This window comes from Priestia sp. HNGD-A6 (genome assembly GCF_045784335.1).
GTDB classification, from domain to species: domain Bacteria; phylum Bacillota; class Bacilli; order Bacillales; family Bacillaceae_H; genus Priestia; species Priestia zanthoxyli.
In genome coordinates this window covers 4,796,937-4,852,647 of record NZ_CP138621.1, presented here as the reverse complement: position 1 = coordinate 4,852,647, position 55,711 = coordinate 4,796,937, and the positions used below count along the sequence as shown (strand labels likewise).

Genomic DNA, 55,711 nt, shown 5'->3' with positions numbered 1-55,711 from the left:
AAAAAGACGAGAATGAGACGATTGGTAATGTCTTTTTTTGTTCATACGCTTGAGATAAAATCTTGACAAGAACTTCTCCACTCAAGATGATCCCTCTTTCTAAAAAACGCTTCATCACAACATATGTGAGCATTGGTTATGCTCATAGGATAATATATTATCATAGTTTAATTCTGTGGTGTTAGTCTTTTTTGAGGTTTTTACACTGGGAATTATACCCGCCTATTTCTTGCGTTTCCCCGACGTTCTCGCTACTAGCAAAAGAACGAATAATAAAATAAATACCCCTGCTCCTACAAACATATCGTACAAGAAATCAAGCATCATACTCCTCCTTTTCCTCCAAAAAAACGCTGTTAAAACCAAGCGTTTTAACAGCGTTTTTTCGTTAGATAAAGCCTAGCATATTAATAAATACAATGATAATTAAAACAGGTGCGATGTATCGAATAGCAAGAAGCCATAAAGAGAACCAGCGCTTCACATTCGTCGAACCATGCTTAAACTCTTCAATTAACACATCTTTTTTCATCTTCCAAGGAACAAAGATGGCAATTAAAAGAGCACCGAGAGGCATAAGGATATTACTTACAAGAAAATCAAAAGCGTCAAAGATGCTTTTTCCAAAGATCGATACGTCACTTAATAAACCATACGATAGTGCTGAAGGTATTCCTACCACAAAGATTAGTAAGCCCGAAATCCAAGATAGCTTTATGCGCTTATGCTGCTCTCCTTTGGCTAATGAAGCAACAATAATTTCTAACATCGAAAACGCAGATGTTAAAGTAGCAAATAAAAACAGCGCCAAAAAGAAAGTTTGAAACACAATTCCGAACGGAAGCTGTTCAAAAATAGAAGGCAATACAATAAATAAAAGACCTGGTCCTTCCGTCGGCTTTACGCCCATTGAAAAGACTGCAGGGAAAATTGCCAAACCTGCTAGTAAAGAAATCAAAATATTTAACGCTGAAATTGAAATAGCCGATTTTGGCAAGTTTTGCTGTTTAGACAGATACGAACTGTACGTAACCATAACCGAAACGCCTACGCTAAGCGAAAAGAATGCTTGTCCCATTGCAAACAAAATGGTTTGGGAGGTAAGCTTTGAAAAATCTGGATACAAAAAGAAAGATACGCCTTCCATCGCTCCGTCTAATGTTAAAGAACGAATAATAATAATAATAAATAAAATAAAGAGAGCAGGCATTAAAATTTTGTTTGCTTTTTCAATACCATTTTGAATACCTCTTGCTACTACAACAATTGTTAAAAGAAGAAAAACAAATTGAGAGATAACAGCACTTGTCGGATTAGCAATGGTGGAGTTAAATAAACTCCCGTAGTCACTTACTCCATTCAGCTGACCCGTGACGCTTGCAAAAATATATTGTAAAATCCATCCTCCTACTACACTATAGAAAGATAATAAAATGAAGCATGTAATCACGCCTAAATACCCGATTCCTTTCCAAAGAGAACCGGGAGCAACTGCATCATAAGCACGAATTGCTTCTTTTTGTGTATGTCTACCTAGTACAAATTCAGCAAGCAAAAGCGGCAAACCAATAATTGCTGTAAACAAGATAAACAGTAAAAAAAAGGCCCCTCCTCCGCTTGTTCCGGCTACATAAGGAAGTTTCCAAATGGCTCCGATTCCAATTGCTGAACCGGCGGATGCCAAGATAAAGCCGAGTTTTGATGTCCATTGTTCGTTTTGACTCATGTTTTCTCACCATTTTTCTTTATTTATTCTGATTTGTCATACTATATCACACAACCCTGCTGTCGAAAAGGGTTTTTGTTGTTTTAACCCCCATCATGTGTTATGAATAGTATGTAGGTTTCATTATTTATTTTCGTAACTAAAAAAAGTTTGACAGTTAGAGGTACAAAAAATGACAAATCAACAAGTAATACAGCAGCAATTTTTAGATAAGTTCCTTGACTTTATCTTAGTAAAATGTCCAAACTGCGAACTATGTGCGCGAGTTGTAAAACTGGATAAAAAATTGAGCGGGTCAACGCACTCATGCACGTGTCCTCACTGTGGTTATCTAGACGTCATCAGCGCTGAGGGCCAAGGACCGTTAGAACTTTCTGAAGCAGTAGATCCTTTTTTTCAGCTTCCGCTTTACTTGGAAACAATCTGCCCTGAACGTCGACTTTGGGCTTATAACTTAGATCACCTTCAATATATTGAATCTTATATTGAAGTTAAAACATGCGGGGCTTGTTTCGACGAGCTGTCGGTTGAACACTCATTGCCAGATTGGGTAATTCATAAGCAGGAAGAAGCACTAAACGAAATTCAACGTTTAAAAGACACCGTCTTTTGCACATTCAAATGAAGATAGAAAAGAAACGTTGCCAAAGAGGCAGCGTTTCTTTTTTACGAAGAACTTTCTTCGGTAAGTTTTCTTCGATAGTCCCCGGCCTTGTCGAACTCTTTTGCGGTGCCGACGAAAAAGTAGGTTACCGTATGATTTTTGTTACCTTGAGTCGTGCCATGAATCATCTTCCCTTGCTTCAATTGCTTTCGCTCTCCATTTTTATTTACATAGAAATATTTATTTCTTGCCCAGCCGCCGCCGCTTAAAAGCGTTTTGGTTTTCCCGACTCCCTGCTCGTTTACTTTAAATACAGTGTAGTCTCCTTCTGTCTTGCTAGGATTTCCGTTATCTTTATCATATTCGACCATAACCCATCCTTTGTACCCTTCTGGTATAAGGAAAATGCTCGGTTGAGACGTTTCATCTGGACGTCCACATCCAGATGCGATTACGATCAATAAAAACAAAATGAGCCACCTTTTCACTTTTCCCAACTCCTTTCTTAATAAAAGACGTGTCTCTATACTGCTTTTAGTTTTTGTTGAAGGTAAGATTATATTCTTTTTGCACCCCTCAATTTTTCCCAGTTTATCCAGTCAAATATGCTATATTTACGTATTGTTTGTCACACACTATTAGCAGGCGTTTACAATTTACATGGGAGGATAACAAAAATGAGCTATGTTTTTTTATTTATTTTGCTCTTTGTCATTCCGCTTTACACACAGCAAAAAATTGTTCGTGCCGACCGTGAAAATACACGTATATTATTACTAAGTGAACACGAGCAATCTGGACATAAAAAAAGCGATTCCCCGTAAAACAGGAATCGCCTTCTTTTAATATGTTAAGCTTCCAGCGACAATAAGGCCAACGGCTATCGATGCTGCAAAAAGAGTTACTCCAACCGCTACATTTCCTTCTTCTACTTTTTTGGCTAGGCTCGTTTTAGGCGTCATAATAAATTCAATAATCCAATATGTCACTACTTGAGTAATGATACCTACTACTCCCCAAAGAGTTGCATCTACCAAATTTAAGCTGTTGCTCCACACAGTGAAAATGACAATAGCAAGCCCAATTCCTTTTCCCCATAACTTCAAAGCGACTGCGACATTTCCTTTTTTTATAAGTTCACGATCATTAAATTTTGTTGTTAATTCAAATACGATTACTCCGATAAATAATAGCCCTAATCCTACCGCTACGTGAGATAAAAAACTCCCTATACTAGCCCAATCAATCCATTGTGTCATTTTTAGTTCCCCTTTTCATTTTAATCCAATCGGCAAATAATACGATTCGTTATCTGTAATTTGATTTCCAGCTCGAATTCCTACTGCGCTTGCTTTTCCATTTAATAAAAAGCACCCGTACATGATATGAGCCTCTACTGTTTTCGTTTTCGTCTTCATTTTTGCAGTTGGCAAAGGAATAAACTGTTGATATACAGCCGTGTATTCTTGATATGTCTTATGCTGATCTTCGTCTATTTTGATTCCGTCTTCATTATAAATTTCAACGGTATCTCCCTCACGACCAAACGATGGTTTCTTCACAAATGCTTGTTTTCTTTCAATAAATGGATCTTCTTCTAAATACGTTGGTAAAAAGTATGTTTCAATAATGTGATGCTCTTCTTTAGTGAAGAAAGGATGATGTTGTTCATGCAAAGCCCAAATGAGTGCTTGCACGGCTTTAGACTGCAGTAAAAATGCAGAAGGCGGATTGATTATGGCTACCTGTTTTTGCTGTGCCAATGTTAAAAGCATGTGTCCGACTTTTTCATGCGTACTCGGATCTTCATCTTCAATTAAATGTTCAAGCGGATACGTTTGGCGATAGAGTACGTCTATTTTTTGTCCATGTTGATCATACACGCCCGCTTCTATATGTTCACCTTCTTCAACTGTAGAGGCAGGGACAATTCGAAGCTGCGATAACGGAACGTATGTAGCATCTACATCGGCTAGCTTCATTAAATAAAGAGTCGTTAGCTTATCTTCTTCATGTGTATCATGAGAAGAAAAAACGACGTTTGGATAGTTCGTTCTATCGAGCTCGTTATAAGCTTCAAAAATGGCGTGTTTTAATGCTAAAGCAAGCTTTTTTTCTTCAAGCTTATTAGGGTTTTGAACCTGAAAATGCCGACAGACTAACTCATTTACATGAAATAATTCTTTGATGAATGTAGGCGTATCCGCGTTTAGTTCTAAAAGCTTGATTTGATCAGCCGTAACAGCAAAATCAAGGCGTGAAATAACACTTTCTGTTTCCATCGTTTTCAGTCGCAGGTACGGTAAACTGGCTTTTGGAAATCCTAAAGAAAGAAGCGTCTGATCATCTAATGAACGAAGTAAAGGTGCCGTTTTAAAAAATAGTTCCCCGATTTGATTTGCTGCTTCTTTAATAGAATGAATGATGTGAGAAGACTCCATATGGACGTCATAAAGAGCATACTCTGTTCCATATAAGTCATACCAAAAATCTTGAATTTCTTTATAAAACATTTCTCGCTTTTCTTTATGCATTACCCGCCAAAACCGCCTTTAGAGCCGCTCCCGATTCCAGATTTATACGAGCTGCTTGATTTAAATGATTTATAGGACGATGATGAGGTCAGCTGTTTTTTAGACCCGTAGTAGCGCCCTCCGTGATAATATGAACCGCTGTGTGAAGAAGAAGAATCTGAACAGTAGTACGTTTTCGTATCTTCATCCCATTTCCACTTGTCGCACGATTTATCTTTCGGTTTAGCTGGTCTTGCCTGATCAGTTGAACCACAGGCAACGAGCGATGTCATTAAAGCAGTGGTCAAAACCCCCGCCATCATTTTTTTTGTTTTTGACATTAAGCCTTTCCCCTTTCATACGTTACGCCTGTTTTTGTTACATATAAACTGTATACGCTGCGGTCTTCATCAATTTCCGCAGAGTCTCTTTCCCATTCCAATCCATTATAGTACGTATAAACAGTTCCGATATAGCTTAATACGTCCAAATGCGTATAAAATGAAGAGGCGAATAAAATCGGATGTCCTTGAAGAGAATTCAGTTCGCGGACTTCTAACGTAATCTCTCTGTGATCACCTTCTGCTTGCTCTTTCGGTCCATGTTCATGTTCTTTCACATAAATAATATGTATATCATCTTCGACTGCAGATGAAGTTTGTTTATACGTTATTCCTTCTTTAACAAAAAATTCGCATTCTCTTCTTGCTAAAATTTGTTCAAGTTCAATAGACTGATAGTGATAAATAGATACAAACGTATCATCAGGCTTTAGCAGTCGGTATTCTAATTTTGCCATTGTGCAACTCCTTTTGTGACTTTTTTGTGAACGCTCTTTAGTAAATACGCACAGATTTTCAAAAAGTTTCAATTTTTTCTCATATAAAAAGGCTTAGCTTTAAATAAGCTAAACCTTTATTTTTTTATCACATCTGTCACAACTTCATAACCGCCTGTGTATGGGTCGAATACATATTCAAGCATGCCGTTTCCACGATGAACTTTGAATAGATACCTGTATTTTTTAGGGCTGTCTTTTGCTGGATATACGTATTTTCCTTTTTGGAACTGACTTAGCAAGAGCTGTTCTCTTTGCGCAAGCATTTTTTTTGCTTCATTATAACCATACAGCGGGAGATTTTTGGCATAGAGAACCGGTACGAATACAAGTACAACGACTGAAATCGTAATAAGCCCTTGTTTAAACCACCGCATAAACCTCTTTGGATTTCGCGAAAGTAACATCGTTATGACAATTACTATTAACAAAGGAACAATATATACTTGCACATACGGAATGTTTGCAAATACAGGTCGATTAATCAACAAGACAATTACTTCGATAGCTGCTACTAATACTAAAATAAAATAGACCACTTACTCTTCACACCTCGACGATTCAATGAATTTTATATGTGTTAGAAAGTATTCCCACTCATGAATGAACTCGTCTATTGTATCATAAGACGTAAAAAAAATATCTACGCTCGTCTATTTTACTAAAAGAGATTGAGACATAACAAAATCATCCCAATCTAAAGACGAACATGAGATAAATACGCTAGTATGCTCCCTTGTTACACCGTTGTTGACTTCCGTGTAAGGCTTCGCTTTCCGAGGGCGGCCGCTCCTGTCGGGTCTCATCTGTTCCGCTTTTCTCGCAGGAGACTTCGCCTTGCCCTCTAGTCAACAGCTAGAAGCACTTACATACATGAAACCTACATGTACCCTAACCCTAAAAAAACTGAACGCATTTGATTCTCCATCAAGAATCAAATGCGTTCAGTTTTTCCTTTAACTAAGCTATTTTTATTCCATCCTTTTATTACGAAACTTCTACGTTTCGATTTTGATTATATTTTTTCCCTTGTAAAAATGAGTAAACGATTGCTGCTGCCCATACAATAAGGATAAATGCGTATACAGCTATCTGCGTTGAGCTGCTTGATACCCATGTATTTAAGAGTGTTCGAGCATTTGTTAAAATGATAAACCCACCAACAAGCGAACCAAGCAAGTGAGCCGGGATAATACGAACAAACCATGCAGCAATCGGAGCCGCGATAATTCCGCCAATCATAAGAGCGCCTACCCAGAACCAGTTTACCTGCTCCCAGCCAAGAGAAATTAAAAAGCCAAGTGTAGCCGAGACGGCAATAGCAAATTCACTTGTATCAACGGTTCCAACGACTTTCCGTGCTGTTGTGCCTTTTTTAGCTAGCAATACAGGCGTTGCAATCGGCCCCCAGCCGCCTCCTCCTGTAGCATCAGCAAATCCAGCAATTAATCCTAACGGAATGGACTGCTTCGTCGATAAAGGTTTGGTGCTCTTTTCTTCGTTTGTTTTAAACGTAAATAAAAAGCGAAATAACACATAAACTCCTAGGAGCAATAAGAATGTTGAAACGTAAGGTCTTACTGCATCTCCAGGTAAATTACTTAGAAAGCAGGCTCCTACAAAAGCCCCGATGGAACCAGGAATAATCAGTTTTAAAACCATCGATTTATCTACGTTGCCAAATTTAATATGTGAAACACCAGACGCTGCTGTTGTTACAACTTCTGCCAAGTGAACAGATGCCGAAGCCACAGCTGGTGCAATTCCAAACGTTAAAAGTAGGGTAGTTGATGTCACCCCGTACGCCATTCCAAGTGATCCGTCAATTAACTGAGCTAAAAAGCCAATAAGTGCAAACGTAATTAACTTTTTCATGTTGTCCCTCCACTTTAATCTTCTGTTAGAGAGCACAAAAAGGCCTCCAACAGTTGTTTGCTAGAAGCCTTCGGTATGTCCGATCAGCTGTCCGTTTTATAAATAAGTTGTTTATATTGTAATTCTAATTATTCCTAGAAGTCAACTGTGTTTTTAGTTTTTCTTTTAGTCTATGTATGCTGCTTGGTTATAGTATCAGTAAAATAAAATTCTTCTTGTTAAGTCAACAACATAAAAACGACCGCTCACTTAATAAGGGCGGTCATTTTTATGCATGTCTTGCCAGTGAGCTAGCACTTCAGGTGGTAAACTCACATCTTTATCTAATGACGTCACATCCATAGAAGTAGGCTCATCGCTATTTATCACTTTTTCTACCCAATCTGGCTGTACGACTAACGCTTGTTCAATCGTAATTAAAGCCAGACCTTGCTCAAAAGCTTCTGCGACTTCCGTTGCCGTAAGTCCTCCTGTACCCACAAGAGGGACCCGGTAATTGACATGCTTAATGATCGAAGAAAGCAGTGAAGGATTTTCTTCCCTTTTTGAGGTAGGTTCATGCAAAGCACTGATATGTAAATAATCAATTTCTGTATGAACAAGACGATCAATCCACTCAAATGTATCTTCCACTTTATTTCCTAAATAGCCTTTTTCTTTGGGCGCTAATGTATATCCCACAATAAATGGTTTGCCCGCATGTGCTGCTCGACGCGTCACTTCACGAATAACTTCAAGTGCAAAAGTGAAGCGGTTTTCTGCGCTTCCTCCATAAGAATCACTTCGTTCATTGGCTTGCCTTGACGTAAACTGCTGCAGTAAACATTCATTTCCTCCGTCAATTTCCACTCCATCAAATCCTGCTTCCATAGCTCTTGTGGTAGCTTCGCCAAACGCTTGAACAATATAAGTTATATCGCGCTCGGTCATTTGAACAGGCTTTTTTCCTTTACGTTTGTGAGGCTTTTCACTAGGGCTAATTGCTTGCCACTTACTTTCCATTTCTACGCACTTTCTTCCCCCGTGCGATAGTTGAAGAATCGCTTTAGCTCCTCTTCTATGAATCATTTGGGTTAGTTGATGAAGCTTTCGTATGACCTGATCACGATGAATTCCGATTTGACCATGTGCTACTTGGCCATTTTCTGTGATAAACGCGGGGCCGATAATTACCGTACTGACGCCCCCTACTCGTTTTTCGTAAAAAGTCAGATCGATATCGGATATTTCCCCGTTTTCTCGTGAAGCGTATGTGAGTATAGGTCCCATTGCTAATCGGTTTTTCATCTCAAGAGCATCAACAAATTTAAAATGTTTAAATAACTTTTCATAGGCCGTCTTCAATTGATTCACACCTTTTTTCCCTTAGCTTGCCCATCTATAAGCGGAGTAGACATAGGCATAAAAAAAGAAATACCTTTATCGGCATTTCTTTTTACGTTGTTTTTCTTATTTTTTTGACCGGATAAAATACAAATTCGCTTTTTCCGACAATTCGTTTTTCATCAATAAGACCTAGACCGTTGCGGCTATCCATACTGTACAGACGGTTGTCACCCATTACAAATACTTCGTTTTTAGGTATTTGTACGGGTTCAAAATCTCCCGTAAGCTCCATATCCATGTTGTTGGCAATTTGACGATTCGTTTTTAAATAAGGTTCACTTACTTTTTTATCATCAATATAAAGCTGATCTTTTTTCATTTCGATTTTTTCACCTGGCAGACCGATTACTCTTTTTACATAATGCTTATTCTTAGCCTCATCTTTAATAATCACAATATCTCCGCGGCGAATATCATGGAGCGAATACGACAGTTTATTCACAAACAACCGCTCTCCGTTATGCAGCGTTGGGTTCATTGAAGCACCTTCTACAATATACGGAGAAAATAAAAATGCGCGAATCATAAATACTAGAGCGATAGCGAAGATAATAGTTTTGAATATGCTGCGTAATTGATCGCTTTTTGTTTTTTCCGTAGTCAATATGCTTTGTCTCCTTTGTACAGCTCACTTTTCTTATGTAAAAAAGCAAGAAACCTCTTACTTTAACACTTATTCTAACTTAACCATAGAAAGAACTGAAATCAAATGTTTTATGTTATGTAAAAAAAGAACCTCTAACAAATGTTAGAGGCTTACATTACGCAAGTTTCGTCTTTACATCTCTTATTATAACATTAATTATATAAAAAGAGACTACCTTTTATGTAAAAATTATGTTTTTTACGCAAACTTAACTAAATCTTCACATTTAAAGGCGTTTCTCCATGTATAAAAAGTTGGGAGATGCAATACTCTATAATCTCTCTTCGCCGCACGAGTCCAATAAAAATGTTTTGATCATCTACAACTGGCACAAAATTTTGTTCAGACGCGCGTGACAAAATACTTTCCATTTCATCGTTAATGGTGATAGCTTCGTAATCGCGATGTCTTGGAACCTCCTCAATTCGTAGGTGTTCTAACTCATGGAGTTCTATATGTTCTAGGCTTTTTAGCTTCCATAACAAGTCTCCTTCTGCCAAAGTCCCTACATATTCTCCTTTATGGTTAATGAGCGGTACAGAAGAGTAGCGATGATACTCCATTTTCTCCAATGCTTGACGGATCGTTGACTGTGTCGATAGTGTAACGACTTCTTTTTTAGGGAGCAAAAAGAACGCAATATTCACTCATATTCTCCTTTTATTATATATGCATTTTATTGTTGTTGCTTTGCTGAATCTGAAACAATATGAATGTCGATGTTATGAGTCTGTCTCATAATCGTATTCACAATAGAGCCTTTTCGAATCTCTTCCCACCTTGTCCTTGCTGATTGCCCTAGTAAGATTTGAGTAACGCGATAATGCTTGGCTACATTCACAATCACTGCAGCTGGTTTTTGCTTTTTAGCTTCTTCAACAATTAACGATGCGTGAAAACGGTCAGCGAATGCCTGCCAGTGTTTGATTTGGGCTTTTTGCCTTTCAGTTTGCTCGCCTGTAAAAACATGCAGCAGCAGTAAATCTGCTTTCAATCGGTTCGCCATTCTCCAGCCTCGCCGAATTAATTTTTCAGCTGTTTCACTGTATTGAATGCAGACTAAAATGCGTTCACAAATACCTGTTACGCCAATTTCATGCGCATGAATCAGCTTGCCGTCCACTTCATCCGCTATTTCTCTGAGCGTTAATTCACGAAGGGCATGGAGATTCGCAAGCTTAAAAAACGACTGCAGGCTTTGTTCAATTTTATGGACTTCGTATATTTTCCCTTCACGAAGCCGCTTTTGCAGCTGTTCCGGCGTAACGTCGACAAGCTGAATTTCATCTGCTTGCTGAATAAATAAATCTGGCACCGTTTCACGAACTTTTACTTGGGTAACAGCATATACGAGGTCATGTACGCTTTCCATATGCTGAATGTTCATTGCTGACATAACTGAAATACCTTGGTTGAGCAGGTAAGAAACATCTTCAAAACGTTTTTTATGGCGGCTTGTCGGAACATTTGTGTGAGCAAGTTCATCGATAATTACAACTTTTGGGCGCCTTCTTACAATCGCCAGCAAATCAAGCTCTTGTAATTCTTTTCCTTTATAAAAAATGGTTTCTCTTTGGATTACTTCTAGATTTCCAATCATCTCTTTAGTCTCATCCCTGCCGTGTGTTTCTACATATCCAACTACGACATCTATGCCTTCTTTGACTAAATCGTGCGCATCTTGAAGCATTTTATACGTCTTTCCTACTCCCGGCGCGGCACCGATGTAAAGTTTAAGCTTTCCGCGCTTCTGATTATGAAGTTCACGCAATAGTTCTTCCGGAGTTTTTCTTCGAAAGTATGGATGAGCTTCTTTTTCTTTCATTGTTTGTGCCCCTTTATCACACTCGCTTCAGTACATGAAGCGAGTGCATGTAATTAGCGCTCTCGTTGAACAGCTAAATTTAGCTCTACTACATTTACTCGTTTTTCACTAAAAGCCCCTTGCTGAGTATGTTCTTTGATTAACTGTTTTAGCGTGTTGGCTTTAATATGTGTGGCTTTTGCCACACGCTCTACTTGTGCATATCCAGCTTGTGGCGTAATGTCAGGATCGAGTCCAGAAGCCGAATTTGTGACGGCATCAATTGGAATTCCTTCTTTGGGCACTTCGTTTTCTTTTTTCCACGCCGCTACGGATTTCTCGATACGATTCGTAAGATCTTTATTTGAAGGTGCTAAATTCAACGACCCAGATCCTGCCCCGTTATAATCAATACTAGAGACTCTGCCGTGAAAAAATGCATTGCTTGTAAACTGCTGCCCAATCAGCTTAGAACCGATAACTTGATGCTTGTTTGAATAGATTAGGCTGCCGTTTGCTTTACTTGGAACAGCTGTTTGAGCAATACCTGTCATCACAACAGGATAAATAAGACCACAAAGTATCATCATCATAATTGTTAAGCGAACAATAATGCTTCCCGTTCGTTCTGTTTGTATCATCGTTTCTTCTCCTCTACATCACAAATGAAAGTAATAAGTCAATCGCTTTAATCCCAATGAATGGAACTAATACCCCACCTAATCCGTAAATGAACAAATTTTTTCGCAGCAGTGCGTTAGAACTCATCGGCTTATAGGCAATTCCCTTCATGGCTAAGGGAATTAGAAGCGGGATAATGACCGCATTAAAAATGAGCGCTGACAACACCGCAGATAGTGGTGAATTCAGCTTCATTACGTTAAGAGCCTCCATTTGCGGAATCGCCAAGGTAAACATCGCTGGAATAATCGCGAAATACTTAGCAATATCGTTTGCGATGCTGAATGTAGTTAAGGCACCCCTTGTCATTAATAGCTGTTTTCCAATTGATACGACTTCAATAATTTTAGTAGGATCAGAATCTAAATCCACCATATTTGCTGCTTCTTTGGCAGCTGAAGTTCCGCTGTTCATTGCTAAGCCAACATCAGCTTGAGCAAGTGCAGGGGCATCGTTTGTCCCGTCACCTGTCATCGCAACTAGCTTGCCTTGCTGCTGTTCGTATTTAATCACTTGAATCTTGTCTTCTGGCTTGCATTCCGCAATAAATTCATCTACTCCCGCTTCTTTTGCAATGGTTGCTGCGGTTAAAGGATTATCTCCTGTACACATGACTGTTTTAATACCCATTTTACGAAGTTCATCAAAGCGTTCTTTCATTCCTGGTTTTACCGTGTCTTTTAAATAAATCAAACCGTAAATTTTATTATCAGCGGCGACGGCAAGCGGCGTGCCACCAGCTCCTGCAATTTCGTTTGCTTTTTGCTGTAAATCAGAGGGAATTATCCCGCCATTTGACTCTACCCATGCCGTGACGGCGTCCACTGCCCCTTTTCGTACAGATACATTCTGTAAGTCAATGCCGCTCATTCGCGTTTCAGCTTTGAATTCTACAAACGTTCCCTGCGTTTTTCTAAGGTCTTCTACTCCCATGCGAGTTTGGATAAAATCAACCACTGAGCGTCCTTCTGGTGTTTCGTCGTAAAGAGAAGAAACAAACGCCCATTTGTACAGTTCACGTTCGTCTACGCCTTCTACAGTCGTTAATTGATGAGCCATTCGGTTTCCAAACGTAATGGTGCCGGTTTTATCTAAAATAATTGTATTGATGTCACCAGCTGCTTCTACTGCTTTTCCTGACATAGCAATCACGTTAAACTGCGTGACTCGATCCATTCCAGCAATTCCAATGGCCGATAATAATCCTCCAATCGTCGTAGGAATAAGGCAGACGAGCAGTGAAATTAAAATAGCCGTGTCGAGTTGAAAATGTAAATAGTTTGTAAAGACAGGAAGCGTCACAACAACTAGTAAAAAAATAATCGTCAAACTTGTCAAAACCGTGTTTAGCGCAATTTCATTTGGCGTTTTTTGACGCTCTGCTCCTTCAACAAGCGAAATCATTTTATCTAAAAATGATTCACCTTGCTCACACGTAATTTTAATTGTAATTTCATCGCTGACAACTCTTGTACCTCCCGTTACAGAGTTAAAATCCCCGCCTGCTTCTTTCATAACAGGTGCCGATTCCCCCGTAATGGCCGATTCATCAACAGACGCCAGTCCTTTAATAATTTCTCCATCTCCAGGAATCATTTCGCCTTGTGAAACGACGACGATGTCTCCTTTTTTTAGTTGCGATGCCGGAACTTGTATCATTTGCCCGTTTTGAAGCTGATTAGCTGTAATATCGCCTTTCGATTTCTTTAATGAGTTTGCCTGTGCTTTTCCTCGTCCTTCTGCTAATGCTTCTGCAAAATTAGCAAAAACAATGGTGAAAAATAACACGAGAGATACGGCAACATTAAATCCTGTGCTTACTGTACTTTCTCCGAAAAGGTCCGGAACAACGGCTAAAAAAAGCGTAATTATAAACCCGATTTCTACTACGAACATGATAGGGTTTTTTATCATCGTTCTTGGGCTGAGCTTGATAAACGCCTGCTTTACTGATTGAATAAAAATCGATGAAGCTTGTTTATCTACAGAACCTTGAATATGACTGTTGCGATCCAATTCAATATTATTTGCAAAATTCCGTTTATTCATTATGATCCTCCGCTTTCTTGATTACAGTGTTAAATACTCAGCAACCGGCCCAAGCACAAGCACGGGGAAAAACGTAAGTGCTCCTACAATAACGGTAGTTCCAATTAAAATGCCGCTAAATAAAGACGTATCCGTTTTAAATGTTCCAGGTGTTTCGGGAACAAGCTGCTTAGATGCTAGTGAGCTCGATACCGCCAGCATTGTAATTAGTCCGAAGTAGCGTCCAATATACATAACAATTCCCGTAGAAATGTTCCAAAACGGCGTTGCGTCACCGAGTCCTTCAAAACCGGACCCATTGTTTGCTGCTGACGACGTAAATTCATACAGTGCCTGACTTAAGCCGTGAAAGCCAGGGTTTGATATACCTTCCATTCCTAAATGAGTAGTGAGCGCTACGGCTGTTCCTCCTAAAATTAGCAGCGGCTGCAGAATAAGCGTCACGGCAATGAGTTTCATTTCTTTTCCTTCAATTTTTTTACCTACGTATTCTGGTGTTCTTCCAACCATTAAACCTGATAAAAATACGGCAATGATGACGTACATCATAACATTCATAAATCCTGCTCCGACACCGCCAAATACGGTATTTAACATCATATTTCCAAGCGTTAATAACCCGGTAAGAGGCGTCAGGGTATCGTGCATGGTGTTGACTGCACCTGTTTCACTTGCTGTCGTCACGATGGCGTAAAGCGTCGACATGCCGACACCAAAACGGACTTCTTTCCCTTCCATATAACCGTTCGCTTCATTTAGATGAAAAGCACCAAGTCTTGGATTGCCTCCCCACTCTGTTACAAACGCTGTGCTTAAAATAACGATAAACAGCATACTCATCGCTACAAACAAGATGCGGCCTTGCTTACGCTGTCCGATCATTTTTCCGTATGTGAAAGGAAGTGCTGTTGGCAATAACAGCATAAGGACGATTTGTAATACATTGCTCAACGCGTTAGGATTTTCAAATGGATGAGCTGAATTGACACCAAAAAATCCCCCTCCGTTGTTTCCTAGCTCTTTGATTGAAAGAAAAGAAGCAACTGGTCCCCTTGCTATTTGCTGCGTTGCTCCTTCTAATGTATGGGCAGTCACAGTCCCGCTTAACGTTTGAGGGACACCTAAAAACGCAAATAAAATGCCTGTTATAAAAGCGATAGGAAGTAAAATACGCGTAATTGACTTTACAAAATCAACAAAAAAGTTTCCCATTTCCTTCCCTGCTAGCCCACGAATAAAAGCGATTGCTACTGCAAGTGCCGTTGCTGGTGCAGCAAACATCATAAATACAATGGCGGCCATCTGCGAGAAATAGGACAAACCTGATTCGCCGCTGTAGTGCTGCAAGTTCGTATTTGTCATAAAACTAATGGCCGTGTTAAAAGCAAGTGCCGGATCCATTCCTTTGATGTGGCTTGGGTTAAACGGCAGTACCCCTTGAAACCGGAAGATAAGGTACACCACAAAAATCATAAACGTATTCGCCAAAACAAGAGCAAATGCATATTGCTTCCACGTCTGATTAAGCCCTTTAATTCCTGCTGCTTTAAACATAACTGTTTCTATCTTTCCTACCAAGCTAGTGTTTTTGTCGTTTGAAAACACATTCGCTATATAAATACCTACGCGCTTTGCAATAAGCGCTACAAAAACAAGCAGCAGCGCAACTGATAGTAGAAAAATCCCCACGTTTTATTCCTCCGCTTATTAAAATTGTTCTGGATTTAACAGTACATATACTAAATAAATTAAAACGAGAACTGAAATACCTAACAAAATGAACGACATGTTCACTTCTCCTCTCTTTCGTCTACTACATGAGACGACCAGCAAATAATTCCGTACATAGCAGCTGTTAATATGGCAAGCGTTCCAAGCATGATCATATCCAAGTTGCTCCCTCCTAACTGTTTCCTAACAAAAATGATAGCTTCTAAGCTTAGTAACTATTGCTTTACATAAACCATCACGTCCAAGAAAGCTAAAGGCGAGACGTGATGCTATTTTTTTCCACTAAAAAACCGCAGAAGAGAGTTCTCTTCCGCGGTTTAATGCACGACAAATAAGCCGTGATTGACACGAATTTTTTACTCCCAAAACGCTTACGGAGTTAGCTGTCGGATTCGGGTTATGGAAGTAACCCTACTCAGTTAAGAGATTCACCCCTAGTACATACGTACAAAATATTGGGTCCCCCGCTCATAATTGATTAAGCGTATCTTTGTTATTTAATTTTTAGACTTAATAATAGTTTTTACTGCTGCGTTTAAAACTTTGATTAACTAACGTAGACAAATAGCGGTTTGCTAGATCAAAAGATTGCTGATCGCACATGGCCCGATATTCAATCATTTGAATCATTTGCTTAGATAAATGCATCCTGACGCTCCTTTCACCTATATTTTGAAAGGAGCGTACTATCCGCTGTTATAGAAAACGACCACGATTACACCATCCTCTCTCTTAACGCTTACGAAGTTAGCTGACGGGTTCGGGTCAAGAAAGTAACCCTACTCAATTAAGAGATTCACCCCTGATAATTGGGTCCTCCGCTCTTTCCTTCTCTTTCAGAAAAGACTCAGCGTTTCACAGTGGAACGTTTCATGAGAGTAATCTTACTCCTGTTAAAATTTACTGTCAACAACATTTTTTGAAATTTTAAAAGCTTTATTTTTCTATATTTATTCATTATTTTAAAATAATAATTTCAGAAGAAAAAAGCGTTCTTATCGAGGAGATAAGAACGCTTTTTTTAGCTCATTTTCTCAATTTCATTTACAAGAATTGAAATGGCATCCGTTTTTGTTGCTTCACGCATTGTACGCTTCATCGTACTTGCCTGCTGCTGAAGCTCATTTACTTCACGCAAAAACAGTTCTTTTGTTAACTGCTCTTCTTCTACAACCATACAGTAGCCTTTTTTCTTAAAGGATTGTGCATTTAAAATTTGATCTCCGCGACTCTGTGCTTTTGATAAAGGAATAATCATCATCGGTTTATGAAGAGCTAAAAACTCAAAAATGGCATTGGATCCGCCGCGTGTAATCACATAATCAGTTGCCGCTAGAACATCAGGAAGCTGTTCGTTTACGTATTCTAACTGACGGTATCCCGACTCTTTTTCAAGGCTTGTATCAATATTGCCTTTTCCGCAAAGGTGTACAATTTGGAATTTCTTTTGCAGTTCAGGCAAAGACTCTCGAACGATTTCATTAATACGGCGTGCTCCTAAACTTCCGCCCATAATCGTTAAAATGGGGCGCTTATCATAAAAGCGTAGCCAGCTTTCCCCGTTCGCTGCGCTTCCGCTAAATAGCTCTTTTCGAATAGGTGAACCAACAACCTGCACTTTTTCTTTTGGAAAGTAGTTTGCGGCTTCATCAAAAGAAGTGAAAATTTTAGTGGCAAATTTCTGCGCAATTTTATTTGCCAGTCCCGGTGTTAAATCACTTTCATGAATGAACACGGGAATGTTTAAAGATTTAGCAGCCATTACCACAGGAACTGTGACGAAACCCCCTTTTGAAAAAACAAGAGAAGGCTTTAACTTTTTCAGCACGCGACGTGCATCGCCAACCCCTTTTGCTACTCGAAATACATCTTTTACATTTTCCATATCTACGTATCGACGCAGCTTCCCGCTTGAAATCGCATGATATGGAACGTTTAATTTTGTAATTAATTCTTTCTCAATACCATTGTGAGAACCGACATAATGGATATCCCATTTTTCACTGTCTAATTCTTTCATGATGGCAATGTTTGGTGTTACGTGTCCAGCTGTTCCGCCTCCGGTAAAAACGATAACTTGCTTACTCATTTTTTCTTCCTCTCTTTACTTCACTTAATCGATCTGTTTTGACATCAATTTTTATCTGATCTTTTTAGCATGCAATCTGACATGTAAAACGATGGTTTTATTATAGCATTTTTCTTTTTACATATGTATGATAAGGCGTATAAAAGCATGCTATACTTTTCATAAGGAGTGATGATAATGAACAAATCTGTACCTGCAGTAAAAGGTGACACAGTGGATTCCGAAACGCGCTGTACGCACTATCATACGGATAAAGATATTATTGCAATAAAATTTTATTGCTGTCATACATATTATCCATGCTATCAATGTCATAACGCACATGCGGATCACGACATTAAAAGATGGCCAAAATCTATGTTTAATGAAAAAGCTATTCTTTGCGGAGTATGTAAACATGAGCTCTCAATTAATGAATACTTAACCTGTAACTCGACTTGCCCTCACTGTCGTTCTTCTTTTAATCCTGGATGCAGCCTGCATGGACACATTTATTTTGAACAAAAAAGCTGAACAAAACATCGTTCAGCTTTTAAAATAATTGCTCATCTATATTGATAATGGAAGGAAGCAGACCTGGGAACAGTTCCTCAAGTTCTTCTAAACGCAAGGAATAATAGTGCTGCGTACCTTCTATACGTAGTTTAATAATTCCAGCTTCGCGAAGTACTTTAATATGATGTGATAGCGTTGATTTTGATACATTTAATTTTTGATAATACGAACAGGTCTGCTCCTTTCTTGTCGCTAAACACTGTACAATTCGCAGCCGGTTAGGATCACTCAATGCATGTAAAATAGGCGTTAATTTAATTTCAGATTTCGGTGGTTGATAAGGTTTTCTCATGCTTAAAATATAACACAGCTTCTTTTGTGTATCAATGTTCGATAACTTTCGAACTAAATTCCTTGCACTGTTATTTAATCGGTGTTATAGTTTCATTGTTCGATGATATTCGAACTTATCTTCATTTTAATCGTAAATTGAATGAAAGATTAAAAACAAAACAAATAATATAAAGCACCATCATTATTAAAGGAGGAATCACCCATGATTCATTTACAAGCTTCAATGAAAGTTAACCCAGCAAAAAGAGAAGAATTTTTAGAAAACGTACAAGAACTAATTAAGCATTCTTTACAAGAAGAAGGAAACAGCAACTATCAACTATTTGAAGATGCTTTTACACCTAACACATTTATGATGATTGAAGAGTGGAAAAGCGAAGAAGCAATTCAAGCACACAATAAATCAGCTCATTTCCAAAGTTTTGTAGCATTTGCTCAAACTGGCGTACTTGTAGCACCTTTAGATGTAAAAACATTACAAGGCTAAAAATAACTTCTTTGAAAGGATGACGCATCATGAATGAAGCAATTCGTACAATTCAAGATCATCGTTCTATCCGTCAATATACAGACGAAGCAGTAAGCGACGAGCATTTAGATACAATTATTCAATCTGCTCAGTCAGCCGCTTCTTCTATTAACGGACAGCAAGTAACTATTATTAGCGTCCAAGATAAAGAAAAGAAGAAAAAGCTTTCAGAGCTTGCAGGCAACCAAGCGTGGATTGACCAAGCTCCTCTATTTTTAATCTTTTGTGCAGATTTTAATCGCGCTAAGATTGCAGCTGAGCTTAACGATGCGCCTCTTGGCGTAACCGATGGACTTGAGTCAATTTTAGTGGGGGCAACCGATGCTGGAATTTCTTTAGAAGCAGCAACAGTTGCAGCAGAGTCACTCGGTTTAGGTACAGTACCAATCGGCGGAATTCGCAGAAAGCCACTAGAAGTCATTGAGCTCCTAGATTTACCGGAATACGTATTCCCAGTAAGCGGTCTTGTCGTTGGACATCCGGCAGATCATTCTGCGAAAAAGCCTCGATTGCCACAAGCTGCTGTGCACCATCGTGAAAGCTATAATCATGACTTAAAGTCATTGATTCAAGACTATGATGCTGAAATGGCAGAGTATATGAAAAAGAGAACAAACGGTGCAGATGACCGCAACTGGTCACAAACTGTATCCGCTATTTACAAAACCATTTATTATCCAGAAGTTCGAGCGATGCTTGAAAAACAAGGATTTAAATTCGAATGATCAAAAGCTGCGATGTTCATCGCAGCTTTTTTTATCTACTTTAACAGCGTCTTGAATAGACTAAAAGTAATACTCGATAAATGAGGTGTTTGGATGGAGTTTATTTTAATTTGTAATTTTCTTTTAGGTGCAACGGCAGCGTTTTTATTGGTGCCGGCTTTTACAAAAAAGAACACCCTTCATGTGACTTTGCTGTCTCTCCTTTTCCTCCTTTCAATTGTTCCAACCTTTCTTCTCGCTAATCCACATATCGGCGTTTTACCTTGGGCTATTCGAGACGGTCTTCTATTGTTTTCCGCTTTCCTTTTCTTTTATCTAACCTTCACTTTAAGCAGATGGAAAACACTTTTGTTTTTTCTTCTCCTTTTACTGTCAATTGCTCCTCTTGCCTACGTCGTATATGATGACTTCACGCATACGTATATAGATGCCAATATCGGACTTGGCCTAGGCTTCTTATTGACGTGGCTCTTAACAACCTTGTACAATATTTTGGCTATTCTTCGATTTTTCCGTCAGAAATCTCAGTAAACACGTTAAAAGTTAACAAACAAACGAATAGTTGATTTTATTTAGTATACGCTAACAACTGCACAGTCCTTCTCTTTACATAAAGCTGTGTATACTAAAAAAGGAGTGATACTTGATGAAACGACTATTCGTAATGGTAGCAGTGATTGCCTTCTTGGCACTTAGCCGCATGTTAGTATTTGCCGCTGAAACACCTCCTGCTGCAGATGAGCGACCAGCTCAAAATGCAGAAGTTCGTATCGTTCATGCTTCACCGGATGCTCCAGCTGTAGACATTTTTGTGGATGACAAAGCTTTAGTAGAAGGAGCAAAGTTTAAAGATGTCTCCAACTCCCTGCCTTTGTCAGCTGGTTCTCATAAAGTAGAAGTATACGAAGCGAAGACAAAAGGAACAAAAGATTCCATCATCGAAGCTACCCTTGTTGTAGACGGTGGAAAATCGTATACAGTAGCCGCTGTAAATAAAGCCGAAAATCTTGAACTGCAGGCTTTCACGAATAATAAGCAAGGGATGGATGGAAAAGCAAGCTTACGTGTTGCTCATTTATCTCCTGATGCTCCTGCGGTAAACGTAGGTCCTAAAGGGGCTGCTCCTTTATTTAAAGATCTGTCTTTTAAAAGCATTTCAGGTTATCAAGTAGTAAATCCGGGTTCGTATGATTTATCTGTTTCCACAGCAGACGGAAAAGAAATACTAAATCTTCCTGGAACAAATCTTCAAAGCGGTAAAAACTATACGGTTCTCGCAGCAAATACTGCTGATAAGCTTGAGACCATTGTTTTACAAGATAATTAATTAAAAAAACGTCATTTCAATTGAAATGACGTTTTTTTATAGACTGCGCTGAATGAATTCTTCTTTTTTGTACTCATAGGTAGAAATATCGTTCCACAATCGTTTTGAAAGCTCGTATTTCATACCTTCATATTTTTTTCTAGCACGTTCGCTCGAGCGTAACTGCTCCCTGAAATTAATTCGTTCATTCCAGTAAGGTGATTCACTGACCGTTACGTACACATGACTTCTTCTAGCATCATGTGGAATGAGCTTACGGGCATTTTTAGCTGTCATAATTGGAGGGTAGTGTGAAGCTGGAACGCCTTCTTTTAATAAGACGAACATCTCCTTTTCCGCTACGTATACGTGAGATTTATTTTTTAATATAGCGCGCACTTCATTTATGTCTTCTTCGCGTTTGACGCCGATTAAAATATCAACGATTGGTGAACCTGCCAACCCTGGAACGGACGTGCTTCCAATATGTTCGATGTCTACTGAAAAATCTTTTAGTGTATTAAGTAACGCTTCTTTTTCCATTTGATACAAAAGCGACCACTTTGTTTCATACTGAACAATCTTTCGCATATCAGTTTCCACCCTTTCACTTTTTTATACTGTACCATGTTTTAAAATAAAAAGAAAGAATTTTCTAACTATTTACTTTTTGTTTATGCTATGAGCTTTTCCATCGATATAGCCAGGCTTTATATTATTTTATATATTTTTGTTATTTTTATTCTGAATGTTTCATAATTGTGGATGTTTCCTCCTCCAAAAGATAGATACTCTTTTATTTGCTATCTCTCCTCTATCATATTCACATTCAGCTGCTTTATACTATTTTACATTTTTTCTAGTATAAAACATGTCCTCAAAACATCGGTGAACAAAGGGCTAAAGACCTTTATATGCCCTTGACATCCCTACATTTCCCCTTTGATATAATTATATTTTACATTAATGTAAAATTTTATCGTTAAGGATGGCAGATAGTTCAAATTCATTATACAATTGAAATTCGACATATAGTATGATGGATAATATCGGCATTATGAGATAATAGTAGATTTAACTCAAAATTTTAGGCTATTTGCCGATATATGCTTTGTATACTAATTAACTTATGTTGAAATTTGTAATTTGCAAGGAGGAAAAAATGAATAAAAAACATGTCATGTACACAGCCGTTTCTTCTGTTCTTTTAAGCTCTTCATTGCTTTTGCATTCGATTGACGCAGATGCAGCTGAATCGGCCAAAGTAACTGCTACATCGTTAAATGTACGTGCAACGCCTAGTACAAGCGGCGCTATCGTTGGAAAAGTAACGAAGGGAAACACCGTTAATATAGTAGATGAAAGCAAGGGATGGGCTAAAATTACGTATAACGGTAAAGAAGCTTGGATTTCATCTCAATACATAAACAAAACACAAACAAACAGTACGTCTACGGCAAATTCGACATCCAAGTCAGCCGTTGTTAACGCCAGTTCATTAAATGTTCGCTCTTCTGCGAGCACAAGCGCGTCTATCGTGACGAACTTATCCCGAGGTTCCAAAGTAACGGTGGTAAAAGAAAGCGGATCTTGGTCACAGATTAAAACCGCAGCGGATCAAACAGGCTGGGTAGCGAGTCAGTATTTACAAGCAGGCTCCGGTTCTTCTACACCGACTAGTAACTCAGGTTCTACAACATCCAAGTCAGCTGTTGTTAACGCTAGCTCATTAAATGTTCGCTCTTCTGCGAGCACAAGCGCATCGGTCGTGGCGAACTTACCGCGCAATTCAAAAGTAACGGTGGTAAAAGAAAGCGGATCCTGGTCACAGATTAAAACAGCATCAGGTCAAACGGGCTGGGTAGCGAGTCAGTACCTACAAGCAGGCTCCGGTTCTTCTACACCGACTAGTAACTCGGGTTCTACAACATCCAAGTCAGCTGTTGTTAACGCTAGCTCATTAAACGTTCGCTCTTCTGCAAGCACAAGCGCGTCTATCGTGACGAACTTATCCCGGGGTTCCAAAGTAACGGTGGTAAAAGAGAGCGGATCCTGGTCACAGATTAAAACAGCATCAGGTCAAACAGGCTGGGTAGCAAGTCAGTATTTACAAGCTGATTCCGGACAGTCTTCACAAACAGCCCAGTCGATTCAAATTACAAAAGCTTCAAATTTACGCAGTCAGCCGAGCTTAAGCGCGGGCATTATCCGTGTAGCAAAAGCGGGCGAACGATTCAAAAAAGTAGGCGAAACGAATGACTGGGTGCAAATTCAGTACTCTGCAAGTCAAACAGCATGGGTGTCAAAAGGGTTAACAGCTGCGGCTGGTTCTACAACTTCAGCTAGTTTGCCTTCCCCATCTGCTGCTTTAAAAGATAAAATTATTGTAGTAGACGCTGGACACGGCGGATATGATCCTGGTACTTCAGGCAAGTCATCGATTGAGAAAAAACTAGCGTTAACAACCGCAAAACTTGTGGCAAGCCGCTTAGCTAATTCGGGAGCAAATGTATTTATGACGCGTTCAAACGATACCTTTATTTCACTGAGCGGACGTGTGAACGTTAGTGAAGCAAAGCATGCAGATGCGTTTATCAGCATTCACTATAACGCTTCTACTTCATCTTCTGCAAACGGCATTGCGTCATTTTATTACAGTGAATCCAAAGATAAAGAATTAGCAAAATATATTCAAGAAAGCATGGCTGAAAATGCGCCTTCTATGAAGGATATGGGGGTTCGTTTTGGAGATTATTATGTTACTCGAGAAAACAACCAGCGTGCTGTACTTCTTGAATTAGGCTTTTTATCAAATGCTCACGATGAGCAAATTGTTTCTTCTAATGCGTATCAGCAGCAAATATCTACAGGTATTTATCAAGGAATTGCTCGATACTTTGCAGCTAATAAATAATAAAAGCCCTCATTATGAGGGCTTTTATACTACCAGCTTGCTTTTTTAACACCTGGGATTTGTCCTTTGTAGGCCAATTCCCTAAAAGCAATGCGTGACATTTCAAATTTTCTAAGATAGCCTCGAGGGCGACCGGTAACGCGGCAGCGATTATTTAAGCGCGTTGGTGAAGAATCTCTAGGCAATTTTTTTAACGCTTCGTAATCTCCTTTTTCCTTCAACTCTTGGCGCAATTGCGCATATTTCGCTACTATCTCTTGGCGCTTTTGTTCTTTTACAACTTTTGATTTTTTAGCCAAACTCTTTGTCATCCTTTCGCTTTATCAATTTTTTATTTGAAATACGTAATCATTACGATTTAATTATTTTGAGAAGGTTACTTTTTAAATTTAATCATATTTTCTTTATTCTTTCAACTTATTTACTCCTGCGCTTACATGTAGCCTCCCCTTACCCCCGGATTGCTGTATAAACATAAATAAAATTGTATGTCAAATGTAATTAATTCCTTCATCTCCTATATCATACAAAGAGCCCTACATATTCCATTTTGTAGGAGGATTTGTATTTACAGATAATATTTCAATAATATTACAGTTCATTTACATATTAATAACTTCGACAAATTTAGCGGTTATCTAGTATATAATCATCTTAGAAATTCCAAAAATAATATTTTGTGTACTCAATAAAATATAAAAGTAAAGGTGATTAAAAAATGAAATCGACTGGTATTGTAAGAAAAGTAGATGATTTAGGTCGTATCGTAATTCCGAAAGAGTTAAGACGTGTTCTTGAAATAGATGTAAAAGATCCTGTTGAAATTTTTGTCGAAACAGATCGAATTATTTTAAAGAAATATGAGCCGAACGGTGCTTGTGCGATTACTGGCGAAGTATCTTCTGACAATGTAACAATCGCAGATGGCAAATTAACTTTAAGCCGCGAAGGTATGGAGTTATTACTTGAAGAGTTAAAACAACGTAATTTCTAATAAAAAGAAAAGCAGCTGCTCATATGCAGCTGTTTTTCTTTTTGATAAAGTTTTTTCTTCGCTTTCTGATTTTCAGATGATATACTCAGAAGCGAATACATAATAAAGGAGCCTTTTATCATGACAGTTGAACAAATTACTCATCACTTTTTAGCACATCGAAACGTAACTAATGAATTAATCAACAAAATTGAAGCAGGTCACTACGAATACAAGCCTGCCCCGACATCTATGTCCGCTTTTGACTTATCTACGCATATTTTAACATCCTTTTATGCATTTGCATCAGTGGTAAAATCCGGTGATTTATCTCCGCTTGGTCAAAAAGCTGATTTTAGCGGTAAGTCATTATCGGACCTTGCAGCTGAATATACGGAAAAAACAGTAGACGTATTACGCTCACTTAGCGAAGATGATTTAAACAAGACTATCGACGCAACTGCAGCGTTTGGAAGAAAGCTTGCCGGAAGACAGCTTTTACAAATGGCCATTGATCATGAAATTCATCATAAAGGAAATTTATACGTCTACGTACGTGAGATGGGTCATACAGACCTTCCTCTATTTGTTCAGTTCGGTTAATGGTTAGAAAATAGTTCGTGCTTGTAAGCGCCCAAGCTAGAAGTTTGGTGCGCTTTTTCTTTGGAGTTTTCGGCATAATAAGTAAGATATATGGTATAATTCTATCAATAACTTCATATCTACTATTCAAAGCTTGTTTCTTCTTATAAAACGATCGTTATCATCTTTTACAAAGGAGGAATCACTTCATGAGTCAAACTGTTAATCAACAAAAAATTGCTCAAGTGTATCATCTTCCGTTTGTTTCTTCATTTGGAGGAAGTGCTATGAACCTTCTTTCTCCTCAAGCTGGCGAACATATTTTAGATATTGGCTGTGGCACTGGCGAATTTATTTCGCAGCTCAATAAGCTTCATGTCCGTGCAACGGGCATCGATTGCTCTGAAAATATGATTGAACAGGCTCGTCATCAGTACCCGACTCTATCCTTTGAACAGTTAAACGCCCTTAACCTTCCTTATTACGAACAATTTGACGCAGTTTTTTCCAATGCAACTTTACACGACATCCGTCCCCCTCACCTTGTCATTAAAAATATTTACAATGCTTTAAAACCAAATGGCCGATTTGTAGCAGAATTTTGGGGAAAAGGAAACATGGACGAAATTTTCACAGAAATCATTCGTCAATTTAAAACGTTTGATATCCCTTATAACGATGTAGATTTCCCATGGTACTTCCCTTCTGTAGCTGAATATTCTTCTCTTTTGGAATCACAGAATTTTCAAGTCACCACGGCCATACACTACAGCCGGCCCCTCTTGTTAAAAGGGGAAAACGGCTTGCGTAATTGGCTCGAAACAAATGCAGCCCCTCTTTTTGCTCACGTGACGACAGAAACTAAAAATGTCCTCATTACGCGCTTAGAAAATCGAATGCAAGACAAACTATTTCAAAACGGATCTTGGCTAGCAGAAGCTAAACATATACGTGTACATGCTGTAAAACGAGATTAAAAAATGGACGTGATTCTATTCACGTCCATTTTCGTTAAAGTGCAGCCAATATCCTTTTCCCCGAATCACTTCGATTTCTAAATATGTTCCTATTTTTTTGCGAACCCGGTAAATCAGCGCATTCAGCTCTTCCGCTGCTACCAGAATTTCTCCATTTGACTCTACTCGTTCAGGCCAAACGCTTTTTTTTAATGCTTCTTTTGAAACAAATTGATTGTTATATTCTAGAAGGTAAGCTAAGCACGCGTATTCTTTATCTGACAGAATATACGTTTCCTCTTTTACTTTTACTTTCTGCAAAATTGAATCTAATGTGTAAAATGGCTTATTTATTTGTTTTAGCAAAGGTCCTAAATCGAGGGTTGCATCCATATCATCATTTCTAAATACTAAAGCTGCCTCCTCATTTGCTAAGGTAATGACATCCTGCTCTTTCAAGAAACGAGGGGTTCCAGGCTGTAACTCTTCTCCGTTTACTTTTGTCCCGTGTTTACTAAACAAGTCTGTAATGAAAAATGCATTGCTTTCGTACGTTACTTCAAAATGCTTGCGTGAAATGTAAGCACTTTGAAAGGCCAGATAAGGCTCCCATTCTTCACTGCTTCGTCCGATAATACAAGCTTTATCTTTTGGAATAGGCACGGAAGCTCCTTCATAAAAAGGAGCACCGTTCCGAATAATCAACATACCGTTCATTGTTTGCTCACACTCTTTTTTAAAATTTTCTGACTCTTATCATGTAATTATAACACTCACATTTATTGAGATTTCTTCCAACTTTGGATAACATCATAGTATAGTCAGTTATATGATAAAGGTTGTTGCCATGTAAGTAAACCTTTAGAGCAGTCCTTTTCTAACTGAAAAAATACGTATTCTTTGCCCTGCTGTAACGTGGATACAATTTTTTTGTAAAATAATTTGTTTTTTAGTAACTTTGACATATGTTCTCTCTTTTTAAAGCGGAGTAAAATAGGAAAATACGTGAAATATTTACATAATGGAGGAAGACCAATGGGACGTTTGCCAAAAGATAGAGAAATTCAAGCGATTAAACGACGCGTTGCACTGGTATTGTTAATTATTGGATCATTTATTTTAACAGGTGCTAGCTTTAGCGTTTATTGGTTTATGATGTTAAAAATATAAGATTTTTTTATAAAATAAAGAAAAAAGACATGGTTTTGTTCCCATGTCTTTTTTAGGTTTATTTTTTTCTAAGTTTATTCTTTCTCAGACACTCCCGCAGATTGAAACGTAGCCATATTAGCAATCATCAGCGAAGCCGAGTGCAGCAGCGGAAATGTAACAGCAGCTCCACTTCCTTCACCTAACCGAAGATTGAGGTTGAGAAGCGGTTTCTTGCCAAGGAGCTTCATTGCACACGCATGACCTTGTTCAACAGATTCGTGACTAGCAAACATATAGTCTCTTGCTTGTGTATTTATTTCTGTCGCCAGAAGAGCTGCGACTGTACAAATAAAACCATCTACTAAAATAGGAATACGGTGAGCAGCTGCCGCCAGCATAGCACCTGTCATCCCTGCAATTTCAAGCCCCCCTATTTTACTGATAATATCAATTGGATCCTGAGGGTTGATGTGCCTGTTTTGCAGCGCTTCTTCAATTACCTTCACTTTGTGGCGCAGTTGTTCGTCAGAAATCCCTGTGCCCATTCCTGCAAGCTTAGAGACTTTTTCTCCTGTCAATACAGCTAAAATAGCCGTGCTTGACGTAGTGTTTCCGATGCCCATTTCTCCCACAATCAAACATTTAATTCCTTGGGCAATAAGCTCTTCAGCTTCTTCATATCCGACTTGAACAGCCAATTCTGCCTCACTGCGCGTCATCGCGTCTTCTTTATAAAAACTTGCTGTGCCCAGCTTCACTTTGCGTTGTACAAGGTCCTTGTGGGAAAGGTCAGAAGCAATGCCGATGTCAATCAGTTTGAACTGGGCATCTATTTGCCCACTAAACACGTTAATAGCTGCTCCTCCATGCAAAAAATTCAGCGCCATTTGTGCCGTTACGTCTTGAGGGTAAGCTGAAACTCCTTCTTTTACAATTCCATGATCGCCTGCAAAAACGAGGACTCCTGGCGGCGTGACTGTCGGAAAAGCTTCTCCGGTCATGGCCGCTAATTCAACTGCTATTTCTTCGAGCCTTCCAAGGCTTCCTATCGGTTTGGTTAATGTATCAATATAGCGTGCCGCTTTTTCGCCAGCGCTTGTTTGAAGCGGTGGAATATAAACGTTTATCATATGTACAGCTCCTTTGTTTCAGCAAATGTCTACCGTTTAATTTAACAGGATTTTGTTTATTCTGGCTAGTCTTTTTTAAAGTAGATAATTGGATAGAGTTCCCAAGACTTAGTTATACTAGTAAGAGTTGCGTATAGGCAGTATGTTGAAAGGAAAGATTTTATGACAACGAAACAGCACAAAAAGGAAAAGGCAGGTCGGCTCATTTATCGCTACATTATGATGTTAATTGGAGCTTCCTTGGCTGCCGTTTCTATCGAATTATTTTTAGTCCCAAATTCCGTAATTGACGGCGGTATTATCGGTATTTCTCTAATTTTAGTTTACTTAACGAAATTGCCGTTCAGTCTACTTATCATCATCTTTAATCTCCCTTTTTTATATAGTGGATACAAACAAATTGGTCGTAGCTTCTGCTTTTCATCTATGTTTGCAGTTGTTGCTTTATCCATTGTAGAATCTCAATTGCACCATGTTCCAGCTGTAACATCTGAACCGCTTCTTGCTACCGTATTTGGCGGGCTCCTTTTAGGAGCAGGTGTAGGAACGGTCATTCGTCACGGTGGAGCGTTAGATGGAACTGAGATTTTAGGTATTTTATTAACAAAAAAAATCCCGTTTTCTGTGGGTGAATTTGTGATGTTTTTAAATATCTTCATTTTCGCTTGGGCAGGGTTCGTGCTAGGTTGGGAACAGGCCATGTACTCGATCCTTACGTACTATATTGCGTCTAAGACAATCGATGCGATCATTCAAGGGCTTGATGAAACAAAAGCAGCTTTTATTGTGTCAAATCACTATGAAGAGCTATCAGACGCTATTACGCATCGTCTAGGCCGCGGCGTGACGAAACTGTATGGTAAAGGCGGATTTGAAGGTACAGAAAAAGAAGTCATATACGTAGTTGTGACGCGTTTAGAAATTACCAAGCTTAAAACCATTATTTCTGAAATTGATCCACAGGCATTTACAACCATTATGGATACCCAAGAAGCGCAGGGCGGCAAATTCAAATCAGCCATTCACTAACTATACATAAGCGTGAATTTCTCTGAGCATGCTAATAGCTGACTACCCGTAAAGGAGATCACCACAATGAAAGAACAAATGTCCAACTTATTTAACCAATTAAAACAGTCGGTTTCGGATGTATCTGATAAGTTATATGACAAAGTACATACGCTGCAATCTTCACCAGGAGTGAGTGTTTTTGAACTGTATGAATGGATTAAAGAAAATCCAAGCGCAAGCGTACAAAAGCAAACGCTGCTCGGGATTTCGTACTCTTTCTATGCACTCCACGAAGACGGCGTTTTTTTCTATATGGAAACGAAATATGATTATTTACTTTACATGACTATTTATAGTCCAACACGTCATTATTTCACCTATCATTCTTACCGAGATTCTTTATCAACAGTGACTCCCTTGACGTTTCCTATTACTAAATAATAAAAAGCTCCTCAATCGAGGAGCTTTTTTTATATGGTTATCTTCCTTTTCGGACTTTAAAGATAAACAGCGCAAGTAAAAAACCGCTCGTCGCAGTTACTATTTTCCACGCGTTTAAGATTGGATTTTTTTTCAAGGTCCTGCTCCTTCCTTGCGGCTATACTAAAAATAGGATGGCCGCCTTTCAAACAGCTAGTCCAACTTCCCCCTACTATTCATACCATCATCTAACATATAGCCCACCGACATTTTCATCAATTTCACTTTTCATACTATAACATATTTTTGCCATTTAGTAGAAGTCTTAAAAGTAAAAGCTGTACTTCTCTTAAAAAAAACGGTATTGAACCCCTGCATTTTCTTTACCATTCATTTTTTGATAAAGGTTTTGAACAACTTTATTTTCACTGCTGCACTCAGCGGTCATTCCTGCAAACTCATACTTTTGAGAATAGGCAAGGCAAATCTTAAACAAACGTTCACCAATTTTATTTCCTCTGTTTAAAGGAGATACGTACAAATCTTTTAAGACGCCTGTTTCTTTAAAATAATGGGTGCTCCACGATACGTACACCGTCGCAAAACCTACTAGTTTCCCTTCCAATTCAGCAACAAACTGGATACCGTAGGAAGGATTATTCAATAGACGCTTAATATGTAAAGTTAAAGCTTTCCGGGAAGGGTCAGGCTGCTCGCAGAATTTCACTATATATTCTTGCATTAACGTAGCCAGTCGCTCTCGATCAGTTTCAACCGCCTGTCGAATGACAACCATTTAATCACTCCTTTTAGCTCAACGCTCTTAACATAATTCGATAGCTATACTTTTTTTCCTTTCGTTTTCGTGAAAAGCTCCCTACTTTTACACAAGGGGATATTTAAAGCAAACAACCTTATACGGCTTATGGTTGAGGAGAGAAAATACGCTGTTTTAAAAAAGGTTGCAAGCAGCAACCTTTTTTAGTTAGCAAGCGCATAATTTCGTAAGAATAAACCTACGCAGCCGCTGATTACAATCAGTCCTCCTGCCGTTAGAAACGCCGCCGTCACATTTAGCGAAGCAACAGCGCCAAGCAGCAGCACCGAAAGTCCAAACGTCACATATGAAACGCTCAGCGTAGCGGAAAGCACCTTAGGAAGCTTTTCTAAAGGAACGGCCGTTTGTGTAAGCGTGTAAGAACACGTAGCGCTTATTTGAAGGGCAATGCCAATAGTAAAACTAAGTAAAAGGGAAAGAAACGGCACAGATATCACTCCGAACAATAATGTAAAGAAACCTGAAAAAAGACTGCCTAGTATTACGATATGATAAAGACTTCTCTCTTGCTCAACTGAAATCTTCAGCAAAACGAAACCACCAAGAACCGTTCCAACAAAAAAACTGCTGTTAATATATCCCCACCAAGCTTCATTTTTATTTAATATTTCTTTCACAAACACGTAGACAATAGCTGATGCCCAAACGCCGGCAGCCATCCCTTCTAAAACCTCCATGACTAATAAAACCCGCAGGCGCGGATAATGCCAAATTAGCTTCCATCCCTCTTTTAACCCTTGTTTTTGCTTCGTTTTAGAAGAATGAACGTTCATGCGAATGGCCTGCATGAATACGAGTGACAAACTAAATAACGAAAATGACAGCCATAAAAGGCCGGTAGCATCCCAGCTAATAATCAGAAAGCTTCCAAGCGGATAGGCTGCAATTTGAATCGTTTGATCCGTGACATTAAACATACTGTTCCATTTTAACAGCTTCTCTTTATCTACTAAATGAGGAAGCATAGAGCTTTGAACCGGAGCTGCCCACCCATCGAAAAAAGCAATAAGCGCCACGCAGCACAGCATGCTGATAAGCGACATATGCCACAAGAAAAACATAGACAAAACACTGGTTTTTAACAGCTGAGACACCACAAGAATACGCTTAGCTCTGTAGCGATCTATAAGAAAAGGCACCGTAAAACTGCTCAAAAACTTAGCAGCCGTAATGGTAAACGGAATGCATGAAAGCAGCACAGGAGAACTATTTTGAGCGTAAAGAATGCTGATTAACGCAACAATATATAATACATCTGCTAAATTAGCTTGGCTTTGACCAAACCATAAAAAAAGTACGGAACGATTTTTCACGACAATCCCTCTTTCTTTTTAGTATGACTGAAAAGAAAGAGAATCCTACACGTAATCAACCCCTTTATATAGCGGCTTGCTTTTATCGACTTATTACAATCGTATGCTTTTTACAGAACACAACTTTTTTATATATTAAAAAATACAAACAGTTAAACAGTATCGTAAAAAATCAAGAAATTGTCGTGAAAACGAAGTTAGATTAACTATAGAATATCAGAGTTATAGAATCAATACTTTTTACATAATTTTCTTTTTTTGTCTTCTCCACTTCTAAATCACCTAAGCTTGCCATATACATAGATGGACGAGTACTCCTATTAAAATTTAACGTATAGGGTGAGGAATATTTTTTCGAGAGTGGTTTCGATTTGCTGTGGCAGCTTATTAATTGGACTAGGGCTAAACGGGTTTATTGCTCCGTATCACTTACTAGACGGTGGACTTATAGGATTTGGGCTTATCGTATATTATGTGTTTGGAACTCCTATCGGACTGTCCATTTTCTTTTTGAACGTACCTGTCTATTTATATGCTTTTTTTCGTCATCGCCAAAACTTTTTTTATGGAAGTATAGGTTTGTTTGTTTCTTTTTTTATGACAGAATGGCTGTCTATTCTCGAAGGCACGCTGGAGCTTCCTTTGCTCTTTAGCTCATTGCTTGGAGGCACACTCGTAGGAATGGGAATAGGACTGATGCTTCGCTACGGCATCAGTTCGGACGGTCTGGATTTAATCGCTATTATTGTATCGAAAAAATGGAAAATTAATATAGGAATAACCATTTTTATCTTAGACAGTACGATTATGATAGTGGGCTTACATATTATCGGATTTACAGCTTTTTGCTACTCCATGCTTGTTATTACGATGAGCAGCATAATGATTATGCTCTTCACTTCTCCGCGATGGCTGTCTTCATAAAAAAAACGCTTGAAGTTTCAGCGTTTTTTTTATTTGTTTCCTACTATCATATTTATGTGATTGTGGAGAACCGTAATCGTTGAAGGTGTTGTCGTTTCTTTTTCTCCATCACAATCTACCGTTTTTTCAGGAGTGGTTTCAATATGGACTTCTTTTGTCCGAAAATGCATAAGGTTGCTTTCAGGGTCAAGCTGTTCCTCATCAGGAGTTGTTTGTAACCATGCCATAACCGGCTCGATTCCCATTTCTTTAATAACGAATACATCTAATAATCCGTCTTGAAATGAGCTGTTTCCTAGCATAGCGCGAGTTCCTCCTAAAAAAGGACCGTTCCCAATTAACACCATAACTGCTTCTCCTTCATAGGAAGCTTTTTCGCTCGTCATTTTTAATTGAAAAGGCTCTGCTTGATTTAACGTTCTACCTACGCTCATGTAGTAAGAGAGCTTACCAAATTTCTCTTTATTTTCTTCTAAAATATTTTCAGATACATCAGCTACGAGACCGATTCCCCAAAAGTTTAAAAAATAATCTTCGCCATGTTTTCCAACATCCACTGCTTCCGTCTGCTTTTCAATAATTTGCTCCACTGCTTTTAAAGGATTTTGATTCATTCCGATTGCACGCGAAAAGTCGTTGCACGTTCCTCCGGGTAAAATAGCAAATACAGGGCGTTGCTTCAGCGGAGCAAGAGCGTTGATCAACTCATAAATCGTCCCGTCTCCTCCTGCTCCAATAATGACATCCGCTTTGCCTTCCAATTTTCTTACCAGATCGGCACCATCTCCAGGTTGCTCTGTTTTATATAACGTAACCGTCTCAAATGCAGTGTTTAACCGATCACATATAAAGTCAATTTCATTTACTAATTTTTTGTTTCCTGCGTTTGGATTCAAAATCACTGCTGCCTTCATCTTTCTCTCTCCTCTATTCATATCTTCCGTTTCACCTTTTTTCCCTTTCTTTTGAAAAAGCAAACCTTTTGAAATATGAACGTTTTATGAAACCATTCCAATAGTGCTTTTTTTACTTTCAAAACCTGCTATAATAATTTTCGGACTTGTATTAACAAAAGATGGTTATTGAGAGGAGCTTTCTATACGTGTCAATAAAATGCATGACGCAGCTATTTGCAAGTTGTTTTGTTTTTTTACTTTCCTCAGTCGCTACTTGGTATAACGGCTCTTCGATGCTTGAAGGACCTTTATCAGCTAGTTTGACCGGAGGGCTAACAAAGTCCTCGGCGGTTCATCACTATTCTCACATCGATTATTTGTTATATACAATTAAATTCCACCCTCAGTTTCCAATTATGATGATGGTGAGCGGGATTTATTTGATTGTATTACTATCTATTATTGGCTTCAAAAAGCGGTATGGATTAATTAGCTCCTGCTGTTTATGTATCACAGCTCTTTTATGCTACAGCAGCTATAAACTTTCACATACCCCTACCGAAGGTGAACACGCCATGATTACCTCTAGCTTAGCTGCAGCAAGTTTATGCCTAGCAGTCGGATTATTCTATTTATTAAAGCGATTTTATTCTCAAAAAGAATATATTTAACCATATGAAAAAAACGTCGGATCTACCGACGTTTTTTATGTGAAATCCGTTTTATTATTGATTTTGCTCAACTGGCGTATAACCAATATAAGCAGACTGAGGTCGGTAAATACGATTATTTTCTGACTGTTCTACGACATGAGCTGTCCAACCAACCACACGGCTTGCTGTGAAGGTCGGAGTGAATAGTTCAGACGGAAGCTCAACCGCTTTCATAACCGCTGCAGCGAAATATTCTACGTTGGTATAAATGCCTCTTCCCGGCTTGTATTCATTTAGTAATTCAATTGTTTTATCTTCAATTTTAACAATTAAATCAAATAGCCCGTTGTCTCCTGAAATTTGTTTCGATACTTCTTTTAATGCTTCTGCTCTCGGGTCATGTGTACGATAAACGCGATGACCAAATCCCATGATTTTCTCTTTATTATCTAATTTTTTACGAACCCAAGGCTCAATATTCTCTTCACTTCCAATTTCATCAAACATGTTAATAACACCAGAAGGAGCTCCTCCGTGAAGCGGACCTTTCATCGCGCCGATTGCTCCGCAAATAGCTGAAACCATGTCAGATTCGGTAGATGAAATAACGCGTGATGAGAAGGTTGAGGCGTTCATTCCATGCTCAATTGTCAAAACAAAATATGCGTTCAGCGCAGTAACCAAACTTTGATCTGGAATTTCCCCGTTAATCATGTATAAATAGTTTGCTACATGATCCAAATGCTCGTTAGGCTCTACTACTTCTAAATCATTCATTTTACGATACCAATAGGCAATAATAGTAGGTGTGACTGCTGTAATGGCAAGCGCCTGCTCTTTTGTCGGAGGCCAGCTGTATGAAGGGTCTCCTAAAGCTGAGATACACGTGCGAAGCGCGCTCATCACTTCTGTATCTTTTGGCAAACAGTCCATTAACGCAACAATATTAGCCGGAAGCGTACGATGAGCCACCATTTTTTGTTTAAATGCTTTTAACTCATCATGATTTGGCAGCGTGCCGTTCCAAATTAAATAAGAAACTTCTTCAAAAGAATAATTGATCGCCAAATCTTTTGCCCAATATCCGCGATAAATCAGCTGACCTTTCTCTCCATCAACATGCCCTACTTTTGTTTCAGCTGCAACGATTCCTTCTAGTCCTTTAACATATGTCATCTCAACCACTCCCCCAATTATTTTTAACAAACCGGCCCTTTTTTTTATGTACGGCTCGTTTGCAGAATGAATAGACTCACCTTAGTGGTGCACTATACCATTTTATTCCTCTTTCTTAATTGTCAGAACAGTATACAAAATGAACATTTCAACACGTGTTATTTCTGCGCTCGCGGCTTTGTTTTACGGGAGAAAAAAATATTTTTTTAGGATTTTCTTCGAGGGTACTTTTTTGTTAACGCTTACAAATATGCGGGTTTCTAACGTATTTAGAGGAATTTGATGTGCTATTTTTGGATGAATCACTATTCACTTCCTTATGTAAGAGTTTACATTTATTTGAATCATAAGTAAAATAGATAAATAGAATAAATAGTATGAAAACTAAGAATACTAGTGAGGAGAATTTATGGATATTCGAGAACTGCAACATTTCATGGAAGTAGTTAATCAAAAAAGTTTCACGAAAGCAGCAGCTGCAATTCACTTGTCTCAGCCAGCATTAAGTAAAATTGTAAAAAAACTAGAAGAAGAACTCGGCGTAGACCTTTTTGATCGCTCTACTCGAAAGCTGACATTAACCGATGCAGGACAGATTGTATATGGGCAAAGCCAAAAGCTGGTATCCACTCTTCACGAGCTGCATGCTCTGTTAGATGATTTACGAAATCTGCCTACAGGAGATATTAAAGTAGGGATTCCTCCTTTAGTAGGGACTGTTGTTTTTCCAATGATCGCAAAAAACTTTACATCAAAACATCCTCAGGTGAAATTGGAGCTTGTGGAGCTTGGCGCAAAGCGAATTGTCGAACTTGTAGAAAACGAACAAGTAGACCTTGGTATTATCGTATTGCCTATTCAAAACCCTCTTTTTCACGTCTATCCGTTTATTGAAGAAGAGTTTAATTTATACATTCATCATGAGCATCCGCTGGCAGCCAAATCAATCGTTGCTTTGAGCGAGCTTAGAGAAGAGCCGTTTGTCCTGTTCAGCAAAGATTTCTCTCTTCATGATCGCATTATTCATGAGTGCATTCAAGCGGGTTTTCATCCAAAAATAGCGTACGAAAGTTCTCAATGGGATTTGATTATTGAACTAGTCGCTTCTGAATTAGGTATTGCCATTTTACCAAAGTCCGTGTTTCCAAAAATCAATAATCCTTTTATTAAAAGTATTCCAATTGCCGCACCTACTCCAATGTGGGAGCTCGGCATCATTTTGAAAAAAGATCGCTATATGTCATATGCTACACGAGAACTTTTATCCTTCCTAGTAGACCAAGACATCATTTTGCCGTCTCATACGATGTCAGCAAACTCTTAACAAAAAAGCCTCTTCTTTCATTAGGAAGAGGCTTTTAGTCATCTTTTATATCTTTCTTCAATCTTTTTTGTCTTGCGATCAACTAAAAACAAGTCAGCGAATGGAGACTTGTTTTACAGCTGCTTTTTGAATAGCACACCTTTTTTAAAATATACTCCCAAAGCTTCACGATTGGCCATAAATACTCCTATTAAAATAAGAAGACCTCCGCCAATAATAGAAGGCGTGATAGCTTCATTTAAGACTACATAGCCGATTAACACGGCGATTAAAGGAGATACATACAACCAAGTAGATGGAAAAACCGGATTTGTTTGGGCGATTAGCCAATAATATAAGCCGTGTCCAGCAATTGAACCAACAAAAATTAAATATACAATAGACCATACTGCGTTTCGAGGCATAATAGTCGAAACATGAATCTGCTCTGTACATAAAGATAGCACGAGTAGAAATATTCCCCCGTAAAACATTTGAAGACCGTTAATTAAAAACGACACAGGGCTTCAACGTCTTAACGTCATTCTTTCAGCTGAAATATAAAAAGATTCTTTAATAGATGTTTAATTATAAGAAGAGAAGTGTATACAGAAAGAGGAGAAGAAAGTTATTCTTTCTTCTCCTCCACCCTTTTAACTCACATTTTTATTCACAGCAATAATTTCACTCAGGTTATTCATATAAATAATTTGTTCACCAAACGTTCTATTTTTCAAAGCAGCCGTATGGTGCGGTTTCATGCCAATAATATAGCATGTGATCCCCATAAGATAGAAGGACTGCATAAAGCCTGCAAAAGCTTGAATTCCTTCGGTTGTTAATATATCTAGGCCCCCAAAGTCAAATAGAAGTGTGGTGTAATTTCCTTCATGTGCAAAGTTTTGCAAAATGGACGTATTTTCAGCTACAAGAGCTGTGTCTAAGTCTCCAAAAAGAGGTATAAGCCCTACTTTAGAGGATAATTTAATAAAAGAAGCGGACAATTGCTTAATTTTTTGTAATGATTTTTCGAGACGTTCTTTTTGTTCAAGCAGTTCAAAATCTGTATCTGCTAATCGTTTCCGATGGTCTTGAACAAGATTTGTTAGCTCTTGTATACGTTCATCTTGGCGAATACAAACTAAATGACCTATATCACTATCCCATTGAATTAAGCATTCAAACAGTGAATACGGCGAATCATTGGTTTGCATCACAAGCTCTACTTTCTGAATAGCCTGGCCTCGGCTTTGGACAAGCGTTTGCTCATCATGGGGTTCGTCTACAGACAATTCTCGAGAATCTTTTTGGCGCAAGCTTAAAAACTTTCTCGCCTTTTCTTGACTAAATACATCTACAAGATCTAAAAAATTAGCTGAAGGCTTAAATAAATGACCTGATTGTTGCGACCATTCCAAAATATTAAATTCAGTATCCACTAGAAAGTAAGGAATTGGAACATATTCAAGCATCGACATTAACTTCCACTCCTTTGTGATAACTGATTAACCAGTTATTTAGTTGGTAAAGATCCGGAATTAGGCGTGTATGCTCAGAACAGTAAGAACGGAAATCAATTTGAGAAACTAAGCGCCCTCCTACCATTACTGTTGGTCTTGGTTCTAATTTGTCCAAAGTTTTGGTATATTCAGCAAGCCTCTCAATATGATAAGGAATGCTGACAGATAATCCTACCATGTGCGGCTTCCATTCTATAGCCATTTTCTCAGCGTATTCCAGAGGTAGATTGGCCCCTAAAAAGCGAGTATTCCAACCATGTTCCTCAAACAATAAAGCCACCATCTTTAAACCAATGAAGTGCTGTTCTTGTTCCAAGCATAGAAGCAGTGCCCTTGGAGCGGTGTCTGAAGCGTGTCCCTGAATTTTTTTATAAAAGCGATAGCGAGTTAGCACATAATCACACGTCGTAGTTGCAACATGCTCATCAGCTACAGAAATGATATTTTCTTCCCACATATCTCCAGTTACTCGCATTGCGGTTGTAATTAAATTTTCATAAATATCTAGGCTGTTCTTTCCCTGTTGGATTTCTTCCAGCACAACTTCCCAAGCGCTGTCTTGATCACCAGCTAATAAATAGCCTACAAATTTTTGTACTTGAGATTTCATTGTTTCACCTCAGTAAACGTCAAGCTTTTAAGAAACTTGAATAAAAGCTTCTCGTCTCTCTTTTTCAAGATCGCCTAAAATGTATACCACTTTTAGACTAACACATGTTGCCAATAGCAACAACCTAAAAATAGAATAATAACTTTTTATTTTACTACACTCAGTAAAGTATGACTAGTATTTCTCTAAATATTCTCCTTTCCCTTTTATTTATGAAAAATACCTCGGCATTTTTTACCGAGGTATTTTTCCAGTTTTCATTATTTCGGCTCACAGAATGTAAGTTCGTTTCTTTCTCTTTTAAGCATCGCTACTTATTTTCCACTTTTAATAGACTTTCAAACATATGTATTTATGACTCTTCTGCTCCCACTATAATACTGATAAGATAGAGCGCTGTCATAACTGAGCCGATTGTATTGCATATCAAATGAATATATTGGCTGGTCGCCATAAACAAGTATACGCTTAGCGACAGCAGCACCGTTCCGAACAAAAAAGACCATTTAAAGAATGACAGTGGTCGCTTGAACTTTATACGCAAACAAAAAATGAGAATAAAGCCTACTAGCGCCATCACAAAGAAACTAACGTTAAATAAATTGATAGTTATCACATTTGTTCACACTCCCTTTGCCCCCCAAAACTATTATAACATATTTTTCCTTATCTTCATTCTTTCTCTAGAAGCAAACGCGTCGAAAATTGTTTTTTAAACGTGTTTATGTCACAATATTTTTATAAAAATTCCAAGGAATGAGGGAATGCATTGACTACACCTGAAGCTCAAGATTCAAAATGGTCCATTTTAAATAAAGCCCTTCATAGTTCGCAATCTGGTATTATCGTGACGGATCCTTCTTTACCTGATAATCCAATTATTTACCTCAACCAAGGGTTTTCCCTTATGACCGGCTATAAGGAAGAAGAAGTATTAGGGGAAAATTGCCGTTTTCTACAAGGGCCTCTTACAAGCCCGCACCACGTTGATGAAATTCGCAGCGCTATAAGCCGCAATCAGTCAGTTTCTGTTACGCTTGTGAATTACCGAAAAGACGGCTCTTTCTTTCATAATCAGCTAACGATTGACCCGACATATGTAGAAGAAGAAGATAAATACTACTTTATTGGTGTTCAAAAAGACGTAACAATAGAGATTACAGCCCAGGAACAGCTTCAGCAAGCTTTAGAAGAAGTGGAAAGACTATCCACTCCTATTGTGCCAATAGAAGAAGGAATCTCTGTTCTGCCATTAATCGGAACGTTAAATGAGCGGCGTATAGAAATGCTATTTAATAGCTTCACCTCGCGTAACACAAGCAGCAAAGATCGTTACTTAATCTTAGACGTCTCAGGGTTAGCTGGATTTAACGATTCATTCGGCCGTGATATTCTTAATATTTACAATTGGCTGAAGCTAATGGGAACTCAGCTCGTTTTAACAGGAATTTCTCCTAACATGGCCATACATATGAGCACTATAGAAGATGATATGTCCTTTATTTTAGTCTATCAAAGCATTAAAGATGCCTTACCGAAGCTAAAGCTATAAGCGCAAGAAGTGATGCCTTATGAAAAAGAGTTAAACTGCATGAAGATGTTAGTTAAAAAATGTTTATTTTTTAATAAATTGGGTTTGAGAGTTTACAGTTGGGGAAAACAAGGCGTATAGGAAAATAAATGCGCTTCATAATGGATTTATTTATAAGCATCCGCACTCTATGTCAGTGGATGCTTTTGTGCCTTTATTTATAAAATAATTAGACTATACATATGTAAGGAGAGTCTTCATGCATAGAAATCAGGACTTATATCAATTTTTTAAAGAACATTCTCTTCAATTAACTGAAGACTGGTACAATCAGCTCGACGATGAAAACGAGTTCTCCGTGTATTCGAGTAAAAATCCAGTAATTGTGAAAGAACTGAAGCAGCAAAATCAAGATTATTTCCAGCATTTATTTGACGTATTTATAAAAGATGAGGAATATTTTTTTTCCGATTTCCAGCAGTGGTCCGTCGAACTTGCGCGTGATCCAAAGCATTTAAGTACGCCTCTTCACTTTGTTATTCGAGAATACTTTAATTCACAAAAAATTGTCGTTAATTACTTAAAGAAGTTTGTCTCTTTGCATTCAGAAGAGGTAAGCGTGGATAAGATATTTATGTGGTATGACATTATTGTTAAAGCATTTGATCTATCTATTTATATCTTTATTCAAGAATATCATAAGAATACGCAAGAACAGTTGAACGCTCAGAAAGAGTTAATTAATGAATTAAGTTCTCCTGTGATCATGCTGCAAAACAAAGTTGCCCTTCTGCCTCTGGTAGGAGATATTGGAACGGTTAAAAGTCAGTTTATTTTAGAAAACACGCTTCAGCAATGCTCAGAAAAAGACGTTGAACATTTATGTATTGACCTGCTCGGTGTAGCTACGATTGACACGATGATGGCACAAGAGATTTTTAATTTGGTAAAAGCTCTTCGTTTAATCGGGGTGCAAACAATTTTATCTGGAATTCGACCGGAAATTTCTCAAACTGCAATTCGCTTAGGGCTTTCATTTGAACAGGTCAAGACTACTTCTTCTCTTGCACAGGCGCTTAATTCTATTAGTTAAACATATGGCTCTCTATTACAGCATAGAGAGCCATATCTATGGCGTTTCAAATTTTACTGGAGTATAGTAGACGCGCCCGATTAACTTTTCACCGTTGTTATCTTTCCAGTCCGCTACGAGTATATACCGATCACTGTTACTGTGAGAGGCAGAAGCTACTGTAATAGCAGATGTTTTTTCGATGTCTTTTTTTTCTACTGTGTTTTCATAAATAGACTGATTGCGAATTTGTTTGTAATAAAGCGCATTAGGTTCTTTACCATCTATTTCAATGGACACTTGACCATCTTGAGAGACGGGAATACTATCTTTCATAACAATTTGTCTAAAATTTTTTCGTTCGCCAAAATCAGCTTCACATTCGGTCCAGCAAAAAAATAAAGGCTTGATGATGGCTTCTTTACCTTCGGCTATTATTTTTATAGCGGGTGGATAAGGATCTTCAAGCGTTTCAGCTGTAGGAACCTGACATGCGGTTAATGAAAATAAACTAAATAGGATAACCACCACTTTTTTCATACTATGTCCTCCCTTTTTTGTGAACGTGGTGCACGTAAGTGAGTGGGTGCATAGTATACTCTTTCGCCTGCAACCAAAAGATTCCTTTTATAATCAACAAAAAAACAGCTGCCTATTTGTTTAGACAGCTGTTTTTTTCTATTTACTTAGCATGCTTATTTCTTTTTTCATATCTTTTTCTACATATTCCATTAAATCAGATACGTAGGTTTGAAGCGGTTTTGTTGCGTCTTTGTGATCATTCATCGTTAATTCATAAATGCTATCGATATTATCAATCATCAGTTCCATATCATCGATGACGCCCGTATGCTTATACATCGTTTTCATCGTAGGATCAAGGGAAGCTAATTCATTATATTCATAGTTTATCGTATTTGAAATATCATCGAGTTCATTGATAAATTGCTTTTTGGGTTTTTTTTCGGCCATAAGCTGATTATACTCTTTAAAAGCAGTTTGAAGGTTTTTCTGAGAGGCAGTCAATACTTTCAGCTGTTCTCGTCCTAAATAATAATCATAAATACTAGTAACAGTAAAATATCCCCCAAATGTGAGCGCGATTCCGACAACTAAACCTATCCAAAACGTGCTCGTTTTAAAAAAATGTTTCATAATGACTCCTTTTATCTGTGTTCTATGTACAACACTAGCTCATGCTGCTGCTTTTTCCTAGGATACACCAAAAACGAAGTGGAAGCTACACTTTTTTAAAATTTTGTCGAATTTTGTCTCTTGTTTCACAAGCTTCAGCACATTATTTTCCATCTCTATTTCTCCATCTGTATACATCAAATTCGTTAACCGCTGTAAAACCAAGTTTTTCATAGGCTGGCTTTCCTGCACTTGTAGCATGCAAAATACACGTATCTGCCTGTTTTTTTGCTTCAGTAAGAACTTCCTTCAAATAGGCGGTAGCCAGGCCTTTTCTCCTCATATGTCTAGCTGTAGTGATACAGTACAAACCCGCTGTACCGTCATAAAAAAAGAGAGACCCAGCTACAGCTGGCCGGTTGTGATAAAGACCCAAATATAAGTGATATTGGTCAGTGTGCTGCATAAGCTCCCTAAACCTTTCAAGAAAGTCAGCTTGATATTCTTTTGGTTTTTGATAGCCGTCTATGTATACCGTTATCCATTCTTTCAATTCAGCTTCTGTGTGCACTCGCTTACATTGAAACCCTTCTACTCCTGTGTGTACGTATTCTTTTTCTTGAATGTGCTGAATCATTCCGATCCATTTTTCATAAGGAACAAATCCATTTTTATGAAGAACTGGCCCAAGGTTATCATATGAAGATGGACCAACAATCCATAGAGGTTCTTCCCCTTCCGAAGAGCACATCCCTAACGCAGTCTCAATATGACGGGTTCCTGCATATATGCCGCGATTATAAGGAGATGCAGAAATCCATTTCATTTCTGGTGTATCCACCTTCACAGATTTCTTCGTATGCTGAAAATACATCCAGTGCTGAATCAAGTGTTGTTCTACTATATCGCTTTGATTTTTTATTTTCACTTCATGTCTCCTTTCTCTTCTAAACTATGTTCCTTTTTTTATTATATACTAGTTAGTCTATTTTCTATGACTCTATCCCAGTTCTTAAGTCCTTTTCCAAGTTTTTTTTATTTTTTTTGTTATTCTATGAATAGTTTTCTTTTAAGTGGGGTACTAACCTATATAAGCAATACATCATTAAAAAGGAGGATGATATTTATGTCATTTTTATGGGCACTTATTGTAGGTGGTATTATTGGGTGGCTTGCCGGATTAATTACGGGAAGAGACGTTCCAGGAGGTATTATTGGTAACATTATTGCCGGTTTCATCGGTTCTTGGTTAGGTTCAGCTATCTTTGGAAGCTTCGGACCAGTTGTAGGTGGATTTGCTATTATTCCTGCTATTATCGGATCAATCATTTTAGTGTTAATCGTAAGTTTCATCATGAGAAAAATGCGTGGTAGTCATAAACATGCATAATGAATTATTATATTAGAAAAAGAACCTCTGTTGAAAAAGAGGTTCTTTTTTTATATGAAAAATTCTTAAAATTTACTATTTTTAATTTCATAATATTGAAAAATAAACCTATTAATGTTAATTTAACCATAATCACTATAAAAAAAGAGGAATCAACATGCTGCTTTCAACCCATCAAAAAGACAAATCTATGTACCAAATACTAATAGAAGAAATCGAACAGACACGAACGTTAATGATTCAAACGGCTGTCCGTGAAGGAATGACAAGTCCTAACACACTTCAAGTTAGTCAATCATTAGATGCTTTATTAAATAAACTTCAAATTTTCTTCTATCAATAGAAGCCCATGAGTATGTAACCATATCATGGGCTTTTGTTTTATATTAGTCCGCTTGATTAACATATTCCACTGCTTGGTGAAGGCTACTGAAAGTTGTAATATCAGCCAAATCTAACCCTAAGTTCACCATCGTCTGAGCAATTTCAGCACGGATACCGCTTAAAACTACTTGAATGCCTAATAATTTTAAAGCACCAATTACTTTAAAAATTTGGTCCGCTACCATCGTATCAATAATTGGAACGGCGTACAAATCAATAATCAACCAATTTAGCTTATAGTCACTGCCGTGCTGTAGCGCATTTTCCATTAAAATTTGAGCACGATTTGTATCTAAATCCCCAACAAGAGGAATCACGCCAATTTCTTTCGTAATGCGTACTACAGGAATTGATAGTTCATCAATTGCATAGCGCGCGGATTGGATTTTGTTTGCAAAGTCGGTCATATACGATTTACTAACCCAGTGCACGGCCTTATCCACTACTACGTTGAAACGAGAAATAACTTGATAGAAGGCATCAAACGTAAACGTTTCAGCTTTTGCTTCTTCTTTAATAATTTCTCCGATAATATTTCGGTAATAGCTAATTTCTTCTAATGCTACATCTAACGGAAGCTGAAGGGTAACGAGTAAATTCGCTACTTCTCTTCCCCATTCCTCAAGCACTTCAAAGTTTTTTGTATCATTTGTTGATACAGAATCAGCGTATATTTTAATTAAATGAACGCGCCACGGTTCTAACTGTTGTTGAATATCTTTGTCTTCATCTTGTTTTTGTTTTGAGAACTCTTCTTTTTTTTCTAGAATTAAATTCGTAATGTGTTTAAGCTTTTTATCTAATAATAATGACTCCATATTGTTCTCCCGTTAAGAATTTGTTTACTTAAAATGATATCACATATACCGTTAAAAAAAGTAAAACTAAAGGAAAAAGCTTTTAAAAATGAACCGGATGTCCCCTTTTGCGAATAGAATGAGCTAAATTGAGTCTAAAACGTACATAAGCTGAACTTCTTTCCTTTATTTTATCGTTACTTTCACGGTGAATTCTCATACATAACTCTTCAATTTAATGTTGGGCTATCTTAGCATATATGATAAATAGATGAAAAAATGTAAAAGGGTTTGCAGCAAGCATGTCGCATGACAAAATGTGTTTTAGGAAAGACTGAAAAGGAATTCCCTATAAAAAGGAGGTTAGGTATATGTCATTTATTTGGATGCTTATTGTTGGAGGACTTATCGGCTGGCTTGCCGGTGTGTTAACAGGACGAGATGTTCCAGGTGGAATTATCGGAAACATCATCGCTGGGTTCATTGGAGCATGGTTAGGCTCTCTAATTTTTGGAGATTTCGGTCCAGAGATCGGCGGATTCGCAATTGTTCCTGCAATTATTGGTGCTGTTATTTTAGTTTTAATTGTGAGTTTTGTTTTACGCAAAATGCGCGGAAATAATAATCATCGACACGCCTAAATAAAAAAGAGAAATCAGCGTCTTGATTTCTCTTTTTCCCTTACTTCTTATAGCAAAATGTTTTAATAATAGACCTACCTGTAAGTGTAATTCTTTATGGCTACATTTAATAATTGCTGCTTGTCACCTCTGACATTTAATATTTCTACACCCTCATATCAAGCGCGTTAGTAATGAGTAGCTCTGTCCCTTCGAGATCCTCAAGCATATGAGTGAAGATAGCTTCAATATGAACGGGTGCAGTTTTAGCTTTTATTGGACATTGTTTTATAGCTGCTTTCTATTTCGGCTCTACTAATTCAATAAATGATCTTGCTTGTTTGCCCTTTAACTGTGCGTAGTGTGTATCTGTAGCTAATTCAACGGTTTCGTTGTCTAAGTTGACCCACATCCGATAAGATTGTACCTTTATATCCTTTTTGGTTTCTACCGGTTCAAAGTGAAGAATGTAGTTAGGTTTTCGAATCATTTCAGCTTTTTCTTCTCTCCAGGATACATCTTTTAACCACTGCTGCACTTTCTGCACTTGATTTTGGTCTTTCATTTTAACCGCATGGCCATATTGATTATCGGCTATGTATTTTTCGATTACGAGCTTTTGTTCAACAGTACCGCTTGAAGCACTGCTTTGCTGACATCCTGTTATCACCCAACAAATAGCAATGAGAACTACTAATCCAGACCATACTTTTTTCATTTACATCTACCTTTCTTTTTGTAATTGAAATGAGATGTTCTTGCTGAATGATGCTACCAGCTGCTCGTTTTTAAATCTCTTTTTGCATTCTCTTTTCTTCCTATAAATCCCTGCTTCATTTGCTCAAAAAAACTGAATCCCCGAAAGGATCCAGTTTTTCGTTACGATTCGACATCTTCTATGACATGAACAGCGCGAATAGCGGCGTTTACTTTTGTATGTTGAACGTATTCTTTTGCTTCGTGTATCGTCATTGCTTCTACTTCTTGGTAATAAATCACGTTTCCCCATTCATATTCTACTGAATAACGATTTGACTTTTCCACATGGTATCCTCCTTATTGATGAACTAAAATTTGATCAATCAAGCCATATTCTTTTGCTTCATCCGCTGTAAAGAATGTATCTCGATCAGTGTCTTTATTAATCGTTGACAGCGATTGTCCTGTTCGTTCAGACAGAAGTTCATTTAGGTGGTCTTTTAAGCGCAAAATACGCTTCGCTCGAATTTCAATTTCAGCTGCTTGTCCTTTTGCTCCTCCTAGCGGCTGATGAATCATCACTTCGCTGTTAGGAAGAGCAAAACGTTTCCCTTTTTGACCGCCCGCTAGTAAAACTGAACCCATAGATGCTGCTAGCCCTATACACAATGTACTTACATCTGCACGTATAAGCTGCATCGTATCAAAAATAGCCATGCCCGCTGTAATGGACCCTCCTGGTGAATTAATATAAATGCTAATATCTTTTTCTGGGTTTTCTGCATCTAAAAATAAAAGCTGAGCGATAATGCTAGTAGCCACCTCATCCGTAACTTCACCTGTGAGCATAATCACTCGGTCGAGCAACAGCCTTGAATAAATGTCATAGGCACGCTCTCCTTTACTTGTTTGTTCTACTACATAGGGAGTTAAGTTCATGTGACCGCCTCTTTCCACTGAATTAATACGAGCAAATTTTTTTACTTTTGCACTGACTTCTTGATTTAAAAATGAATCCCCTATCAAATCTTCATCGGTAAATTTAATCATTAGAGAATGTCTTTCTTGCTGTATATGCAAGTGTTCATCGCGGTAAGTCACCGCAACTGCAATCTCTGCCTGTGGATATAAAACGGTCTCTTCCGTGTAGAGCTCTATTAATAAAGGTTCATCGTCAATATGTTTTACTTCGATTTTTCCTTGTGGGTTTTCATAGTACCCATTTAAGTTTCTTGTTTTGAACAAACCTTCGGGCAGCTGAATATCAATCGTGATGTTTTTAACTTTTATTTGCGATCGTTCAAATGTAATACATAGGTGGTTCATTCCTTCTTCTTTTTCCATTACTGATTTTGCTATGGCTAATTTAATCATGCGATGAATGATCCTTTAAAATCTGAGTAACAGACTCAATTACTTTTTGCCGTACGTCTGCTGATAAATTCCGATTCATAGCGACAAACACATCTTCATTGACTTGATGCATTTCTTGATTTTGAATTTGTTTGCTTTGGTAAAGAGGGAGCTGCGCACCTATACTTTTCACTTCTTCCACACTCATTGAACGCAGCGTTTCTTGAATGGAAGCTAGTGACTCCCCTGCTTTTGATAATGTTAAAGCGGCTCGAAAGTAATGAACATGCTGATCTGTATAGACGCGCTTATTTCCCACCAGCTCTAGCGGAGGAACAATTTCTATTTGCGTGTAATACCGCACCGTACGCAGGTTCAAGTCCGCACCTTCATTGTTTAATAATTCCGTAATTTGCTTGCCTGTATATGTTTTCAAACAATCCCCCCTTTACAGTTACAGTTAACTGTTACACTGTCATTATACTGTAAAGATATTTATTTTACAATTAAAACCATGGTAAATTTTAGATAAAGAAGCAAAGCCTATAAATAAAAAGAACGAACCAAAGAGCCCAGGTCATATACCCGGGCTCTCTTTACTAAGCGAAAAAACAACTGTGTATATTTCAATCTATTCCTGCTCATACTTCTCATGCTACACTTTAGTTATCTTAAAAAAGGAGAGAACATATGATGGGGAATCCAAGTATAGATTGCTTAGGGTGTCGATTAGCAAATAACCAAGAAAAATCGCATATGATATTTGAAGATTCGTTTGTGACATGCCTGCTAGACCACAAGCCGTTTAACGAAGGACACCTCTTAATTCTTCCTAAAGCACATATAGTGGAAATCGACGAATTCGATACTGAACACATATTGGCCGTGATGAATGCAGCGAAGCTAATGACAAAAGCAGTTAAGACGCTTTTTATTCCAGACGGAGTTACTCTCTCTCAAAACGGGGGAATGTTTAACGAGTTAACTCATTTTCACATGCACATCGTTCCGAGATATAAAGAGGAGTGTTTCGGAGATTTTTATACGCAAATTCCCGAATATGCTGAAAATGATGACGTCTTGGCTGCAACAGCTCAGAAAATGCGCCGCGTCATTCAGCAAATGTCTTTATAAAAAAAACGGCCTCCTTATGGAAGCCGTTCTCTTTATTGACGATCAAATAATGAACTTCCCGCAATACCAGGGTTCGTCATTTCAAATGGATTTAAAATGAGATCTAATTCCTCTTCTGTTAACACATCGTATTGAAGGCAAAGCTCACGAATTGGTTTTCCTGTTAAAATCGCTTCACGCGCAATACGCGATACGACTTCATAGCCTAAGTGAGGGTTAACAGCTGTAATAATCCCTACGCTTTTTTCTACATATTCTTTCATCCGCGTTTCGTTTGCTTCAATTCCTGCTAGACAGTGATCTGTAAAGCTTCTGAAACCGTTGTTCATGATGCTGATTGATTGAAGCAAGTTAAATACAAGCACAGGTTCCATAACGTTAAGCTCCATCTGACCTGCTTCTGAAGCAAGAGAGATCGTTTGGTCATTTCCCATTACTTGAAACGCAATTTGATTGATTAATTCAGCCATAACTGGGTTTACTTTTCCTGGCATGATTGAAGAACCAGGCTGACGAGCAGGAAGGCTGATTTCTCCTAGACCTGCACGAGGACCTGATGCCATTAAACGCAGGTCATTGGCAATTTTAGACATATTCGTCATGCAGATTTTAAGCGCCGCAGATACTTCTGTATAAGCATCTGTATTTTGAGTAGCGTCCACTAAATGCTCTGCATGCACAAGCGGCAGACCGCTGATATCGGCTAAGTGTTTGACTACATTTTCAATATAGCGAGGATCTGCATTTAAGCCTGTTCCAACAGCTGTCGCTCCCATATTTACTTCATGCAAGTGGTCACGCGTCGCGCTAATACGCTTAATGTCGCGCGCTAACACGCGGCTGTATGCTTCAAACTCTTGACCAAGACGAACAGGTACAGCATCTTGAAGGTGCGTACGGCCCATTTTAATCACATGATCAAATTCTTGGGCTTTTCGTTTAAATACATCATGCATATCATTCATTGTAACAAGAAGTTTATTTAATAAGTTCAGCGTTGAAATATGGATAGCCGTTGGAAATACATCATTTGTTGATTGAGACATATTCACATGGCTGTTAGGACTTAATTTACCGTATTCGCCTTTATTGTCTCCCATAATTTCAAGGGCACGGTTTGCAATCACTTCATTAGCATTCATATTCATTGACGTTCCTGCTCCGCCTTGAATAGGATCCACAATAAAGTATTCATGCCACTGACCTGCTAAGATTTCATCAGCTGCTTGCACAATCGCATTTCCAATACCTTCATATAAGCGCTTTGTATCCATATTTGCAAGCGCTGCCGCTTTTTTTACGATAGCAAGCGCTTTAATCATTTCTTCATGTACTTTATAACCCGTAATCGGGAAATTTTCTACGGCACGTGCGGTTTGTACACCGTAGTATACGTCTGCTGGAATTTGTTTTTCTCCTAGAAAATCAGCTTCTGTACGATATCCTGCTGTTTCTTGTTTCATAGCTGTACCTGCTTTCTTTTTTAATTAATATCTTCTGCAATCGACGTTTCCATCATCTTTTTCACTTGGTGAGGGTCTTTGGTTTGTCCGAGCACCCACATTAATTTAGGAACAATGGCTTCTGTGTTCATGTTTTTTGAGCGAACGACGCTGTCATGATTAATCATTCGGCCTACTTCATAAATGCCCATGTCTTCTCCTTCTTCAAGGCACTGAGTAGTAATGACAACGGATACACCGTGATTTGTCAATTCAATAAGCTTGGCTAAAATATTGCGAACTTGAAATGGAATTCCTCCACTTCCATAGCTTTCAACAACAACGCCTTGATATACATCTTTTAATCCATCGAAAAATTCAGGCTTAATGCCGGGAAACAGTTTGACAACTGCCACATCCGTACAAAGAGATGTATTAACCGTCAACTCTTCTTTACTAGAGCCAACCGATTTTGTATATTCCACCGTATTATCATGGATAGACGCCACGTATGGATAGTTAATGCTTTCAAATGCATCATAACTTTTTGTACGAAGCTTAATTGCTCTTGTGCCTTGAATCACACGACCGTCAAAGACTACATAGACTCCGCCTGTTTCCTCACATGCAAAGCGAATCGCATCTGCAATATTGCGCTTCGCGTCCGTTTTACTAAATGAAATAGGAATTTGAGATCCTGTAATCGCAATTGGTTTTTTAGAATGCTGAAGCATGTAAGAAAGAGCTGCCGATGTGTAGGCCATTGTATCTGTTCCATGGGTAATAACAAAACCATCGTATTCATTATAATGCTCTTCAATCGCTTTTGCCATCTCTATCCAACATTCAGGCTGCATATTTGTACTATCAAGATTCATAAGAGATTTGCTGTCAATTTGACAATGTTCATTTAAATCAGGTATGTAGCTTAGTAATTGATCTGGCTCCATTCCAGGAACAAGTCCATTTTCGCCTTCAAGTGAAGCGACCGTTCCGCCAGTTGATAACAATAATAGTTTTTTCAAAACCGACATCCCCTTTGCTTAATTTCTGTAAAAAAACCTGACAATCTATCAAATAAATTATATTCATTTCGCGTACTTCACCTGTAATTATAGTAACCCAAATTCAATAAATCAAGAGAAAAATTATTCGTTTCGCGTACACTTTTCTCTAAGGCAATGATATAATGAATAAAAATGTAAATTGGCTCACGGTTTGATTACAAAGATCTGCGCGCGAGCTGAATGCCTCGGTTTTTTACATACTACACCTACAAAGGAGCGTCATGAATGTTAAGCAGATTAGCTCAACTCAGGAAAGAAAAAAAATGGTCTCTTCAATATACAGCTGACCAGCTTGAAATTGCTAAAAGCACCTACGCAGGATACGAATCTGGCTATCGTCGTCCTTCTCTTGAAGCACTCGTTACAATCGCAGAACTATTTGATACATCAACAGACTATTTGCTAGGTAAGGAAAAGGAACCTCATTCTCCTTCAGATGCACCCATCGAATTAACATCGCCTCAAACTCATAGAATTACGGTCGACGGTGCGGAACTATCTCAAGAAGAAATTCAGCAGCTGACGGCCTTTATTCGTGCTAAAAGACAAATTGAAAAAGAAACTGCACCTTCTTCAATTTAAAGAAGATTAGAAGCAGGTTGCTTCTAATCTTCTAGCTGCATGTCTAAATAGCCTACTACTTCTTTTGTTATTTCCTCTTCTGTTTCTTCCATCAGCTCTCCGGTTATCTTGCTGCCTGGGAGCTTCTTCGAAGAACGAATGCCCAAAAATGTGCGTACACAGTGCCAGATAGGAATAAAAAGACCATCTAAAAACTCATCTTTTTCTAAAATACCCACTTGAATAGTGGCGTGATAACCAGGGTGAAAAGGATTTTCCCCTTCACGGATCACACTTATAGAAAGCTGCAAGCCTTTCTTTTCAAAAGCTTGTTTATATTGTTCATATATGGATATGAGAAGTTCTTGTATAGAGCTTTCAACTGTATGTATATGTTTTTCTAACTGCGGCGTAAACTGTTTTGCTGTGTATTCCATCTATCTCCCTCTTCCTACGGTTCCCTTTATGTTTGTGGCTTTCATTTTATTGTATCATAAGAAAACCGCCCGTCTGTCTAGCAGAAAACCCCGCTTTTCTATAAAAAGCGGGGTTCGATGTATAATAGCTTACATTGCTTTATCTTGCTTAGAAGATGATTTTAATTTTTTATTTTTAGTTGGATCTGGCTCATTAGAAGACATAATAATATTTCCTTCGCCGTTGCACACTTTGCACTTTATAAATCCAAATTTCTTACCGGCTCCTTGGCATTGTGGACAAACATATCGAATTGGCATAAACTGTACCTTCCTTTTTTCTAATTTATACCTGCGCCTTGAAAGCGCCTGTGGTTAGTTTATAGTTTCATTATAAATTGTACAATCCACCCTATCAAGACGTGCCAAATTGCACATCTTTAATGGCAAGAAATTCTTCCTTTCTAAAATTCACCTAAAAAATGAGTCGATAGGCAGGAGAATTTCTATTGTTGTTAAAAGGCAATACGTCAGAGGAAGTTTCTTATTGGATATAATTAGCGAATCCCCGCGCTAAAAATTTTACTTTTTTTCGTGAATCTAAAGGCTAAACAACCGTTTTATCTCGAATTTCTTTTGAAATGGTTACGTCTTTCCAAAGCTGTTCGTATTTATAGCCCGTTAAACTTTCACAAACCGCTTTCGCTTCAGGAGTAACGGCGGTCGCCGGGCCCCCCTTTTTTCTTCTTTCAATTTCAGCTAATAAAATTTTGTGATTTTTCGGACTTATTTTAAACCATATGGTTGCTATAATTCCCATGAGAATCAAAATAGCAGGTACAATCATGAACAGCTGTTGTAAGCCGGCTAGCGTAGACGCTGACTGCTCGGCATTTGGTACATAGCCAATATTCTTTAAGGCAATACCAACAAGAAAAATCGCAAGCGCCTGAGACGATTTTCGAATAAATGACATCAGCCCTGCATACACGCCTTCTCGTCTTTTTGTCGTAATCATCTCATCTACATCTGATACAAACGGCAGTACATTCCATGGAATCATGATCGCTCCCGAATGACCGCTTCCTAAAAAAAATGCCGCTAAGTAAATAAGAACTAACGAGCTATCTGTTGTTAGGAAACTGAATAAAATAATGCCCGTTCCCCAAATGACCATGCTGAAGTTATAGGTTAATTTATTTCCTAACTTAATGGCTATGTACGTAACAAGAGGAATAAATAGCACTTGTGTAATTTGCACAAAGCTCAGGGTATCTGCATAAATCGCTTCGCGCAGCATGTAATAGGCAATAAAATAAAAGAAAAGAGCATTAAATACATCCATGGCAATGTAAGATGCTAAATACATGGCAAGATACACGTTAAACGACTTGTTTTTAAAGGCACTTCCAAAACTGATAAACAGCTGCTTAAATTCTAGCCAAAATCCGTTTTTCTTTTTTCGTTCCACTACTTCTCCACTATCCCATGTTCCCTTGTAAACAAAAATCCATGGAAGAGCAAAAAGAAGACCAAAGATAATGCCCATGATTAAATATCCTTGTCCACCTGGAAACGCATCAATGATTCGTTTCGGGAAAAAAGCACCTAAAAATGAAGCCCCTTGTGAAAAGACCATGCGTATTCCCGTCATTTTCGAACGAATACTATAATCTGTCGTCATTTCTGCTGCTAGCGTATTGTAAGGAACCATGACCATACCAAACGCGGTATTAAATAAAAGATAGGCTAAAATAAAATAGGTGTATTTAAACATATGTGAGCCTTCAATAGGAATCCACAGCATACTGAACGTGATGGCAACTGGAATGATTCCAAAAAGAAAAAAGACTCTTCTTCGTCCTTTTTTTGTCTGAAGATGATCAGATATGTACCCAATGGTTGGATCTAACAAAGCATCCCACACTTTTCCAAGAGCTACAATCGTTCCTGCTTCTACAGGAGAAAGCCCGACTACATCCGTTAAAAACACCATAAACAATGTGCCGATAATAAAAAAGGATCCTCCGCCAAACAAATCCCCAAATCCATACGCTACCATATTACGAAAGCGCACTTGTTTTGTTTTCCCTTGCATATGCAGCCCTCCCCCTGAGTAAATAGACTAGCTTCTTTTGTTATTCACTTTTTTCTATTTTACTAAACTACTCCTTGAAAAATAAGGAATATGTCATCTGTTCTGCTCAAAAAATAAGATGCTTTCTACTTATATAAATAGAAAAGCAGCTGGATAAAACGTTCTTCTTTATACCCTATTATAAGTTGACTTTTTGTTCACAGCTGTTATAATTCAACCCATTGCTAGTTATTTAGCTATAAAATGCAAACTTGAACATTTGACATCTGAGCTGTGACGAATAAAATAATA

Annotated in this window: 68 protein-coding genes, 1 pseudogene and 2 riboswitches (1 of these 71 running past the window's edge); of the genes and pseudogenes, 24 read left to right on the top strand and 45 right to left on the bottom strand. The window is 38.2% G+C overall.

Going from position 1 to position 55,711, the window contains the following annotated elements; genetic code table 11:
- Both SCI76_RS25265 and SCI76_RS25260 read right to left on the bottom strand, forming a co-directional pair.
- Positions 1-85 carry the beginning of a hypothetical protein gene (locus SCI76_RS25265; protein WP_224980258.1) on the bottom strand. It extends 317 nt beyond the left edge of the window, so the window shows 85 of its 402 coding nt (coding positions 1-85); its start codon is at positions 83-85; its stop codon lies beyond the left edge, outside the window.
- Between the two features lie 303 nt (positions 86-388).
- Positions 389-1,726, bottom strand: coding sequence for a sodium-dependent transporter (locus SCI76_RS25260; RefSeq protein WP_014459442.1), 1,338 nt, complete (start codon positions 1,724-1,726; stop codon positions 389-391).
- 172 nt (positions 1,727-1,898) lie between these two features.
- On the opposite strand from SCI76_RS25260, the gene SCI76_RS25255 reads away from it, so the two are divergent.
- On the top strand, positions 1,899-2,351 hold the full coding sequence (locus SCI76_RS25255; protein WP_028412776.1) for a hypothetical protein: 453 nt from the start codon (positions 1,899-1,901) through the stop codon (positions 2,349-2,351).
- Between the two features lie 41 nt (positions 2,352-2,392).
- On the opposite strand, the gene SCI76_RS25250 is transcribed toward SCI76_RS25255, so the two are convergent.
- Positions 2,393-2,818, bottom strand: a complete 426-nt coding sequence (locus SCI76_RS25250) for a DUF6843 domain-containing protein (RefSeq protein WP_033580617.1) — start codon at positions 2,816-2,818, stop codon at positions 2,393-2,395.
- 189 nt (positions 2,819-3,007) lie between these two features.
- On the opposite strand from SCI76_RS25250, the gene SCI76_RS25245 reads away from it, so the two are divergent.
- Positions 3,008-3,154: a hypothetical protein gene (locus SCI76_RS25245; protein ID WP_165351762.1), complete on the top strand. Its 147-nt coding sequence runs from the start codon at positions 3,008-3,010 to the stop codon at positions 3,152-3,154.
- An 18-nt stretch (positions 3,155-3,172) separates the two neighbouring features.
- On the opposite strand, the gene SCI76_RS25240 is transcribed toward SCI76_RS25245, so the two are convergent.
- The 16 genes from SCI76_RS25240 to SCI76_RS25165 all read right to left on the bottom strand — a co-directional run bounded on the left by SCI76_RS25240 (position 3,173) and on the right by SCI76_RS25165 (position 17,942).
- Complete coding sequence (locus SCI76_RS25240; protein ID WP_033580616.1) at positions 3,173-3,589, bottom strand: DUF350 domain-containing protein; 417 nt, start codon at positions 3,587-3,589, stop codon at positions 3,173-3,175.
- A 15-nt stretch (positions 3,590-3,604) separates the two neighbouring features.
- Positions 3,605-4,864: a glutathionylspermidine synthase family protein gene (locus SCI76_RS25235; protein ID WP_168760977.1), complete on the bottom strand. Its 1,260-nt coding sequence runs from the start codon at positions 4,862-4,864 to the stop codon at positions 3,605-3,607.
- Positions 4,864-5,184: a hypothetical protein gene (locus tag SCI76_RS25230; RefSeq protein WP_028412772.1), complete on the bottom strand. Its 321-nt coding sequence runs from the start codon at positions 5,182-5,184 to the stop codon at positions 4,864-4,866. The genes SCI76_RS25235 and SCI76_RS25230 overlap by 1 nt, the downstream gene beginning before the upstream one ends.
- On the bottom strand, positions 5,184-5,642 hold the full coding sequence (locus SCI76_RS25225) for a hypothetical protein (RefSeq protein ID WP_048018993.1): 459 nt from the start codon (positions 5,640-5,642) through the stop codon (positions 5,184-5,186). Before SCI76_RS25225 ends, SCI76_RS25230 begins: the two co-directional genes overlap by 1 nt.
- Before the next feature lie 116 nt (positions 5,643-5,758).
- Complete coding sequence (locus SCI76_RS25220) at positions 5,759-6,220, bottom strand: hypothetical protein (RefSeq protein WP_033580613.1); 462 nt, start codon at positions 6,218-6,220, stop codon at positions 5,759-5,761.
- Positions 6,221-6,668: 448 nt separating this feature from the next.
- Complete coding sequence (locus tag SCI76_RS25215) at positions 6,669-7,556, bottom strand: sulfite exporter TauE/SafE family protein (RefSeq protein WP_033580612.1); 888 nt, start codon at positions 7,554-7,556, stop codon at positions 6,669-6,671.
- A gap of 249 nt (positions 7,557-7,805) precedes the next feature.
- A complete protein-coding gene (locus SCI76_RS25210) occupies positions 7,806-8,909 on the bottom strand; it encodes an NADH-dependent flavin oxidoreductase (protein ID WP_368078233.1) in 1,104 nt (367 codons plus the stop codon).
- 82 nt (positions 8,910-8,991) lie between these two features.
- Positions 8,992-9,546: a signal peptidase I gene (lepB, locus tag SCI76_RS25205; RefSeq protein WP_028412768.1), complete on the bottom strand. Its 555-nt coding sequence runs from the start codon at positions 9,544-9,546 to the stop codon at positions 8,992-8,994.
- A gap of 254 nt (positions 9,547-9,800) precedes the next feature.
- Positions 9,801-10,235, bottom strand: coding sequence for a CBS domain-containing protein (locus tag SCI76_RS25200; RefSeq protein WP_048018991.1), 435 nt, complete (start codon positions 10,233-10,235; stop codon positions 9,801-9,803).
- Positions 10,236-10,264: 29 nt separating this feature from the next.
- Positions 10,265-11,413, bottom strand: coding sequence for a KdpD-like non-kinase potassium sensor (kdpDN, locus tag SCI76_RS25195; protein WP_168760979.1), 1,149 nt, complete (start codon positions 11,411-11,413; stop codon positions 10,265-10,267).
- Positions 11,414-11,466: 53 nt separating this feature from the next.
- Positions 11,467-12,033: a potassium-transporting ATPase subunit KdpC gene (gene kdpC / locus SCI76_RS25190; protein WP_407544672.1), complete on the bottom strand. Its 567-nt coding sequence runs from the start codon at positions 12,031-12,033 to the stop codon at positions 11,467-11,469.
- 13 nt (positions 12,034-12,046) lie between these two features.
- Entirely contained in the window at positions 12,047-14,122 is a 2,076-nt protein-coding gene (gene kdpB, locus SCI76_RS25185; RefSeq protein ID WP_168760981.1) for a potassium-transporting ATPase subunit KdpB, read from the bottom strand.
- Positions 14,123-14,143: 21 nt separating this feature from the next.
- A complete protein-coding gene (gene kdpA / locus SCI76_RS25180) occupies positions 14,144-15,805 on the bottom strand; it encodes a potassium-transporting ATPase subunit KdpA (RefSeq protein WP_168761382.1) in 1,662 nt (553 codons plus the stop codon).
- Positions 15,806-15,829: 24 nt separating this feature from the next.
- Positions 15,830-15,910: a K(+)-transporting ATPase subunit F gene (gene kdpF, locus SCI76_RS25175; protein WP_063611563.1), complete on the bottom strand. Its 81-nt coding sequence runs from the start codon at positions 15,908-15,910 to the stop codon at positions 15,830-15,832.
- Positions 15,911-16,207: 297 nt separating this feature from the next.
- Positions 16,208-16,348: riboswitch (cyclic di-AMP (ydaO/yuaA leader) on the bottom strand.
- A gap of 15 nt (positions 16,349-16,363) precedes the next feature.
- Entirely contained in the window at positions 16,364-16,501 is a 138-nt protein-coding gene (locus SCI76_RS25170) for a hypothetical protein (RefSeq protein ID WP_155404449.1), read from the bottom strand.
- A gap of 72 nt (positions 16,502-16,573) precedes the next feature.
- Positions 16,574-16,716: riboswitch (cyclic di-AMP (ydaO/yuaA leader) on the bottom strand.
- 158 nt (positions 16,717-16,874) lie between these two features.
- On the bottom strand, positions 16,875-17,942 hold the full coding sequence (locus SCI76_RS25165) for an undecaprenyldiphospho-muramoylpentapeptide beta-N-acetylglucosaminyltransferase (RefSeq protein ID WP_029714620.1): 1,068 nt from the start codon (positions 17,940-17,942) through the stop codon (positions 16,875-16,877).
- A gap of 177 nt (positions 17,943-18,119) precedes the next feature.
- On the opposite strand from SCI76_RS25165, the gene SCI76_RS25160 reads away from it, so the two are divergent.
- On the top strand, positions 18,120-18,455 hold the full coding sequence (locus SCI76_RS25160; protein ID WP_034270168.1) for a CHY zinc finger protein: 336 nt from the start codon (positions 18,120-18,122) through the stop codon (positions 18,453-18,455).
- A 19-nt stretch (positions 18,456-18,474) separates the two neighbouring features.
- Here SCI76_RS25160 and SCI76_RS25155 read toward each other — a convergent pair whose 3' ends face one another.
- Positions 18,475-18,789: a helix-turn-helix transcriptional regulator gene (locus tag SCI76_RS25155; protein WP_013083811.1), complete on the bottom strand. Its 315-nt coding sequence runs from the start codon at positions 18,787-18,789 to the stop codon at positions 18,475-18,477.
- A 204-nt stretch (positions 18,790-18,993) separates the two neighbouring features.
- Between SCI76_RS25155 and SCI76_RS25150 the strand changes: the two genes are divergently transcribed.
- The 4 genes from SCI76_RS25150 (at position 18,994) to SCI76_RS25135 (ending at position 21,372) form a co-directional block, all read left to right on the top strand.
- Positions 18,994-19,278, top strand: a complete 285-nt coding sequence (locus SCI76_RS25150) for a putative quinol monooxygenase (protein WP_013057729.1) — start codon at positions 18,994-18,996, stop codon at positions 19,276-19,278.
- 29 nt (positions 19,279-19,307) lie between these two features.
- A complete protein-coding gene (gene nfsA / locus SCI76_RS25145) occupies positions 19,308-20,045 on the top strand; it encodes an oxygen-insensitive NADPH nitroreductase (RefSeq protein WP_016764733.1) in 738 nt (245 codons plus the stop codon).
- 93 nt (positions 20,046-20,138) lie between these two features.
- Positions 20,139-20,576: a hypothetical protein gene (locus tag SCI76_RS25140; RefSeq protein WP_033580605.1), complete on the top strand. Its 438-nt coding sequence runs from the start codon at positions 20,139-20,141 to the stop codon at positions 20,574-20,576.
- A gap of 115 nt (positions 20,577-20,691) precedes the next feature.
- Complete coding sequence (locus SCI76_RS25135) at positions 20,692-21,372, top strand: DUF4397 domain-containing protein (protein ID WP_407544667.1); 681 nt, start codon at positions 20,692-20,694, stop codon at positions 21,370-21,372.
- 36 nt (positions 21,373-21,408) lie between these two features.
- On the opposite strand, the gene SCI76_RS25130 is transcribed toward SCI76_RS25135, so the two are convergent.
- On the bottom strand, positions 21,409-21,942 hold the full coding sequence (locus tag SCI76_RS25130) for a GrpB family protein (protein ID WP_048018985.1): 534 nt from the start codon (positions 21,940-21,942) through the stop codon (positions 21,409-21,411).
- Positions 21,943-22,513: 571 nt separating this feature from the next.
- Between SCI76_RS25130 and SCI76_RS25125 the strand changes: the two genes are divergently transcribed.
- Positions 22,514-24,265, top strand: a complete 1,752-nt coding sequence (locus SCI76_RS25125) for an SH3 domain-containing protein (RefSeq protein WP_407544665.1) — start codon at positions 22,514-22,516, stop codon at positions 24,263-24,265.
- A gap of 29 nt (positions 24,266-24,294) precedes the next feature.
- Here SCI76_RS25125 and rpsN read toward each other — a convergent pair whose 3' ends face one another.
- Positions 24,295-24,564: a 30S ribosomal protein S14 gene (rpsN, locus tag SCI76_RS25120; protein ID WP_028414364.1), complete on the bottom strand. Its 270-nt coding sequence runs from the start codon at positions 24,562-24,564 to the stop codon at positions 24,295-24,297.
- A 419-nt stretch (positions 24,565-24,983) separates the two neighbouring features.
- Between rpsN and SCI76_RS25115 the strand changes: the two genes are divergently transcribed.
- From SCI76_RS25115 to SCI76_RS25105, 3 genes are all read left to right on the top strand, one after another.
- Entirely contained in the window at positions 24,984-25,259 is a 276-nt protein-coding gene (locus SCI76_RS25115) for an AbrB/MazE/SpoVT family DNA-binding domain-containing protein (protein ID WP_013057736.1), read from the top strand.
- A gap of 120 nt (positions 25,260-25,379) precedes the next feature.
- Positions 25,380-25,841, top strand: coding sequence for a DinB family protein (locus tag SCI76_RS25110; RefSeq protein ID WP_048018983.1), 462 nt, complete (start codon positions 25,380-25,382; stop codon positions 25,839-25,841).
- Positions 25,842-26,029: 188 nt separating this feature from the next.
- Positions 26,030-26,797 (top strand): trans-aconitate 2-methyltransferase, encoded by a 768-nt coding sequence (locus SCI76_RS25105; RefSeq protein ID WP_028414366.1) that lies wholly within the window; start codon positions 26,030-26,032, stop codon positions 26,795-26,797.
- A 15-nt stretch (positions 26,798-26,812) separates the two neighbouring features.
- On the opposite strand, the gene SCI76_RS25100 is transcribed toward SCI76_RS25105, so the two are convergent.
- On the bottom strand, positions 26,813-27,493 hold the full coding sequence (locus SCI76_RS25100; protein WP_048018982.1) for an FHA domain-containing protein: 681 nt from the start codon (positions 27,491-27,493) through the stop codon (positions 26,813-26,815).
- Between the two features lie 288 nt (positions 27,494-27,781).
- On the opposite strand from SCI76_RS25100, the gene SCI76_RS25095 reads away from it, so the two are divergent.
- On the top strand, positions 27,782-27,946 hold the full coding sequence (locus tag SCI76_RS25095; protein WP_155017376.1) for a hypothetical protein: 165 nt from the start codon (positions 27,782-27,784) through the stop codon (positions 27,944-27,946).
- Between the two features lie 74 nt (positions 27,947-28,020).
- Here SCI76_RS25095 and cobT read toward each other — a convergent pair whose 3' ends face one another.
- Complete coding sequence (gene cobT / locus SCI76_RS25090) at positions 28,021-29,058, bottom strand: nicotinate-nucleotide--dimethylbenzimidazole phosphoribosyltransferase (protein WP_048018981.1); 1,038 nt, start codon at positions 29,056-29,058, stop codon at positions 28,021-28,023.
- A 162-nt stretch (positions 29,059-29,220) separates the two neighbouring features.
- Here cobT and SCI76_RS25085 point away from each other — a divergent pair, with 162 nt between their 5' ends.
- Positions 29,221-30,087 carry a YitT family protein gene (locus SCI76_RS25085; protein WP_033580599.1) on the top strand — a complete coding sequence of 289 codons (867 nt, stop codon included), beginning with the start codon at positions 29,221-29,223 and terminating at the stop codon, positions 30,085-30,087.
- Positions 30,088-30,153: 66 nt separating this feature from the next.
- Positions 30,154-30,510 carry a hypothetical protein gene (locus SCI76_RS25080; protein WP_033580598.1) on the top strand — a complete coding sequence of 119 codons (357 nt, stop codon included), beginning with the start codon at positions 30,154-30,156 and terminating at the stop codon, positions 30,508-30,510.
- 328 nt (positions 30,511-30,838) lie between these two features.
- Here the strand turns inward: SCI76_RS25080 and SCI76_RS25075 are convergent, their stop codons facing one another.
- Positions 30,839-31,285 (bottom strand): GNAT family N-acetyltransferase, encoded by a 447-nt coding sequence (locus tag SCI76_RS25075; RefSeq protein ID WP_048018980.1) that lies wholly within the window; start codon positions 31,283-31,285, stop codon positions 30,839-30,841.
- A gap of 185 nt (positions 31,286-31,470) precedes the next feature.
- Positions 31,471-32,640 (bottom strand): MFS transporter, encoded by a 1,170-nt coding sequence (locus tag SCI76_RS25070; protein ID WP_033580596.1) that lies wholly within the window; start codon positions 32,638-32,640, stop codon positions 31,471-31,473.
- Positions 32,641-33,000: 360 nt separating this feature from the next.
- Between SCI76_RS25070 and SCI76_RS25065 the strand changes: the two genes are divergently transcribed.
- A complete protein-coding gene (locus SCI76_RS25065) occupies positions 33,001-33,564 on the top strand; it encodes a YitT family protein (RefSeq protein WP_047750539.1) in 564 nt (187 codons plus the stop codon).
- Positions 33,565-33,593: 29 nt separating this feature from the next.
- On the opposite strand, the gene SCI76_RS25060 is transcribed toward SCI76_RS25065, so the two are convergent.
- Positions 33,594-34,478: a diacylglycerol kinase family protein gene (locus SCI76_RS25060; RefSeq protein WP_048018979.1), complete on the bottom strand. Its 885-nt coding sequence runs from the start codon at positions 34,476-34,478 to the stop codon at positions 33,594-33,596.
- 188 nt (positions 34,479-34,666) lie between these two features.
- Between SCI76_RS25060 and SCI76_RS25055 the strand changes: the two genes are divergently transcribed.
- A complete protein-coding gene (locus SCI76_RS25055; RefSeq protein WP_223260182.1) occupies positions 34,667-35,131 on the top strand; it encodes a DUF4306 domain-containing protein in 465 nt (154 codons plus the stop codon).
- A gap of 54 nt (positions 35,132-35,185) precedes the next feature.
- Here the strand turns inward: SCI76_RS25055 and SCI76_RS25050 are convergent, their stop codons facing one another.
- Complete coding sequence (locus tag SCI76_RS25050) at positions 35,186-36,289, bottom strand: citrate synthase/methylcitrate synthase (protein ID WP_063247311.1); 1,104 nt, start codon at positions 36,287-36,289, stop codon at positions 35,186-35,188.
- Positions 36,290-36,698: 409 nt separating this feature from the next.
- Here SCI76_RS25050 and SCI76_RS25045 point away from each other — a divergent pair, with 409 nt between their 5' ends.
- Entirely contained in the window at positions 36,699-37,613 is a 915-nt protein-coding gene (locus tag SCI76_RS25045) for a LysR family transcriptional regulator (protein ID WP_013083830.1), read from the top strand.
- 113 nt (positions 37,614-37,726) lie between these two features.
- On the opposite strand, the pseudogene SCI76_RS25040 reads toward SCI76_RS25045, so the two are convergent.
- The 4 genes and pseudogenes from SCI76_RS25040 to SCI76_RS25025 form a co-directional block, all read right to left on the bottom strand.
- Positions 37,727-38,107 (bottom strand): annotated as a pseudogene (locus tag SCI76_RS25040) (EamA family transporter); the annotation flags it as partial.
- A gap of 138 nt (positions 38,108-38,245) precedes the next feature.
- Complete coding sequence (locus SCI76_RS25035; RefSeq protein ID WP_029714452.1) at positions 38,246-39,070, bottom strand: STAS domain-containing protein; 825 nt, start codon at positions 39,068-39,070, stop codon at positions 38,246-38,248.
- Positions 39,057-39,722, bottom strand: a complete 666-nt coding sequence (locus tag SCI76_RS25030; protein ID WP_048018977.1) for a B12-binding domain-containing protein — start codon at positions 39,720-39,722, stop codon at positions 39,057-39,059. Before SCI76_RS25030 ends, SCI76_RS25035 begins: the two co-directional genes overlap by 14 nt.
- A gap of 352 nt (positions 39,723-40,074) precedes the next feature.
- Positions 40,075-40,338: a hypothetical protein gene (locus SCI76_RS25025; protein ID WP_080754501.1), complete on the bottom strand. Its 264-nt coding sequence runs from the start codon at positions 40,336-40,338 to the stop codon at positions 40,075-40,077.
- Between the two features lie 153 nt (positions 40,339-40,491).
- Between SCI76_RS25025 and SCI76_RS25020 the strand changes: the two genes are divergently transcribed.
- Positions 40,492-41,274, top strand: coding sequence for a PAS domain-containing protein (locus tag SCI76_RS25020; RefSeq protein WP_048018976.1), 783 nt, complete (start codon positions 40,492-40,494; stop codon positions 41,272-41,274).
- A 238-nt stretch (positions 41,275-41,512) separates the two neighbouring features.
- Positions 41,513-42,346: an STAS domain-containing protein gene (locus SCI76_RS25015; protein ID WP_168760986.1), complete on the top strand. Its 834-nt coding sequence runs from the start codon at positions 41,513-41,515 to the stop codon at positions 42,344-42,346.
- 36 nt (positions 42,347-42,382) lie between these two features.
- Here the strand turns inward: SCI76_RS25015 and SCI76_RS25010 are convergent, their stop codons facing one another.
- The 3 genes from SCI76_RS25010 to SCI76_RS25000 all read right to left on the bottom strand — a co-directional run bounded on the left by SCI76_RS25010 (position 42,383) and on the right by SCI76_RS25000 (position 44,387).
- Positions 42,383-42,865, bottom strand: a complete 483-nt coding sequence (locus tag SCI76_RS25010) for a hypothetical protein (protein ID WP_048018974.1) — start codon at positions 42,863-42,865, stop codon at positions 42,383-42,385.
- Positions 42,866-43,003: 138 nt separating this feature from the next.
- Positions 43,004-43,480 (bottom strand): hypothetical protein, encoded by a 477-nt coding sequence (locus SCI76_RS25005; RefSeq protein ID WP_221832622.1) that lies wholly within the window; start codon positions 43,478-43,480, stop codon positions 43,004-43,006.
- A gap of 142 nt (positions 43,481-43,622) precedes the next feature.
- A complete protein-coding gene (locus SCI76_RS25000; RefSeq protein WP_063247313.1) occupies positions 43,623-44,387 on the bottom strand; it encodes a GNAT family N-acetyltransferase in 765 nt (254 codons plus the stop codon).
- A gap of 198 nt (positions 44,388-44,585) precedes the next feature.
- On the opposite strand from SCI76_RS25000, the gene SCI76_RS24995 reads away from it, so the two are divergent.
- Positions 44,586-44,849, top strand: coding sequence for a GlsB/YeaQ/YmgE family stress response membrane protein (locus tag SCI76_RS24995; protein WP_013083841.1), 264 nt, complete (start codon positions 44,586-44,588; stop codon positions 44,847-44,849).
- A 157-nt stretch (positions 44,850-45,006) separates the two neighbouring features.
- Positions 45,007-45,192: an aspartyl-phosphate phosphatase Spo0E family protein gene (locus SCI76_RS24990; RefSeq protein WP_028414380.1), complete on the top strand. Its 186-nt coding sequence runs from the start codon at positions 45,007-45,009 to the stop codon at positions 45,190-45,192.
- A gap of 43 nt (positions 45,193-45,235) precedes the next feature.
- On the opposite strand, the gene SCI76_RS24985 is transcribed toward SCI76_RS24990, so the two are convergent.
- A complete protein-coding gene (locus tag SCI76_RS24985) occupies positions 45,236-46,051 on the bottom strand; it encodes an STAS domain-containing protein (RefSeq protein ID WP_047750531.1) in 816 nt (271 codons plus the stop codon).
- Positions 46,052-46,401: 350 nt separating this feature from the next.
- Between SCI76_RS24985 and SCI76_RS24980 the strand changes: the two genes are divergently transcribed.
- A complete protein-coding gene (locus SCI76_RS24980; protein ID WP_043981471.1) occupies positions 46,402-46,671 on the top strand; it encodes a GlsB/YeaQ/YmgE family stress response membrane protein in 270 nt (89 codons plus the stop codon).
- A gap of 280 nt (positions 46,672-46,951) precedes the next feature.
- Here the strand turns inward: SCI76_RS24980 and SCI76_RS24975 are convergent, their stop codons facing one another.
- The 4 genes from SCI76_RS24975 to SCI76_RS24960 all read right to left on the bottom strand — a co-directional run bounded on the left by SCI76_RS24975 (position 46,952) and on the right by SCI76_RS24960 (position 49,138).
- Positions 46,952-47,368, bottom strand: a complete 417-nt coding sequence (locus tag SCI76_RS24975) for a hypothetical protein (protein ID WP_028414382.1) — start codon at positions 47,366-47,368, stop codon at positions 46,952-46,954.
- A 161-nt stretch (positions 47,369-47,529) separates the two neighbouring features.
- Positions 47,530-47,694 carry a hypothetical protein gene (locus SCI76_RS24970; protein WP_165573521.1) on the bottom strand — a complete coding sequence of 55 codons (165 nt, stop codon included), beginning with the start codon at positions 47,692-47,694 and terminating at the stop codon, positions 47,530-47,532.
- Positions 47,695-47,706: 12 nt separating this feature from the next.
- Positions 47,707-48,288 (bottom strand): ATP-dependent Clp endopeptidase proteolytic subunit ClpP, encoded by a 582-nt coding sequence (clpP, locus tag SCI76_RS24965; protein WP_028414383.1) that lies wholly within the window; start codon positions 48,286-48,288, stop codon positions 47,707-47,709.
- A gap of 427 nt (positions 48,289-48,715) precedes the next feature.
- Positions 48,716-49,138: a MerR family transcriptional regulator gene (locus SCI76_RS24960; protein ID WP_034270210.1), complete on the bottom strand. Its 423-nt coding sequence runs from the start codon at positions 49,136-49,138 to the stop codon at positions 48,716-48,718.
- A gap of 254 nt (positions 49,139-49,392) precedes the next feature.
- Here SCI76_RS24960 and SCI76_RS24955 point away from each other — a divergent pair, with 254 nt between their 5' ends.
- Entirely contained in the window at positions 49,393-49,836 is a 444-nt protein-coding gene (locus SCI76_RS24955) for an HIT family protein (RefSeq protein ID WP_084595970.1), read from the top strand.
- 32 nt (positions 49,837-49,868) lie between these two features.
- Here the strand turns inward: SCI76_RS24955 and aspA are convergent, their stop codons facing one another.
- Both aspA and SCI76_RS24945 read right to left on the bottom strand, forming a co-directional pair.
- Positions 49,869-51,299 carry an aspartate ammonia-lyase gene (aspA, locus tag SCI76_RS24950; RefSeq protein ID WP_014459383.1) on the bottom strand — a complete coding sequence of 477 codons (1,431 nt, stop codon included), beginning with the start codon at positions 51,297-51,299 and terminating at the stop codon, positions 49,869-49,871.
- A 20-nt stretch (positions 51,300-51,319) separates the two neighbouring features.
- On the bottom strand, positions 51,320-52,303 hold the full coding sequence (locus SCI76_RS24945) for an asparaginase (protein WP_033580584.1): 984 nt from the start codon (positions 52,301-52,303) through the stop codon (positions 51,320-51,322).
- Positions 52,304-52,570: 267 nt separating this feature from the next.
- Between SCI76_RS24945 and SCI76_RS24940 the strand changes: the two genes are divergently transcribed.
- Positions 52,571-52,927: a helix-turn-helix domain-containing protein gene (locus tag SCI76_RS24940; protein WP_028414387.1), complete on the top strand. Its 357-nt coding sequence runs from the start codon at positions 52,571-52,573 to the stop codon at positions 52,925-52,927.
- Positions 52,928-52,950: 23 nt separating this feature from the next.
- Here SCI76_RS24940 and SCI76_RS24935 read toward each other — a convergent pair whose 3' ends face one another.
- The 3 genes from SCI76_RS24935 to SCI76_RS24925 form a co-directional block, all read right to left on the bottom strand.
- Positions 52,951-53,343: a hypothetical protein gene (locus tag SCI76_RS24935; RefSeq protein ID WP_168760989.1), complete on the bottom strand. Its 393-nt coding sequence runs from the start codon at positions 53,341-53,343 to the stop codon at positions 52,951-52,953.
- A 129-nt stretch (positions 53,344-53,472) separates the two neighbouring features.
- Positions 53,473-53,643, bottom strand: a complete 171-nt coding sequence (locus SCI76_RS24930; RefSeq protein ID WP_013057775.1) for a hypothetical protein — start codon at positions 53,641-53,643, stop codon at positions 53,473-53,475.
- 286 nt (positions 53,644-53,929) lie between these two features.
- Complete coding sequence (locus SCI76_RS24925; RefSeq protein ID WP_168760990.1) at positions 53,930-55,420, bottom strand: MFS transporter; 1,491 nt, start codon at positions 55,418-55,420, stop codon at positions 53,930-53,932.
- Positions 55,421-55,711 lie beyond the last annotated feature (291 nt).

Excerpts from the sequence above, each read along its gene's own strand:
- SCI76_RS25260 (WP_014459442.1), bottom strand. The coding sequence starts at position 1,726 with ATGAGTCAAAACGAACAATGGACATCAAAACTCGGCTTTATCTTGGCA.
- SCI76_RS25110 (WP_048018983.1), top strand. The coding sequence starts at position 25,380 with ATGACAGTTGAACAAATTACTCATCACTTTTTAGCACATCGAAACGTA.
- SCI76_RS25245 (WP_165351762.1), top strand. The coding sequence starts at position 3,008 with ATGAGCTATGTTTTTTTATTTATTTTGCTCTTTGTCATTCCGCTTTAC.
- SCI76_RS25060 (WP_048018979.1), bottom strand. The coding sequence starts at position 34,478 with ATGAAGGCAGCAGTGATTTTGAATCCAAACGCAGGAAACAAAAAATTA.
- SCI76_RS25125 (WP_407544665.1), top strand. The coding sequence starts at position 22,514 with ATGAATAAAAAACATGTCATGTACACAGCCGTTTCTTCTGTTCTTTTA.
- SCI76_RS25085 (WP_033580599.1), top strand. The coding sequence starts at position 29,221 with ATGACAACGAAACAGCACAAAAAGGAAAAGGCAGGTCGGCTCATTTAT.
- SCI76_RS25215 (WP_033580612.1), bottom strand. The coding sequence starts at position 7,556 with ATGAAAAAGTTAATTACGTTTGCACTTATTGGCTTTTTAGCTCAGTTA.
- SCI76_RS24925 (WP_168760990.1), bottom strand. The coding sequence starts at position 55,420 with ATGCAAGGGAAAACAAAACAAGTGCGCTTTCGTAATATGGTAGCGTAT.
- SCI76_RS25235 (WP_168760977.1), bottom strand. The coding sequence starts at position 4,864 with ATGCATAAAGAAAAGCGAGAAATGTTTTATAAAGAAATTCAAGATTTT.
- SCI76_RS25115 (WP_013057736.1), top strand. The coding sequence starts at position 24,984 with ATGAAATCGACTGGTATTGTAAGAAAAGTAGATGATTTAGGTCGTATC.
- SCI76_RS24975 (WP_028414382.1), bottom strand. The coding sequence starts at position 47,368 with ATGAAAAAAGTATGGTCTGGATTAGTAGTTCTCATTGCTATTTGTTGG.
- kdpB (WP_168760981.1), bottom strand. The coding sequence starts at position 14,122 with ATGAATAAACGGAATTTTGCAAATAATATTGAATTGGATCGCAACAGT.
- SCI76_RS25230 (WP_028412772.1), bottom strand. The coding sequence starts at position 5,184 with ATGTCAAAAACAAAAAAAATGATGGCGGGGGTTTTGACCACTGCTTTA.
- SCI76_RS25030 (WP_048018977.1), bottom strand. The coding sequence starts at position 39,722 with ATGAAATCTCAAGTACAAAAATTTGTAGGCTATTTATTAGCTGGTGAT.
- SCI76_RS25225 (WP_048018993.1), bottom strand. The coding sequence starts at position 5,642 with ATGGCAAAATTAGAATACCGACTGCTAAAGCCTGATGATACGTTTGTA.
- SCI76_RS25015 (WP_168760986.1), top strand. The coding sequence starts at position 41,513 with ATGCATAGAAATCAGGACTTATATCAATTTTTTAAAGAACATTCTCTT.
- SCI76_RS24990 (WP_028414380.1), top strand. The coding sequence starts at position 45,007 with ATGCTGCTTTCAACCCATCAAAAAGACAAATCTATGTACCAAATACTA.
- SCI76_RS25240 (WP_033580616.1), bottom strand. The coding sequence starts at position 3,589 with ATGACACAATGGATTGATTGGGCTAGTATAGGGAGTTTTTTATCTCAC.
- SCI76_RS25255 (WP_028412776.1), top strand. The coding sequence starts at position 1,899 with ATGACAAATCAACAAGTAATACAGCAGCAATTTTTAGATAAGTTCCTT.
- SCI76_RS24995 (WP_013083841.1), top strand. The coding sequence starts at position 44,586 with ATGTCATTTTTATGGGCACTTATTGTAGGTGGTATTATTGGGTGGCTT.
- SCI76_RS25130 (WP_048018985.1), bottom strand. The coding sequence starts at position 21,942 with ATGCGAAAGATTGTTCAGTATGAAACAAAGTGGTCGCTTTTGTATCAA.
- kdpC (WP_407544672.1), bottom strand. The coding sequence starts at position 12,033 with ATGATACAAACAGAACGAACGGGAAGCATTATTGTTCGCTTAACAATT.
- kdpF (WP_063611563.1), bottom strand. The coding sequence starts at position 15,910 with ATGTCGTTCATTTTGTTAGGTATTTCAGTTCTCGTTTTAATTTATTTA.
- kdpDN (WP_168760979.1), bottom strand. The coding sequence starts at position 11,413 with ATGAAAGAAAAAGAAGCTCATCCATACTTTCGAAGAAAAACTCCGGAA.
- SCI76_RS25150 (WP_013057729.1), top strand. The coding sequence starts at position 18,994 with ATGATTCATTTACAAGCTTCAATGAAAGTTAACCCAGCAAAAAGAGAA.
- SCI76_RS25035 (WP_029714452.1), bottom strand. The coding sequence starts at position 39,070 with ATGTCGATGCTTGAATATGTTCCAATTCCTTACTTTCTAGTGGATACT.
- cobT (WP_048018981.1), bottom strand. The coding sequence starts at position 29,058 with ATGATAAACGTTTATATTCCACCGCTTCAAACAAGCGCTGGCGAAAAA.
- SCI76_RS24930 (WP_013057775.1), bottom strand. The coding sequence starts at position 53,643 with ATGCCAATTCGATATGTTTGTCCACAATGCCAAGGAGCCGGTAAGAAA.
- nfsA (WP_016764733.1), top strand. The coding sequence starts at position 19,308 with ATGAATGAAGCAATTCGTACAATTCAAGATCATCGTTCTATCCGTCAA.
- SCI76_RS25005 (WP_221832622.1), bottom strand. The coding sequence starts at position 43,480 with ATGAAACATTTTTTTAAAACGAGCACGTTTTGGATAGGTTTAGTTGTC.
- SCI76_RS25135 (WP_407544667.1), top strand. The coding sequence starts at position 20,692 with ATGAAACGACTATTCGTAATGGTAGCAGTGATTGCCTTCTTGGCACTT.
- SCI76_RS25050 (WP_063247311.1), bottom strand. The coding sequence starts at position 36,289 with ATGACATATGTTAAAGGACTAGAAGGAATCGTTGCAGCTGAAACAAAA.
- SCI76_RS25010 (WP_048018974.1), bottom strand. The coding sequence starts at position 42,865 with ATGAAAAAAGTGGTGGTTATCCTATTTAGTTTATTTTCATTAACCGCA.
- SCI76_RS25155 (WP_013083811.1), bottom strand. The coding sequence starts at position 18,789 with ATGAGAAAACCTTATCAACCACCGAAATCTGAAATTAAATTAACGCCT.
- SCI76_RS25075 (WP_048018980.1), bottom strand. The coding sequence starts at position 31,285 with ATGGTTGTCATTCGACAGGCGGTTGAAACTGATCGAGAGCGACTGGCT.
- SCI76_RS24940 (WP_028414387.1), top strand. The coding sequence starts at position 52,571 with ATGTTAAGCAGATTAGCTCAACTCAGGAAAGAAAAAAAATGGTCTCTT.
- SCI76_RS25100 (WP_048018982.1), bottom strand. The coding sequence starts at position 27,493 with ATGAACGGTATGTTGATTATTCGGAACGGTGCTCCTTTTTATGAAGGA.
- SCI76_RS25080 (WP_033580598.1), top strand. The coding sequence starts at position 30,154 with ATGAAAGAACAAATGTCCAACTTATTTAACCAATTAAAACAGTCGGTT.
- SCI76_RS25160 (WP_034270168.1), top strand. The coding sequence starts at position 18,120 with ATGAACAAATCTGTACCTGCAGTAAAAGGTGACACAGTGGATTCCGAA.
- SCI76_RS24955 (WP_084595970.1), top strand. The coding sequence starts at position 49,393 with ATGATGGGGAATCCAAGTATAGATTGCTTAGGGTGTCGATTAGCAAAT.
- clpP (WP_028414383.1), bottom strand. The coding sequence starts at position 48,288 with ATGAACTTAACTCCCTATGTAGTAGAACAAACAAGTAAAGGAGAGCGT.
- SCI76_RS25140 (WP_033580605.1), top strand. The coding sequence starts at position 20,139 with ATGGAGTTTATTTTAATTTGTAATTTTCTTTTAGGTGCAACGGCAGCG.
- SCI76_RS25105 (WP_028414366.1), top strand. The coding sequence starts at position 26,030 with ATGAGTCAAACTGTTAATCAACAAAAAATTGCTCAAGTGTATCATCTT.
- aspA (WP_014459383.1), bottom strand. The coding sequence starts at position 51,299 with ATGAAACAAGAAACAGCAGGATATCGTACAGAAGCTGATTTTCTAGGA.
- SCI76_RS25170 (WP_155404449.1), bottom strand. The coding sequence starts at position 16,501 with ATGCATTTATCTAAGCAAATGATTCAAATGATTGAATATCGGGCCATG.
- SCI76_RS24980 (WP_043981471.1), top strand. The coding sequence starts at position 46,402 with ATGTCATTTATTTGGATGCTTATTGTTGGAGGACTTATCGGCTGGCTT.
- SCI76_RS24985 (WP_047750531.1), bottom strand. The coding sequence starts at position 46,051 with ATGGAGTCATTATTATTAGATAAAAAGCTTAAACACATTACGAATTTA.
- SCI76_RS24935 (WP_168760989.1), bottom strand. The coding sequence starts at position 53,343 with ATGGAATACACAGCAAAACAGTTTACGCCGCAGTTAGAAAAACATATA.
- SCI76_RS25045 (WP_013083830.1), top strand. The coding sequence starts at position 36,699 with ATGGATATTCGAGAACTGCAACATTTCATGGAAGTAGTTAATCAAAAA.
- SCI76_RS25165 (WP_029714620.1), bottom strand. The coding sequence starts at position 17,942 with ATGAGTAAGCAAGTTATCGTTTTTACCGGAGGCGGAACAGCTGGACAC.